Annotated in this window: 39 protein-coding genes, 1 tRNA gene, 1 rRNA gene, 1 pseudogene and 1 riboswitch; of the genes and pseudogenes, 1 reads left to right on the top strand and 41 read right to left on the bottom strand. The window is 76.6% G+C overall.

The features are described from left to right. The first annotated feature begins 113 nt into the window (after positions 1–113). Positions 114–980 (top strand): uroporphyrinogen-III C-methyltransferase, encoded by an 867-nt coding sequence (cobA, locus tag ACRYR9_RS10190; RefSeq protein ID WP_432497965.1) that lies wholly within the window; start codon positions 114–116, stop codon positions 978–980. 54 nt (positions 981–1,034) lie between these two features. On the opposite strand, the gene ACRYR9_RS10195 is transcribed toward cobA, so the two are convergent. The 41 genes and pseudogenes from ACRYR9_RS10195 to rrf form a co-directional block, all read right to left on the bottom strand. Further along, positions 1,035–1,958, bottom strand: coding sequence for a sulfurtransferase (locus ACRYR9_RS10195; protein ID WP_432497968.1), 924 nt, complete (start codon positions 1,956–1,958; stop codon positions 1,035–1,037). A 275-nt stretch (positions 1,959–2,233) separates the two neighbouring features. Next, positions 2,234–2,327: riboswitch (SAM riboswitch) on the bottom strand. Between the two features lie 62 nt (positions 2,328–2,389). Next, positions 2,390–3,016, bottom strand: coding sequence for an FxLYD domain-containing protein (locus ACRYR9_RS10200; RefSeq protein ID WP_432497970.1), 627 nt, complete (start codon positions 3,014–3,016; stop codon positions 2,390–2,392). Positions 3,017–3,134: 118 nt separating this feature from the next. Continuing rightward, a tRNA-Pro gene (locus ACRYR9_RS10205) sits at positions 3,135–3,208 on the bottom strand. A gap of 48 nt (positions 3,209–3,256) precedes the next feature. Next, positions 3,257–4,711, bottom strand: a complete 1,455-nt coding sequence (gene der / locus ACRYR9_RS10210; RefSeq protein ID WP_432497994.1) for a ribosome biogenesis GTPase Der — start codon at positions 4,709–4,711, stop codon at positions 3,257–3,259. A gap of 23 nt (positions 4,712–4,734) precedes the next feature. Next, a complete protein-coding gene (locus ACRYR9_RS10215) occupies positions 4,735–5,487 on the bottom strand; it encodes a lysophospholipid acyltransferase family protein (RefSeq protein WP_432497973.1) in 753 nt (250 codons plus the stop codon). Beyond that, positions 5,484–6,284: a (d)CMP kinase gene (cmk, locus tag ACRYR9_RS10220; protein ID WP_432497975.1), complete on the bottom strand. Its 801-nt coding sequence runs from the start codon at positions 6,282–6,284 to the stop codon at positions 5,484–5,486. The genes ACRYR9_RS10215 and cmk overlap by 4 nt, the downstream gene beginning before the upstream one ends. Before the next feature lie 76 nt (positions 6,285–6,360). Further along, positions 6,361–7,476 carry a prephenate dehydrogenase gene (locus ACRYR9_RS10225; protein WP_432497977.1) on the bottom strand — a complete coding sequence of 372 codons (1,116 nt, stop codon included), beginning with the start codon at positions 7,474–7,476 and terminating at the stop codon, positions 6,361–6,363. A gap of 6 nt (positions 7,477–7,482) precedes the next feature. Next, positions 7,483–7,845, bottom strand: a complete 363-nt coding sequence (gene aroH / locus ACRYR9_RS10230) for a chorismate mutase (protein ID WP_432497979.1) — start codon at positions 7,843–7,845, stop codon at positions 7,483–7,485. Positions 7,846–7,894: 49 nt separating this feature from the next. Beyond that, the gene (locus ACRYR9_RS10235) at positions 7,895–8,899 is read right to left on the bottom strand and encodes a pseudouridine synthase (RefSeq protein WP_432497982.1); all 1,005 of its coding nucleotides are present in this window, start codon (positions 8,897–8,899) and stop codon (positions 7,895–7,897) included. Between the two features lie 197 nt (positions 8,900–9,096). Further along, a pseudogene (scpB, locus tag ACRYR9_RS10240) lies at positions 9,097–9,621 on the bottom strand (SMC-Scp complex subunit ScpB); the annotation flags it as partial. Between the two features lie 80 nt (positions 9,622–9,701). Beyond that, positions 9,702–10,607, bottom strand: coding sequence for a segregation and condensation protein A (locus tag ACRYR9_RS10245; RefSeq protein WP_432497984.1), 906 nt, complete (start codon positions 10,605–10,607; stop codon positions 9,702–9,704). A 26-nt stretch (positions 10,608–10,633) separates the two neighbouring features. Continuing rightward, entirely contained in the window at positions 10,634–15,049 is a 4,416-nt protein-coding gene (locus tag ACRYR9_RS10250; RefSeq protein WP_432497986.1) for an FtsK/SpoIIIE domain-containing protein, read from the bottom strand. Positions 15,050–15,169: 120 nt separating this feature from the next. Further along, the gene (locus ACRYR9_RS10255) at positions 15,170–15,466 is read right to left on the bottom strand and encodes a WXG100 family type VII secretion target (protein ID WP_432497989.1); all 297 of its coding nucleotides are present in this window, start codon (positions 15,464–15,466) and stop codon (positions 15,170–15,172) included. Between the two features lie 129 nt (positions 15,467–15,595). Then, entirely contained in the window at positions 15,596–17,434 is a 1,839-nt protein-coding gene (locus ACRYR9_RS10260) for a LysM peptidoglycan-binding domain-containing protein (protein ID WP_432497992.1), read from the bottom strand. Between the two features lie 286 nt (positions 17,435–17,720). After that, on the bottom strand, positions 17,721–18,935 hold the full coding sequence (locus tag ACRYR9_RS10265) for a PT domain-containing protein (RefSeq protein ID WP_432497306.1): 1,215 nt from the start codon (positions 18,933–18,935) through the stop codon (positions 17,721–17,723). Further along, entirely contained in the window at positions 18,935–19,534 is a 600-nt protein-coding gene (locus ACRYR9_RS10270) for a hypothetical protein (protein WP_432497304.1), read from the bottom strand. Before ACRYR9_RS10270 ends, ACRYR9_RS10265 begins: the two co-directional genes overlap by 1 nt. Further along, entirely contained in the window at positions 19,531–20,013 is a 483-nt protein-coding gene (locus ACRYR9_RS10275) for a pilus assembly protein TadG-related protein (protein WP_432497302.1), read from the bottom strand. Before ACRYR9_RS10275 ends, ACRYR9_RS10270 begins: the two co-directional genes overlap by 4 nt. Continuing rightward, positions 20,010–20,429, bottom strand: a complete 420-nt coding sequence (locus ACRYR9_RS10280) for a TadE/TadG family type IV pilus assembly protein (RefSeq protein ID WP_432497299.1) — start codon at positions 20,427–20,429, stop codon at positions 20,010–20,012. Before ACRYR9_RS10280 ends, ACRYR9_RS10275 begins: the two co-directional genes overlap by 4 nt. Beyond that, positions 20,426–20,827, bottom strand: coding sequence for a TadE family protein (locus ACRYR9_RS10285; RefSeq protein WP_432497297.1), 402 nt, complete (start codon positions 20,825–20,827; stop codon positions 20,426–20,428). The genes ACRYR9_RS10280 and ACRYR9_RS10285 overlap by 4 nt, the downstream gene beginning before the upstream one ends. After that, positions 20,824–21,090 (bottom strand): hypothetical protein, encoded by a 267-nt coding sequence (locus ACRYR9_RS10290; RefSeq protein ID WP_432497294.1) that lies wholly within the window; start codon positions 21,088–21,090, stop codon positions 20,824–20,826. The genes ACRYR9_RS10285 and ACRYR9_RS10290 overlap by 4 nt, the downstream gene beginning before the upstream one ends. A gap of 78 nt (positions 21,091–21,168) precedes the next feature. Then, positions 21,169–22,122, bottom strand: coding sequence for a type II secretion system F family protein (locus ACRYR9_RS10295; RefSeq protein WP_432497291.1), 954 nt, complete (start codon positions 22,120–22,122; stop codon positions 21,169–21,171). After that, the gene (locus ACRYR9_RS10300; RefSeq protein WP_432509395.1) at positions 22,119–22,991 is read right to left on the bottom strand and encodes a type II secretion system F family protein; all 873 of its coding nucleotides are present in this window, start codon (positions 22,989–22,991) and stop codon (positions 22,119–22,121) included. The genes ACRYR9_RS10295 and ACRYR9_RS10300 overlap by 4 nt, the downstream gene beginning before the upstream one ends. A gap of 8 nt (positions 22,992–22,999) precedes the next feature. Beyond that, complete coding sequence (locus ACRYR9_RS10305; RefSeq protein WP_432497315.1) at positions 23,000–24,364, bottom strand: CpaF family protein; 1,365 nt, start codon at positions 24,362–24,364, stop codon at positions 23,000–23,002. Between the two features lie 5 nt (positions 24,365–24,369). Further along, positions 24,370–25,152 carry a hypothetical protein gene (locus tag ACRYR9_RS10310; RefSeq protein ID WP_432497286.1) on the bottom strand — a complete coding sequence of 261 codons (783 nt, stop codon included), beginning with the start codon at positions 25,150–25,152 and terminating at the stop codon, positions 24,370–24,372. 3 nt (positions 25,153–25,155) lie between these two features. Further along, a complete protein-coding gene (locus ACRYR9_RS10315; RefSeq protein ID WP_432497283.1) occupies positions 25,156–25,866 on the bottom strand; it encodes an SAF domain-containing protein in 711 nt (236 codons plus the stop codon). 129 nt (positions 25,867–25,995) lie between these two features. Next, positions 25,996–26,862: a ParA family protein gene (locus ACRYR9_RS10320; RefSeq protein ID WP_432497312.1), complete on the bottom strand. Its 867-nt coding sequence runs from the start codon at positions 26,860–26,862 to the stop codon at positions 25,996–25,998. A 192-nt stretch (positions 26,863–27,054) separates the two neighbouring features. Beyond that, a complete protein-coding gene (xerD, locus tag ACRYR9_RS10325) occupies positions 27,055–28,068 on the bottom strand; it encodes a site-specific tyrosine recombinase XerD (protein ID WP_432497281.1) in 1,014 nt (337 codons plus the stop codon). A 76-nt stretch (positions 28,069–28,144) separates the two neighbouring features. Further along, positions 28,145–28,813, bottom strand: a complete 669-nt coding sequence (locus tag ACRYR9_RS10330; protein WP_432497278.1) for an NUDIX domain-containing protein — start codon at positions 28,811–28,813, stop codon at positions 28,145–28,147. Then, positions 28,810–30,558 (bottom strand): CTP synthase, encoded by a 1,749-nt coding sequence (locus ACRYR9_RS10335; protein ID WP_432497275.1) that lies wholly within the window; start codon positions 30,556–30,558, stop codon positions 28,810–28,812. Before ACRYR9_RS10335 ends, ACRYR9_RS10330 begins: the two co-directional genes overlap by 4 nt. 11 nt (positions 30,559–30,569) lie before the next feature. After that, a complete protein-coding gene (locus tag ACRYR9_RS10340; protein ID WP_432497272.1) occupies positions 30,570–31,697 on the bottom strand; it encodes a glycosyltransferase in 1,128 nt (375 codons plus the stop codon). Next, entirely contained in the window at positions 31,669–33,369 is a 1,701-nt protein-coding gene (gene murJ / locus ACRYR9_RS10345; protein ID WP_432497270.1) for a murein biosynthesis integral membrane protein MurJ, read from the bottom strand. The genes ACRYR9_RS10340 and murJ overlap by 29 nt, the downstream gene beginning before the upstream one ends. Further along, positions 33,366–34,232: a hypothetical protein gene (locus tag ACRYR9_RS10350; protein ID WP_432497268.1), complete on the bottom strand. Its 867-nt coding sequence runs from the start codon at positions 34,230–34,232 to the stop codon at positions 33,366–33,368. Before ACRYR9_RS10350 ends, murJ begins: the two co-directional genes overlap by 4 nt. Further along, the gene (locus ACRYR9_RS10355; RefSeq protein WP_432497266.1) at positions 34,229–35,197 is read right to left on the bottom strand and encodes a copper transporter; all 969 of its coding nucleotides are present in this window, start codon (positions 35,195–35,197) and stop codon (positions 34,229–34,231) included. Before ACRYR9_RS10355 ends, ACRYR9_RS10350 begins: the two co-directional genes overlap by 4 nt. 52 nt (positions 35,198–35,249) lie before the next feature. Next, positions 35,250–36,395, bottom strand: coding sequence for a putative cytokinetic ring protein SteA (steA, locus tag ACRYR9_RS10360; protein WP_432497264.1), 1,146 nt, complete (start codon positions 36,393–36,395; stop codon positions 35,250–35,252). A gap of 155 nt (positions 36,396–36,550) precedes the next feature. After that, positions 36,551–38,356, bottom strand: coding sequence for a DNA repair protein RecN (recN, locus tag ACRYR9_RS10365; protein ID WP_432497309.1), 1,806 nt, complete (start codon positions 38,354–38,356; stop codon positions 36,551–36,553). A gap of 17 nt (positions 38,357–38,373) precedes the next feature. After that, a complete protein-coding gene (locus tag ACRYR9_RS10370; RefSeq protein ID WP_432497262.1) occupies positions 38,374–39,315 on the bottom strand; it encodes an NAD kinase in 942 nt (313 codons plus the stop codon). After that, a complete protein-coding gene (locus ACRYR9_RS10375; RefSeq protein ID WP_432497260.1) occupies positions 39,312–40,121 on the bottom strand; it encodes a TlyA family RNA methyltransferase in 810 nt (269 codons plus the stop codon). Before ACRYR9_RS10375 ends, ACRYR9_RS10370 begins: the two co-directional genes overlap by 4 nt. A gap of 1 nt (position 40,122) precedes the next feature. Continuing rightward, positions 40,123–40,359 carry a hypothetical protein gene (locus ACRYR9_RS10380; RefSeq protein WP_432497258.1) on the bottom strand — a complete coding sequence of 79 codons (237 nt, stop codon included), beginning with the start codon at positions 40,357–40,359 and terminating at the stop codon, positions 40,123–40,125. A gap of 10 nt (positions 40,360–40,369) precedes the next feature. Beyond that, on the bottom strand, positions 40,370–41,527 hold the full coding sequence (locus ACRYR9_RS10385; protein ID WP_432497255.1) for an HAD-IIA family hydrolase: 1,158 nt from the start codon (positions 41,525–41,527) through the stop codon (positions 40,370–40,372). Further along, positions 41,524–41,973: a tetratricopeptide repeat protein gene (locus ACRYR9_RS10390; protein ID WP_432497252.1), complete on the bottom strand. Its 450-nt coding sequence runs from the start codon at positions 41,971–41,973 to the stop codon at positions 41,524–41,526. Before ACRYR9_RS10390 ends, ACRYR9_RS10385 begins: the two co-directional genes overlap by 4 nt. A gap of 338 nt (positions 41,974–42,311) precedes the next feature. Further along, positions 42,312–42,421: ribosomal RNA gene (rrf, locus tag ACRYR9_RS10395) — 5S ribosomal RNA — on the bottom strand; the annotation flags it as partial.

Genomic DNA, 42,421 nt, shown 5'->3' on the forward strand with positions numbered 1-42,421 from the left:
CGCCCCCCCCCCCCCCCCCCCCCCCCCCCCCCCCCCCCCCCCCCCCCCCCCCCCCCCCCCCCCCCCCCCCCCCCCCCCCCCCCCCCCCCCCCCCCCCGGCGGGCGGGACGGCGGTGGAACCCGCCGTCGTGCGCCGCGACGACGTCGTGCTCTCGGTGGAGGCGGGCGAGGACACCGCCCGCGCCCGCGCGCTGGCGGTGCACCTGGGGCACCTCCTGGACTCCGGTCGAGCGCCCCTGCGGCGGCACCGGCCCCGCGCCGGCCGCGTCGTCCTGGTCGGCGGTGGGCCCGGCGAGCCGGAGCTCATGACGCTGCGCGGGCGCCGGCGCCTGGCGGAGGCCGACGTCGTGGTCGTTGACCGGCTGGCCCCCACGGGTGTCCTCGACGAGCTCGAGCCGGACGTCGAGGTCGTGGACGTCGGCAAGACCTCCGGGAACCACCCCGTGCCGCAGGAGGAGATCAACCGCGTCCTGGTCGACGCCGCTCTCGCCGGGCGCACCGTCGTGCGCCTCAAGGGCGGCGACCCGTACGTCCTGGGGCGTGGTGGCGAGGAGGTCCTCGCCTGCCGCGCGGCGGGGGTGGAGGTCGAGGTGGTGCCCGGCGTCACGAGCGCCTTCGCCGTTCCCGCCGCCGCCGGCATCCCCGTCACCCACCGCGGGGCCGCGCGCTGCGTCACGGTCGTCTCGGGCCACGAGGACCTCGACGGCGACGACCTGGGGGCCCTGGCGCAGCTGGCTGGGACGCTCGTGGTCCTCATGGGCGTGGCGGCCCTGGACCGGCTCGCCGCGGGGCTGCTGGCCGCCGGTCGCGACCCCGCCACACCGGTCGCCGTGGTGCAGGACGGCTGGAGCCCGCGGCAGCGCACCACCACCGCGCCCCTGGCCGACCTCGCCCGGGTGGCGCGCGCCGCGGGGGTGCGCGCCCCGGCCGTCGTCGTGGTCGGCGAGGTCGTCGACGCCCTCGCCCCCCACGGGGCCTGAGACGCGTCGAGGGGGCGGGACCCACCGGGCCCCGCCCCCTCGACGTCGGCCTGCTCAGCGCTTCGCGGCGCCGATCCCGCCAGGCTCGGAGCCGACCACGATGGGGGCGCGCACCGCGTTGCCCCACTCGGTCCAGCTGCCGTCGTAGTTGCGCACGTTCTCCAGGCCCAGCAGGTGCGTCAGCACGAACCACGTGTGGCTGGAACGCTCCCCGATGCGGCAGTACGTGACGGTGTCCGTCTGCGGCGTCAGCCCGGCGCCGGAGAAGTAGATCTCCTCCAGCGCAGCGCGGTCCTTGAACGTGCCGTCCTCGTTCGCCGCCTTCGCCCACGGCACGCTGGCCGCGCCCGCGATGTGCCCGCCGCGCAGGGTGCCCTCCTGCGGGTAGTCGGGCATGTGGGTGCGCTCACCGGTGTACTCCTGCGGCGAGCGGACGTCGATCAGGCCGCCGCGGTGCTCGCGCACGTCCGGGGCGAACGCGCGCACGCGGCTGTCGTCACGCTCCACGACGGGGTACTCGGTGCGCTCGCGCTGGGGGGTCTCGGTCGTCAGCTCACGTCCCTCGGCGGCCCACTTGGCACGGCCGCCGTCCAGCAGGCGCACGTCCTCGTGACCGAACAGCGTGAACACCCACAGGGCGTACGCGGCCCACCAGTTGCTCTTGTCGCCGTAGATGACGACGGTGTCCTCGCGACGGATCCCCTTGCGGGAGAGGAGGTCCGCGAACGCGGCGCCGTCGACGTAGTCGCGGGTCACCTCGTCGTTCAGCTCGGTGTGCCAGTCGACCTTGACCGCGCCGGGGATGTGACCGGTCTCGTACAGCAGGACGTCCTCGTCGCTCTCCACGACGACCAGGCCCTCGCTGCCCAGGTTCTCGGCCAGCCAGGCGGTGCTGACCAGCTTCTCGGGGTGGGCGTACTCGGAGAACTTCGGCTCGGTCGTGTCGACGGGGGCGGTGCCGGACGTGGTGCTGGACATGCGTGTTCTCTCCAGGGCGTGACGAGGGTTCGACGGCCGCCGTGCGGCGGCCGGGTGCGGTGGTGGTGTGGTGCCGTACCGGTTTCCCGCGCTCGACCGGTCGGGGCGGCGCGGGGGTTCCGGGCGGGCGGGGTGCGCCCCGGGTCCGCGGGGCGCACCCCGCGGTCCGGGCGGGTTCTGCGGGCTGTCAGCGACAGGCGGCGGAACCGCGGCGGCACAGGTCGATGTGCCGCCGGGAGTGCAGTTCTGTGGTGCGGTCCTGCGTCATCGCGTGCCCTCCATCGGCCCTGGCGGAAGCACCCACGCCCTGCGGGAGGGGGGTTGCTGCGGCGTCGTCGAGCCAGGTCTCTCGGCCGCTCTGGATGGTCGTGGCGCCACCGTGCCCGGTGCGGGGGCGGGCTGTCAACCTCGCCGCACCACCCGCCGCCCGTTCAGGCCCCGGTCACCTCCAGGACCCGGCAGGCCACCGCACCGGAGACGCCCTCGCCGAGCACCTGCACGGTCCTCGTCTCCCCCGGCGCGAGGTCCTCCACGACGGTCCGTCCCCGACCCAGCTGGGCGTCGGCGGCGTCCATCCACTCCACGACGACCGCGAAGGCACCGGAGCGCTCGGCCGTGCCGGTGACCTCCAGGGTCGCGGTGGCCGCCCCGGAGGCGCCGGCGTCGCCGCAACCGGTCACCGCGATGCCCTCGGGGGAGCCGGAGGGCCGCGTGCCGGCCGCTCCCCCCTCGGCGGGCGGAGCGCTGATCCCGGGCCCGGCGGGGCCGGGCTCCGGCTGGTCGTCGACGACGTCGCCGCGCGCCTCGGCCGTGACGACCACGACGACCGCGGCTGCGGCCACGGACAGGGCCAACCCGGCGGCGGCCGTTCGCCGCGCCCGGCGCACCGCCGCGATCCCCGCCACGGCGCCGAGCAGCGCCAGGCACAGGGCCACCACGTGCAGCCGCGGGACGAGGGCGGTGGCGACACCCGCCAGGCCCAGCACGACGGAGGCGGTCGCCACCCCGTCGCGCGGTCCGCGGCCGGAGGAGGGGGCTGTTCGTGCGGTCGTGGTCACGGTGGCGTCCCGGGGCTCGTCGTCGTGCTCCTGGCCCGCTCCAGGCTAGGCGAACCGCCCGGGAACGGCGAGAGGGCCGGCCCCTCGCGGGACCGACCCTCCGTCGTGCTGCTCACTGTCGGGCTGACAGGATTTGAACCTGCGACCCCTTGACCCCCAGTCAAGTGCGCTACCAAGCTGCGCCACAGCCCGATGGCCCGCTCCCCCGTTCCCGGGCGGCGAACCGGTGACAACCTTACATCACCGCTTGCGCTTCTCCCGCACGCGCACGCTCACCTCGATGGGCGAGCCCTCGAAACCGAACTCCTCGCGCAGCCGCCGTTCCAGGAAGCGGCGGTAACCGGCCTCGAGGAAGCCGCTGGCGAAGAGCACGAACCGCGGCGGCCGCGTCGACACCTGCGTGCCGAAGAGGATGCGCGGCTGCTTGCCGCCGCGCACCGGGTGCGGCTGGGCGGCCACGACCTGCCCCAGGAAGCTGTTCAGGCGCCCCGTGGGCACGCGGGTGTCCCAGGAGTCCAGGGCGGTGTCCAGGGCGGGCACGAGCCGTTCCAGGTGCCGGCCGGTCATCGCCGAGACGTTCACCCGCGGCGCCCACGGGATCTGGACGAGCTCCTTCTCGATCTCGCGCTCGAGGTAGTGGCGGCGCTCCTCGTCGGTGAGGTCCCACTTGTTGTAGGCCACCACGAGCGCGCGCCCGGACTCCACGACCAGCGAGACGATGCGGATGTCCTGCTCGGTCAGCGGCTCGCTGGCGTCCAGCAGCACGACCGCCACCTCCGCCTTCTCCAGCGCGGCCTGCGTGCGCAGGGAGGCGTAGAAGTCCGCGCCCTTGGTCAGGTGCACCCGGCGGCGGATGCCGGCGGTGTCGACGAAGCGCCAGGTGCGCCCGCCCAGCTCGATGAGCTCGTCGACCGGGTCGCGGGTGGTGCCCGCCGTGGGGTGCACGACCACCCGCTCGGAACCGGCGAGCTTGTTCAGCATGCTGGACTTGCCGACGTTGGGGCGGCCCAGCAGCGCCACGCGGCGCGGACCGCCGACGGGCTCGGCGCCGCCCACGGCGGAGACCTCCGGCAGCAGCCGCACGGCGGCGTCCAGGGCGTCGCCGGTGCCGCGCCCGTGCAGCGCCGAGACCGGGAACGGCTCCCCCAGGCCCAGGCGCCACAGCTCGGTCGCGTCCGCCTCCTGCCGCGGGCCGTCGACCTTGTTCGCCACGAGGACCACGGGCTTGCCCGAGCGGCGCAGCAGCCGCACGACCTGCTCGTCGGAGGAGGTCGCGCCGACGGTCGCGTCCACGACGAACACGACGGCGTCCGCGAGGTCGATCGCGATCTCCGCCTGCTCGGCGACGGCCAGGTTCAGGCCCTCGACCTTGCGCTCCCAGCCGCCGGTGTCGACGAGGGTGAAGTCGCGCCCGGCCCAGTTCGCCGGGTAGGAGACCCGGTCGCGGGTCACGCCGGGCACGTCCTCCACGACCGCCTCGCGACGGCCGATGATGCGGTTGACCAGCGTGGACTTGCCCACGTTGGGGCGCCCCACGACCGCCAGCACCGGCAGCGGGCCGGAGGGGGCGTCCTCGGGGCCGCCGGCGCCGTCGTCGCCGAGCAGCGCCACGTCCTCGGGCGAGAGCTCGTAGTCCTCCAGGCCGGCGCGCAGGGCGCCCTCGACGCCCGCGTCCATCTCGCTGGCCGCGTCCATCTCGTTCGGGGTGTCGGGTGTGCTCACCGGTGACCTCCGGTCACGTCGTCGGACGCCATCTCGCCCAGGCCCAGCTCGGCGGCGGCGTCCTGGTCCTCTGGCAGGGGGGTTCCCGTGCGGCGCATGCTGTCCAGCACGTGCGCCGAGAGCTTGTCGCGGACCTGCTCCACCGCCGCCGACAGCGCGGCGCGGCCCGGCACGCCGGGTTCCTTGACCACCGTGAACGGCTCGCCGAAGCAGTAGTGCAGCCGGCGCCGCGGCGGTGGTGCGGTGCGGTTGCGCTCGCCGGGGCGGTGGGCGCCCAGGCACGCCACCGGCACCACGGGCGCACCGGACTGCAGCGCGATCCAGGCGATGCCCGAGCGCACCGAGGCGGCGTCGCCGCGCCCGCGGGTGCCCTCGGGGAACACCCCGGCCGCGCCGCCCTCGGCGAGCACGCGCAGCACCGTCTGCAGCGCGTCGCGGTCGCCGTGGCTGCGGTCGATGGGGATCTGCCCGGCGCGCAGCAGCGCCCAGCCGACGACGCCGCCGAACATCTCCTTCTTCACCAGGAACGCCACGTCGCGCGGGGCGACCCCGTACAGCAGCGGGCCGTCGGTGAGGGAGGCGTGGTTGGAGGCCAGCAGCACCGGCCCGGTCGCCGGGACGTTCTCGGCGCCGTGGACGGTGGCGTTCCACACCACGTGCGCCAGGAACCGGCCGATGCCCTTCGTCCACGCCTGCGGCTTGCCCGCGCGCGGGACCGCGACCGCCCCGGCCGGGGCGGCGGCGCTCACGCGCCCTCCCCGGTGGCTTCGCGCACCAGCTGCAGCAGCGCGGCCACGGTGCCCTCGAAGTCCAGGTGGGTCGAGTCCAGGGTGAGGACGCCGTCGGCGGCCGCGGTGAAGGCGGTGGTGCGCGCGTCGACGCGGTCGCGCTCGGACACCGAGCGGCGCACGGCCTCCACGGAGGCGACGTCGGCGGCGCCGAGGTCCTGCTGCGCGCGCCGGGCCAGGCGCACCGCCTCGTCCGCGGTCAGCAGCACCCGCACGTGGGCCTGCGGGGCCACCACCGTGGTGATGTCGCGGCCCTCGGCGACGACGCCGGGCCGGGCACCGGGCGCCGGTGCGGCGCAGGCGGCCTCGATCAGGGCGCGCTGGCGCAGCACGAGGTCCGCGCGCACGGCGGGCACGGCGGCGACCGCGCTGACCGCGGCGGTCACCTCCGCCCCGCGCACCTGCTGCGTCACGTCGGTCTCGGTGCCGTCGGCGTCCACCACGGCGATCGAGGGGGCCTGCGGGTCGGTGCCCACCGACAGCGCCGCGGTGCGCACGTGGGCCGCGACGGCGGCCGGGTCGGCCAGGTCCACGCCGGCGCGCAGGGCGGAGAAGGTGACGGCCCGGTACATGGCCCCGGTGTCCAGGAACGCCACGCCCAGGGCGCGGGCCGCGGCCCGGCTGACGCTGGACTTGCCGGAACCGGAGGGGCCGTCGACGGCCACGACGATGCCCGGCGGCGGGGCGGAGGTGCCGGCGCCGGTCACGGCGGAGGGGGTGTCGGCGGGCGCGACGGGACCGCTGGGAGAGGTGGGCACCGCACGAGGTTAGTCGACCCGGCACCGGCGCACCGACCCCGTGCACCACGCCGGGGGCTGGGAGCACCGGCGCGGCTCAGGAGGCCGGGACGGTCCAGCCCCGCGCCCGCAGCGCCTCCGCCAGCGGCCTGGCCGCGGCCGGCAGCACGTCGACGGAGGCCAGGGCGACCGCCTGCCCCGGGGAGTGCTCCAGGCGCAGGTCCTCCAGGTTCACGCCGGCGGCACCGACGTCGCCCAGCAGCCGGGCCAGCTCGCCGGGGCGGTCCGGCACCACCACCACGACCGTCGCGTAGAGGGCCGGCGCCCCGCCGTGCTTGCCCGGGATGCGGTCGCGGCCGGCGCCGCCGGCGGCGACGAGGCCGGCCAGGCGCCCCCGCGCCCCCGGCGCCTGCGGATCGGCCTGCAGGGCGCGCAGCGCCGCGACCACGGCGTCGAGGTCCGCGCGCAGCGCTTCCAGGACGTCGGCCACCGGACCGGCGTTGGCGGTCAGGATCTGCGCCCACAGCGCCGGGTCGCTGCCCGCGATGCGGGTGACGTCGCGCAGGCCCTGACCGGCCAGCGCGACGGCCGGTTCGGGAGCCTCGCGCAACCGCGCGGCCACCAGGCTGGCGGCGACCTGCGGGGCGTGCGAGACCAGCGCCACCGCCTCGTCGTGCTCGTCGGCGGGCATCGCCACCGGCACCCCGCCGCAGTCCAGGGCGAGGTCGTGCACCAGCGCCACGGCCCGGCGCTGCACCGCCCCGGTCGCCGAGACCACCCAGGGGCGGCCGGCGAACAGGTCGGCGCGCGCCGAGACGGCCCCGCCGCGCTCGCGCCCGGCCATCGGGTGCCCCCCGACGTAGCGGGTCAGGTCCGCGCCGGCGGCGCGCAGGGCGGCCAGCGGCCCGCCCTTGACGCTGGCGACGTCGGTGACCACGGCGTCCGGGTGTAAAGCCAGCTCGGCGGCCACGACGTCGGCCACCACGTCCGGCGGGGCGGCCACCAGCACCAGGCGCGGGTCGTCGCCGGGGGCGGGCAGCCGACCGGCCCCGAGGTCGCGGGCCAAGGCCACCGCGGTGGGCGAGACGTCGCTGAGCACGACGTCGACCCCGCGCAGGGACAGCGCCAGCCCGGCGGAGGCGCCGAGCAGGCCGGTGCCGACGATGCGCACCGTCCCGCTCGTGCGGGCCGGTGCGGCGGCGTCCAGGGTCACCGGGGCCTACTGGGCGATGTCGCGGCGCAGGGCCTGCGCGCCGCGCAGGTAGACGTGGCGGACCTCGGCGCGCGCGCGGGGCGTGTCCACGTGCGCCATCAGGCGGATCACCCGCGGCATCGAACCGTCGATCTCGAGCTCGCGCGCGCACATCAGCGGCACGTCCCCCATGCCGAGCTCGCGCGCGGCCACGGCGGGGAACTCGCTGACCAGGTCGGAGGTGCAGGTGAACAGGATGCTGATGAAGTCGTCCGGGGACAGCTCGTTCAGGCGCACCACCTCGGTGACGAGCTCGCGCGTCGCGGCGAGCACGACCTCGCGCTCGTCGACGTCGACCTGCACCGCACCCCGGACCGCCCGCACCGACACGCCGCTCACCGTACCGAGACCGCGGCCGGCGACGGCCGCCCGGGTGCGCTCACAGCCCCACGGCCGCCATGAGCTGCTGGACCTCGCCGCGAGTCAGGCGCCGGTTCCTGCCGGGTTTGAGGTCGCCGAGCACCAGCGGGCCCATCTGGGTGCGCACGAGCTTGAGCACCGGGTAGCCCTCGGCGTCCAGCATGCGGCGCACCACGTGCTTGCGGCCCTCGTGCAGGACGACCTCGACGAGCGCGTAACCCGGCTTGGAGTCCACCAGCCGGAAGGAGTCCACCGTGGCAGGACCGTCGTCCAGCTCCACGCCGGCGCGCAGGTTCCTGCCGAGCTCGCGCTTGACGGGCCCGCGCACCTCCGCCAGGTACGTCTTCTGCACGCCGAAGGAGGGGTGCTGCAGGCGGTGCGCGAGGGCCCCGTCGTTGGTCAGCAGGATCAGGCCCTCGGTCTCCAGGTCCAGGCGGCCGACGTGGAACAGCCGTTCCTCGCGCGGGCCGACCATGTCGGCCAGGTTCAGCCGGTCCTGCTCGTCGAACATCGTGGAGACCACGCCCTTGGGCTTGTTCACCATGATGTAGACGAGCTGGTCGTCCACGGAGAAGCGCAGGCCGTCCACGTGGACGACCTGGCGGGCCGGGTCGATGCGCACGCCGAGCTCGGTGACGACCTGCTCGTCGACCGTGACGCGACCGGCGGTGATCATCTCCTCGCAGGTGCGGCGCGACCCGGCGCCGGCCTGGGCGAGGAACTTCTGCAGCCGCACGCCCTCGGGGTCGTGCACGTCGCCCCCGCGCACGGACGGCGCGGGGCCCCGGCGCGGCGGTGCCGGTGCCGGCTTGATGTCGTCGGTCATGCGGCGGGCGGCGCCGCGGCCGGCGGAGCGCTTGCCGGGCTGGTCACCGGCGCGCTTGCCGAACGGCTTGCCGCCGCCCTTGCCGCCGGTGCCGGGCTTGCCCCCGGCACCGGGCTTGCCGCCGCGGCCCTGCGCGGGCCGCCCGCCGGTGCCGCCCTGGCGGCGGCCACCTCCTCCTCGGGGCGCGGTGGGGCTCATCGTGGTTCCTCCTGCTGGTCGTCGGGCGCCGCGGGGGCCGCCGGTCCACCCGGGGCCGCCGACGCCGCGTCGTCCGCGGCGCTCGCGCGCTCGGTCCCATCATCCCCCACCGCGGGCGGCCCGCCGACCTCCCCGGCCAGGACCCCCGGGGCGTCCGGGGCGACCGCGTCGGCCACCGCCCCGGCGAGCGCGGCGCCGGGCTCGGGGGCGAGCACCTCGCGCGGCTCCAGGTCCTCGGGATCGACGTCCTCGGGCAGGAACGGAGCCAGCGGCGGCAGGTCGTCGATCCCGTCCAGGCCCATCCGCTGCAGGAACTCGTCGGTGGTGCGGTAGAGGGTCGCCCCGCTGGTGGCCTCCACGCCCGCCTCGGTGACCAGGCCACGGGTCAGCAGGGTGCGCATGACACCGTCGACGGACACCCCGCGCACGGCGGACACGCGTGCGCGGCTGACCGGCTGGCGGTAGGCGACGATCGCGAGGGTCTCCAGGGCGGCCTGGGTGAGCTTGGCGGTCTGCCCGTCGAGGAGGAACGCCTCGACCACGTCGGCGTGCTCGGGGCGGGAGTACACCCGCCAGCCGCCGCCGACCTCGCGCAGCTCGAAACCGCGCCCGGCCTCGGCGTACTCCCCGGCCAGCTCGCGCAGCAGCAGGTCCACCTCGTCGGGCTGCTCGCCCGTGGCGCGCGCCAGGGCCTGCACCCCGACCGGCTCGTCGGCGACCATCAGGACGGCCTCGATCGCGGAGCGCACCCGGCGCCCCGGGTCGTCGGCGGGGTCGTGCTCGGTTTCCCGCACCTGCTCGTTCACCGTTCTCCCCCCGGCGCGGCCTGCGCGCCCTCGAACTCGTCGACACCCGCGAGCACGCCGGAGGCGGCGTGCGCGCCGTCGGCGGCCCCGGCGTCCCAGCGCACCGTCAGCGCTCCCAGCGCCTCGGGCTGCTCCAGGCGCACCCGCCGCTCCCGGAACAGCTCGAGCACCGCCAGGAACCGGGCGACGACCACGAGGGTGCCCAGTTCGCCCTCGCCGGCGTCGGCGGTGATCTCGGCGAAGGTCAGGCTGCCGCTGCGGCGCAGCCGCTCCACCACGAGCGCGGCCTGCTCGCGCACGCTGACGGCGCTGGCGTGCAGGTGGTCCAGCCCGACCGCGGGGACCGGTTTCGGCGTCAGGGCGCGCGCGGCGATCGCCGCGAACTGCTCGGGGCTGACGGTCAGGACCAGGTCCGGCAGGAGCTTCTCGAAGCGCGGCTCGACGGCCACGGCGCGCGGCACCCGCCGCGAGGCCTGCGCGAACCGCTCCGCCAGCACGGCGGCGACCCGCTTGTAGGCGCGGTACTGCAGCAGCCGGGCGAACAGCAGGTCGCGCGCCTCCAGCAGGGCGAGGTCCTCGGGGTCCTCCACGTCGGCGGCCGGCAGCAGGCGAGCGGCCTTGAGGTCCAGCAGGGTGGCCGCCACGACGAGGAACTCGCTGGCCTCGTCGAGGTCCCAGTCGCCCTCACCGGACGAGGCGGCGCGCAGGTGCGCGATGAAGTCGTCGGTCACCCGCGCCAGCGCCACCTCGGTGACGTCGAACTGGTGCTTGGCGATCAGGCCCAGCAGGAGGTCGAAGGGCCCGGCGAAGTTCTCGAGCCGGACCTCGAAGGCACCGCGCGCACCGGCGGGGTCGGCGCCGGCGGACCCCTCGGGCAGGACCGGTCGCGAGGAGGGCACCACGGGAGCCACCGTACCGGCGCGCCGGCTCACGCGCGGGCGAGCTCCACCGCGTCGAGCGGCGTCGCGCCGGGGACCGTCGTGGCGGGCACCTGCACGGGCACCAGCTCGCCGTCGCCGGTGTGCAGCAGCACCCGGCCGGGGTTCGGCGCGGCGCCCAGCACGCTGCGCGGCACGCGCGCGCCCACGACGTCGCCGGCCATCACGTCCTGCGGGGCGATGAGCACCCCGCACCGGTTGCGGCGCAACGGCACCTGCCAGTTGGAGAACCCGGCACCGACCTCGCTGGTCTCACCGGCGACCACGACGGCGCTGCCGCTGGAGCGGGCGCGGGAGACGAACGCGGCCAGCCACGCGTCGGCGGAGCAGGTGCGCAGCACCTCGGCGTCGTCGACGAGCAGCACGGCGGGCCCGGCGGCCTCGCCGAGGACCGGCTCCAGCTCGGCGGCGGTCAGGTCGTCGCCGGTGAGCACCGCGCGCACGCCGGGGTGAGCGGCCAGCTCGCGCAGCGGCGAGGGCCGCGGGGCGGCGACGACCAGCTCGGCGCCCTGCTCCAGCAGCGAGCGCGCCACGGTCAGCAGCACGGTGCTGCGCCCCGAGCGCGACGGCCCGGCGACGATCGCGGTGCCCGCGCCGGCGCGCAGGTCGAACCCGCGGGCGTCGAGGTCGTCGCCGCCGACGCCGACGAGGGCGAACAGCCCGCCGGGGGCGAGGTCAGCGCGCTCGCGGGCCTGCTCCCACGTCAGGCGCACGGGCATGCTCTGCAGGCGGAAGGGCCGGCGGTGCCGCGGCGTGGCGGCGTCCCGCTCGCGCAGGCGCTCGCCGAGCGCGGCCAGGGCCGCGACCTGCGCGGGCCCGGAGGGGTCGGGGCCGAGGACGGCGACCTGCGCCTCGACGCCGCTGCCGGAGCGCAGCACGCGCCCTGCCGGCACCTCCTCGGGCACCTGGCGCACCGACAGGCCGGCCATCGCGGCGTCCGCGCGGTCGGTCAGGCGCAGCAGCAGCTTGTCCTCCACGAGGGTGCCGGTGCGGCCGGTGAGCAGCTGGCGGTCGCCGGCGACGACGAGGTGGACGCCGACACCCGCGCCCTCGCGCAGCAGCAGCTGCACGGTCTCCAGCGGCGCCTGCCCGTCGAGCTCGGCGATGCCGCCGAGGAAGCCCTCCCAGCGGTCCAGCAGCAGCACCACGTGCGGCCACGGGTCGGCACCGGCGGGCCCGGCGGCGGCGCGCTGCTCGGTGACGTCGGCGACGCCGAGCGCGCCGAGCTCGGCCTGCCGGCGCAGCACCTCCTCGCGCAACCGGCCCAGCAGGCGCAGGGCCCGCTCCGGCTCACTGCGCTGGACGACGGCACCGGTGTGCGGCAGGGCGTTCAGCGCGAGCAGCGCGCCACCACCGCAGTCCAGGCCGTGCAGGTGCAGGTCGGCCACCGGCACCCGGGCGGCGAGCGAGGCGGCGAGGGTGCGCAGGACCTGCGAGCGGCCGCTGCGGGGAGCGCCGACGACGTAGAGGTGCCCGTCGCGCTCGAGGTCCAGTTCCAGCGGTGCGCGGCGCTGCTGCGCGGGCAGGTCCTGCACGCCGAACGCGGCGGCCAGCGGGCCTGCCGGTTCGCCGGCTGCGCCGGCCACGTCGGCGAGGTCGAGCAGGTCGTCCAGGGCGGGCAGCCACGGGCTGGCCGGGCGCGGCAGGCCCAGTTCCTCGCTCGCGGCGCGGACCGCGTCGACGAGCGCGCGCAGGTCGGTGGCGGCGGCGTCCTCCTCGGCGGCCTGCGCGCGCGGGCGGCGCGGGGCGGGCAGGCCCAGGTCCTCGGGGCGCAGCGGGGCGCTCCACGGCGCGGGGACCTGCTGCCCCGCGGCGCCGGGGCGGCGGCCGCCGACGCGGCCGGCCTGGAACGGCACGAGCGAGCCGTGCCCGAGCTTGACGTAGGCGCGGCCGGGAGTGCTCTTGAGGATGCGCGCGGCGTCGGGGGCGTCGAGGACGTCGGAGCTCTCCCCGGCGTCGGTGACGCGCAGCGCGATCCGCAGGTTGGTGTTGGCGCGGATCTCGGCGCTGACGACACCGGTGGGCCGCTGGGTGGCCAGCAGCAGGTGGATGCCCAGGGAACGCCCGCGCTGGGCGATGTTCACCAGGCCGGTGACGAACTCGGGCAGTTCACGGGCCAGCGAGGCGAACTCGTCGATGACGATGAGCAGCCGCGGCAGGGCCGGCGCGCCGAGGTTCGCGGTGTGTTTCGCGGCGGCTTGCTCGCGCAGGTCGTCGTAGTCCTCCAGGTCCTTCGCGCCCGCCGCGGCGAGCAGGTGCTCGCGCCGGTGCAGTTCCGCTCCCAGGGAGGTCAGCGCGCGGCCGACGAGGTGGGTGTCGAGGTCGGTGACCATCCCGACGGTGTGGGGCAGGTCCACGCAGTCCTTGAACGCGGCCCCGCCCTTGTAGTCGACGAGCACGAACGTCATGGCGTCGGGGCGGTTGGCCACCGCCAGGGAGGCGACGATGGTCTGCAGCAGTTCCGACTTGCCGGAACCGGTGGTGCCCGCGATGAGCCCGTGCGGGCCGTCGGCGCGCAGGTCGAACCCGAACGGGCCGTCGAGGGACTCGCCGACGACGGCGACGGTGCTGCGCCCGCCGAGCGTCCAGCGCGCCGCGACGGCGCTCGACGAGGGCGGTTCGAGGCCGAGGACGTCGAGCAGGCGGGAACTGCCGGGCAGCGCGGCGCCGGAGTCGTCGTCGCCGGTGTCGCGCAGCGGTGCCAGTGCTCGGGCGATGCGCGGCGCCCACCCGGGCGCCGGTTCGTCGGCCAGGACGTCGCGGACGGTCTCGTGCCGCTGGCGCTCCAGCCGCAGGCGGGTCCCGGCGCGCCGCTGCTCCTCGGTGACGACGGCGGTGCACTCCTCGGGCAGGGAGCGGCGGTCGGCGTCGCAGCAGATCAGCCGGACCCCCAGGGCGGGGCCGTCGGCGAGCAGGCTGACGACGCCGGGGAGGGACCGCAGCCGGCGAGCGCCGTCCAGGACGACGACGAGGTCCGGTGCCTCCAGCCGGGCACCGGCGGGCAGGTCCGCCAGCGCCCGGCGGCGCTGGTCGACGGCGGCGGTGAGCTCGGCGACGCGGCGGGCCCAGGTTTCGGTGCCGGTTCCGGCGTACACCCCGCCGGCACCGCCGGGTTCGACGCGGGCGTGCGGCACCCAGCGCAGCCACTCCCACGCCGGCAGGCCCTCCGGGCCGGTGAGCACGTGGAACTGCACGTCGCGCGGGCTCTGCAGCACCGCGAGCTGGGCGAGCAGCCGTGCGGCGGTGCGGCGGGGTTCCGCCCCGGCGATGCCGAGCACGGGGTGCTCGGCGAGGGAGACGGTGACGGGGACGTGGCGCGCGGTCCAGGTGACGGTGCGGCGGTGCTCGAGCTGCTCGGGGTCCTCCAGCGTCACCTCGCTGGGCAGGTCGGCCACGCCCAGGCGCACGTGCAGGTGGTCGTCGTCGCGGCGGCGCCGTTCCCACAGGCGGGCTCGCGGGCCGACGGCGGTCAGCAGCAGTTCCGCCGGGTCGGCGGCCAGGTGCCTGCGATCGCGCCGCTCGTCGACGAGCGCGGTGCGCGCGTCGGCCTCGACGGCCGCCTTGTCCCGCTCGTACCTCTTGACGAGCTCGCGGTGGCTGGTGCGCCCGTGCTTGCGGTCCACGAGGGCGTTGGCGACGACGGCGATCGGCGACAGCAGGCCGAGGGCGAGGTAGCGGTAGTTGCTCGTGACGGCGATCATCGTGGCGCACATCAGCAGCGGCACGACGGCGGCGACGACGGGGAAGGGGCGGCGAGGCGCGTCCCCGGGCGGGGCGGGCAGGCGGAACGACGTGGTGCGCTCGAGCGGCAGGATCCGCGGAGGGCGGTTGTAGTCGTGCCCGACGAGGTCGTCGGCGGTTCCGGCGGACTTCTCCAGCACCGCGTCCGGGCCGGTCGGGGTGCCCACGTCGAGGAGGGCGCCACCGAGGTCGACGAGGTCCCTGGAACCCCACAGGACCGCTTCGCGCACCTCCTCGCCCTCCAGCCGGGCGGTGCCCTCGACGGCGCTCACGAGGACGGCCGCGGCGGTGGAGACGGACACCCGCACCGTCGCCGACCCGGCCACCGGCACGGAACCGTGCGGGCCGACGAGGTGCTCGCCCACGCCCAGGCGGTGCACGGCCCCGGCACCGGCGCCGGCGACGACGCGCAGCTCCACCAGCCCGGCCGGTTCCGCCGGCACGCACCCGCTCGCGTCGTGCAGGCTGACGACCGCGCCCTCGCGCAGCGGGCTCTCCCCCAGCGGCGTTCCGTGGTCCAGTTCCGCACCGTCGACGAAGACCCGAGCCCCCTCCCGGCCGAACGCGGGCGTGAGCTCGCCGAGGTGGACCTGCGGGTCGGCCTCGACGACGACGTCGCGCCGCTCGCCGCTGCGGGCGTCGACGACCGTGACGGCCAGGCGCACGGGACCTCCTCCACGGGTCGCGGGGTCTTCACGGATCGCTGGGTGTTCGCGGGTGGCCGTCCTCCCCCGCCCGCCGGCCACCCGGCGGGCGGGTGCGCGGCAGCTCGCGGGAGCGGTGGGTCAGCGGCCGAGCTGGGCGGCGAGCTGGACGTCGGCGTCCTCGAGGGTCTGCGCCGCGGTGCTCAGGTAGGTCGACATCCCGATGAGGCCGTCCAGGACGTGGGTGATGCCGGTGTTGAACTCGTCGTAGGAGTCCTTGAAGGCGACCGAGGACTTGTCGGTCACGTAGCCGGCGGAGACGAGGCTGTCGACGAGGGCCTTCAGGCGGGCGAGCTTGTCGGCGATCTCCTGCCTGCCGTTCTCCAGGTTGCCGGAGGCGGTGCGCATGTCGTCGTAGGTGACGTTCAGGTTCGCCACGGTGGTCTCCTTCTCCGAGGGGTTCTTCTCCGACCCGGGACCGGCGGTCCCGGGAGTTCCAGTGGAGCACTGAGAACGGTGTTCCGGTGCGGTGTCCACACGCCCGTCCGGGCGGTTCCACCGCCGTGCTCACAGGGCTGCGCGCAGCGCGGCCAGCCAGGAGGCGTACTCCTCCGGCGGCAGCCTGCGCGCGGTGCCGCGCAGGCCGAGCACCCCGAGGTCCAGGGTCCCCGCGTCGTCGATCGAGAACCGCCACGACGCCTCCGGAACGTCACCCACGCAGAGCACGGCGACGGGGGTGCGCCCACCGGTGGTGAGCCGGGTCAGTCGCCGCACCTGCTCCGGTGCGGGGCGCCCGGAGAGCGCGACGACCGTCGGCCGCGGGCGCCCGGCGTCGCGGGCGAGGCGCCCGGCCAGCAGGTCCTCCGGCCGGGACGGGGCCTCGTGCCGCACCTCCAGCCGATCCAGCAGCGGGTCCAGCGCGACGTGCGCGGTGAGGTTCCCGGGGGTCAGCGCGGACAGCTCGTCCCCGAAACCCACGAGGTGCACGTCCACGCCGTCGGACCACGAGTTCGTCGCCAGCTCCACGGCCATCGAGGTGACCACGTCCCGCGCCGCGTCCGACCGCCCGCCGACGGCGACGAGGCCCGGGGCGCTCTCCAGGTCCACGAGGACCTCGTGCTCACCGCTGCCGGCGACGTCCACGAGGGCCGGGTAGGGAGCGGCGGCCGGACCGGCGGAGGGGTTCTCGGGCAGGTCCGCGCGCGCGACCCGCCACGCGCCGGCGGCCAGCACCGTCCAGGGCGCCGGGGGAACGGCGGCGGGGCCGTCCGGACGGGCCCCGAGGTGCAGCACGAGCTCGTCGGCGGACAGGTGAGCGGCCACCACGTCCGGCAGCGGCAGCCCGGCGGCGGCCCGGTCCGCGGCCAGGGCCCGCAGCGCCGTGTCGAGGAACCGGGCGCGCGGCACGTCCGCGGCCAGCCGGACGTGCTCGACGACCTCCTCGCCGGAACGCCCGCGGGCGCGGCCGGACAGCGCGGCGAGCACACCCGCGAGCAGCAACCCGCCGCTGAGCGCGGCCTTGGAGACCACGTCGGAGGACTCCGGCGTCCCGTCCCCCACCGCAGCGGCGACCGGCGCAGCGGGAACGGCGGGAACGGGCTGCGGGGCGGGGGCGGGCGCGGGCGCCGGCGCGACGGGCACCGGGGCACCGGCGCCGACCGCGTCCGCCGGCAGCAGCAGCACCCACCCGGGCCGGATCAGGTCGGCGTCGAGGAGCCGGGACCCGTCGGGCTGCACCCGGTCCTTGTTCAGCTCGAAGATCTCCCGGTACCTCAGCGGGTCACCCAGGGTGCGTTCGGCGATGTCCCACAGGCAGTCGTGGTGCCGGCCGTTCGGGGGCTGCACCACGTGGCCGACGAGCCCGCCGGGGCCGGCGGGCGCGGTCGCGGTGCTGACCCACCCCGCCTCAGCAGCGGCACCCGCAGGCACGCGCGCCGTCGGGTCCGCCGTCGGGTCCCCCGACAGGTCCGACCCGGCGGGAGCACCACGAGCGGCACCGGCCTCCGCGCCGTGCGTGCCGGTCGCCCCCGCCGCGCCCCCGGCCCCGAGGTTCGTGGACGAGGCCACCGCGGCGAGGAACGGCGCCGCGGCGGTCGGCGGCACCCACACCGCCCCGGAGGCCAGCAGCAGGACGGCGGCGACGAGCCGCTGCGCGAGGACCTGGTTCGTTCCGCCGAGGCGCGCACGGGCGGCCGTGCCACCGCGGGCCCACGCGGCGAGCTCGGCGACCACGCACCCGGTGAAGTGCCCCCACAGCAGCCACAGGGCGGCGGCCAGCACGTCCACGACGGCACCCGCCGTCAGTTCCGCGTCGAGCCAGGCCGAGGTGGGTGGTGTCGCCGGCAGGGGGTTGCCGACCAGGTGCACCAGGCCGAGAGGGACGCCGCCGAGCACGGCGAGCAGCACCAGCGCGGGGGGGGGGGGGGGGGGGGGGGGGGGTGGACGCGCCGGCGGGGGCTCCCCCCCCCCCCCCCCCCGGCCGCCCCCCCCCCCCCCCCCCCCCCCCCCCCCCCCCCCCCCCCCCCCCCCCCCCCGCAGCAGTTCCAGGCGGCGCGCCTGCGGGGACAGCGCGCGCCGGGGCAGGCGCACCGGCGTGCGGCGCGACCCGGGCAGGGTTGAGGTGGACATGGTTCCTTCGTTTCTGGCGACGCCCGGGTCCTGCCCCGGGTCCTGCTGGGACGGTGGTGGGTGCTCAGCTCGTCAGCGGCACCACGAGCGTCTGCACCTCGGTGACGCGCAGACCGGTCTCGGTCTCCAGCTCCACGACGCGCAGCTCCTCCCACGTGGCGCCGGCGTCCCGGCTCACCTCGATGCGCCAGACCTCGGTGGCACGGACGGTGAAGTTGTCCGGGGTGCCCGCGTGGGTGCGCCCCGCGGAGGTGCTGCGGTAGGTGTACGAGCACAGCCCGGGGCCGCTGCGGACGCTCGCGCCGGCGGCCAGCCGGTTCCCCCGGCCCGCGCACCGCACGATCTCACCCGGTTCCTCCCCGGGTTCGACGACGAGTTCGACCACGACGGCCCTCATCCGCACGTCGCCCGAGGCGAGTTCCCGGGGTTCCTCCGGCTCGCCGCGGGAGAAGGCGATCGTCTGCCCGACGCGGGGCGTCGTCGACGGGGAGGTGAGCACGCCGAGGGTGTGGATCCGGCCACGGCGCTCGCGCGCGAGTTCCACGTACGCCTGCTGCCCCGCGGTGAGCTCGCTCCAGAAGGGGCAGCGGTCCGGCGCGTCGCGGAACACCACCACAGTGGACGGCGTGAACTCGATGTTCCAGGACGGCACACCGCTGTCCGGGTCCGGTGGTGGGGTGATGGTGATCTGCTGGAACTCCTCCGGCGTCGGGGTGGGGGTCGGCGACGCCGTCGGCGACGCGGTCGGCGACGCGGTCGGCGGCGCCGTCGGCGCCAGGGTCGGCGACGCGGTCGGCGGTGCCGTCGGTGAGAGGGTCGGCGATGCGGTCGGCGCGAGGGTCGGCGACGCTGTCGGGATCGCGGTCGGGCTCGCCGTCACCGGCACCGAGAGGAGCCGGGTGGACGGGGCGGTCGCGGCCGGGGCGGCGGGCTCGCCGGGACCACCGCCGGACAGGGTGACCCCGGTGAACGAGTCGGGGTCGGGCGCAGCGGTGTCCTGCAACCAGCAGGTCGGCACGGGTGCTCCCTGCAGGAGGTCGCGGAAGCTGCCCGCCCGGCGCGAGGAACCCGCGCAGCGCATCGAGTAGGTGCCCGCCGACGACGCACGGGTCAGGCAGGAGCCGGTGGTGCGCTGCACGTCACCGGAGGAGGAGGCCAGCGAGCGCGCCGCCCCGGCCTCCACCGCCGACGCCGCCGGCACCGGGGACAGCTGCAGCAGCACGACGGCCAGGGCCGCCGCCACCGCGCCGCGCGAGCGGCGCACCACGTCCACACCCATCAGAACCTCTCCTCGCGCACCTGCGCTGCCGAGCACTCCTCGCCCGCGCCGACGACGTCGTCGACGAGCCACCGCTCGCCGCTGCGCACCACGACCGCGCTCGCGCGCGCGAAGTGCGCCGGGTTCAGCGGCTGGCCACCGGCCCGGTCCACCTGCCAGCCGCGGTCCTGCAGGCACAGCTGCAGCTCCACGCGGTCCGCGCCGTCGCGGGTGCTGGTGAGCACCCCCACCGGGTACGGCCCGGGCATCTCGTCGCCGAGGTTCGCCGCCAGCAGCGGCACCGCCCACTCCAGCGCCGCCGGCGTCAGGGTCGCGGTGAACGCCGGCAGGGCGGCCGGGTCGCTCTGCCGGGCGTTGATCGCCAGTGCCTGCTGGCGCAGGTAGTCGCGCACCGCCACCACCGCGGGGTCACCGACGTACGGGTCCGCGGCCACGTCCCCGGCGGCTGGAGCGGGAGCCGGCGCCGGGGCCGTCGTGGCGGGCGCGACCGGGGTCGGGGGCGCCACCGCAGAACCCGCGCCCGAGCACGCGGTAGGGGTGGCCGCCACCGCGGCGGTCAGCAGCAGCGCGGCAGCGCCGCGCGCGCGCACGCCCCTCACCGCGCGTCCTCCTGGTCGGTGCCCTCGAAGGGGCGGGCCCGTCCGTCGCCGGCGGCACGCAGCTCACGGATGCCGACGATGCCCAGCAGGGTGGTCGGCACGACGACGTCGACGTGCGCCTGCACGACGATGCGGCGCCCCAGGGGATCGCCGTCGGACGTGGTGCCGCGGAAGCAGTCCCCGCTCGCGACGACAGGCCCGTCGGAGGCCGCCGCTGCGCGGCAGTAGGTGTTGACCCGCTCGGCCACCTGCTGCTCCGGCAGCAGCCGCAGCTCCGGCGCGTCGAGCTCGATGGCGGCCGCGCCGGCGCGTGCGGCCTCCTCGGCGTAGGCGATGGCCCGGGACCGTGCCGTCAACTGCCGCGAGGCGTCGGCGACCAGCCCGGCCAGCAGCAGCAGGACGAGGGCCAGCACCGGCACGGCCGGCGCGATGGATCCTTCGTCGCGACCTGCGACGAGGCGCAGCGAGGAAACGGTCACGACGACACCTCCCGGTTCGGGTCGAGGGGGCTGGAGAAGGACGAGCGGACGGTCACGCTGCCGGGGAACCCCGGCAGGCCGAGGTCGTCCAGCGAGTACGAGCAGCGCGCGGTGACGGTGACCGCGGTGCCGGGCACCAGCGGCGCGACCTCGTCCACGACCAGGGAGTCGGCGCAGTCGCCGGGGCCCACGGAGGTTGCGATCACCTCCTGGGCGCGGGTCCACGCCGCACCGGCGGAACGGGACTGGGTGGCCGAGCGGGCGGCGTCGCGCACGCCCGCGTCGAGCGTCGCCGACACCTGCGCGACACGCGCGTACGCCAGCAGCAACCCGATGAGCACCAGCAGGAGGGGCGCGACGAGGGTGAACTCCAGCGCCACGCTGCCGGCGTCCCCGGGCGCACCACGCCGCTTCACCGCGCCCCCTGGAACCGCTCGACGGTGCCGACGGCGCGCTGCGTCGTCGTCAGTTCCAGGCCGGGCACCAGGCTGATCACGCGCCCGGTGACCTGGACGCCGACCCGGCGCTGCTCCGGCTGCCACGTGGTGCTCACCTCCGGCTGCAGCAGCGACTCGCGGCCGAGGGTCCCCGCGAACAGGCGCACGTGCTCCTCCACCGCGGGCTGGCCCGCCTCGGCGGACTGCTGGTCGGGGAACACCCGCAACTGGGCGACGCCCTCGCGCGCGGCCTCCAGCGCGACGGAACGCCCGTACGCCCACAACCCCACCTGGACGGCGAAGAACACCAGCAGCAGGAACACCGGCGCGATGAACGCCATCTCCAGCGCGGCGGAACCCTCGTCGCGGCGCCTCACTCCGCGCCGCCCCCGGAGGCACCGCCCCCGGCGCACGCGGAACCGACGGCGACGTTCGCGCACTCCTGCAGGTCGGCCCCCTTGGTCTGGACGATGTTGAAGATCACCCCGCCGATGACGGAGGCGGCGACCACGACGACCGCGGCGATGATCGCCCACTCCAGCGCGGAGGCGCCGGCGTCGCGGCCGCCGGCCGCTGCCTGGCGAGCTCGCGCAGCGAGGGTGGAACGCACGCGGGTGAGGACGGTCGGGTTCGAGGACACGGGTTTCTCCTTCAGGGATTCGAGCTTGCAGGTCCTCGGTGCCGAGATGGCCCGGGGTGGGGAAGGGCGCCGGTCGCGTCAGGAACTGCCGAGCAGGTTCGAGACGGCGGGGAAGGCCAGGAACACCATGAACGCGGTGCACAGCAGCAGTTGCGCGACGAGCATGGACTGGGACTTCTCCCCCGCCTCACCCTCCACGTCGGCCATGTCGCGGCGGCGCACCGTCGCCGCGCGGGCCGCCAGCGAGGCACGGATCTTCGCGCCGTCGTCAGCCGCCAGCACCAGGGCTCCCGCCAGGTCGGTCAGTTCCGCGACGGCGAGTTCCTCACCGAGGTTCCCCAGCGCGTCCCACGGGTTCTCCCCCAGCAGCCGGGCGTTCGCCAGCGCCTGACGGATGCGCACCAGCGCCCAGTAGTCGCTGACCGAGGCGGAGCTCAGCAGCGCCTCGGGCAGGCCCCGCCCCCCGGCGAGGTTCATCGCCACCAGGTCGCAGAACACCCCGACGACACGGCGGAAGTCCCGACGGCGGCGCTCGGCGTCCGCGCGCAGCGCCAGGTCCGGGACCACGAACCCCAGACCGCCGAGCACGAGCGCCAGCGGAAGCGGCGCGCCGGCCGGCAGGGGCACGCCGGACGAGCGCAGGATCACCCAGCACACCGGTACCAGCAGCAGCAGGAGCAGGGCCGCGACCACCTTGGTGGCCAGGAACTCACCGGTGCCGCGGCCCAGCACGGCCAGGTCCGCCCGGGTGCGCCGCAGCCGCCAGCCGCGTTCGGCGCTGAGCACCTCCAGACGGTCGCCGAGGGCGCGCACCAACCGGCCGGTGGCGCTGGACAACCCCAGCAGTCCGCGGTCCGGCGCGGCGGACGCAGCGGCCTCGGCCGCGCTGAGCAGCCGCCGGCGCGCGCTGCGGCGCAGGCCGTCGTGCCGGGCGACCTGCACGGCCAGCGACGGGTGCGGGCGCAGCAGCACCGCGAGGACGAGCAGCACCCCGGTGCCGCAGGCGGCACCGGCGAGCAGGGCGGGCGTCACCGCGCCACCCCCGCCCCCACGAGGAACCTCTCGTGGCTCTCCACCCGGGCCAGCCGGCGCAACCACAACAGGCTGGCGAGCAGCACCGCCCCCACGACGAGCAGCGCGAGCTGACCGGTCACCGTGGAGTACGGCGCCACGTACGGGCGGTTGAAGACCGCCAGCAGACCCATCACGCCCAGCACGATGAGCAGCACGATCTGCACGCTGCGGCGGATGCTGCGGCGGCTGGCCTCGATGCGCCGCCGCACGTCCAGCTCCTCACGCGTGGACGCCGCCAGAGCGGTCAGCACGTCGCGCAGGCCCGGCCCGCGCAGGCGGGCGTTGAGCACCAGCGCCGCGCAGACCACGTCGGCGCTCGGGTCGTCGACGTCGTCGGCGAAGCGCACCAGCGCGTCCGCGAGCGGTTCCCGGATGCGCAGCCGGTCCACCAGCAGGTTCAGCGACGGCCGCAGCACGGGGGCGGACGTGCCCGCCGTGGCGGGGATCGCCTGCTCCAGGCCGACCGCGCCGGCGATGGTGTCGCGCAGGGACTCCGTCCAGGTGGCCAGCGCCTCCAGCCGCGCGATGCCCCGGCCCGCCTCCGCGCCCGCCCCGAACAACCGGTCCCAGCAGGCCACGAGCAGGCCGATGCCCGCAGCTGCGACCAGCCACCGGGTCAGGACCAGGGTCAGCACCGCGGCACCGGCGCTCAGCAGCACCCGCCTGCTCACGTGCGGCGCCCGGCGTCGCCACCAGGGGCGACCCCCGGTCCCGGGCGCCTGCCCGAGCGCACCGGCGACGACGGCCAGGACCCCGGCACCGGCCGCACCCGCGCTCAGGGCGGCGAGCACCTCAGGCGAGAGCGCCGCCAGGGCCGAGGGGAGCACGGAAACCGTCACGAGCCCCACCGGTCCACGACGGGAGCCGACCAGCCGGCCGCCTCCAGGGCCGCCGCGCACTGCACGGGCGCGTGTGCGCGCGCCACGCCGTCAGCGCCGGCGAGGAAGACCTCCGAGGACAGCACCCGGCCGTCCACCCCGGTGACCTCGCGAACGCTGGTCACCACCCGGCGCAGGCCGCCGCCGGCGTGGTAGGTGTTCTGCTTGTCGAGGAACACCACGAAGTCCACCGCTCCCGCGATGAGCATGTGACTGGCCTCGACCGGCAGGTGCTCCTCCGCCTGCAGGGCGTACGTGGCGATGCGGTTGAACACCTCCGCGGAGGAGTTCGCGTGGATCGTCGACAGCGAACCGTCGTTGCCCTGGCTCATCGCGTTGAGCATCGTGACGATCTCGTCGCCGAGCACCTCGCCGACGATGACCCTGCTGGGGTTCATGCGCAGCGAGCGGCGCACCAGTTCGGCCATGCCCACGCCGCCCACGCCTTCGGAGTTCGGCAGCCGCTCCTCGAACGCGACGGCGTTGGGGTGCGCCTCGACGTCCTGGTCCAGGCCCAGTTCGAGGGCGCGCTCGACGGTGATGAGCCGCTCGTGCGGGCCGATCTCCGCGGCCAGCGCACGCAGCAACGTCGTCTTCCCCGAGTTCGTCGAACCGGAGATCATGATGTTCTTGCGGGCTCGCACCGCAGCGCGCAGGAAACCCGCCAGGTCCTCGTCCATGGAGCCGGCCGCCACGAGGTCCGCCAGCGTCGCCCGGGCCAGGCGAGCGCGCCGGATGCTCAGGGCGGGGCGCTGGCACACCCCCATGACGGCGGACAACCGCGACCCGTCCGGCAACCGCAGGTCCAGCTGCGGGTTCGCGGCGTCGAAGGGGCGGCTGGTGAGGCCGACGTTCGCCGCGAGGACCTGGACCAGTTCCACCAGGTCCTCGTCGGACTCGGCGACCGGCTCGTGCAGTTCCTCGCGGCCGTCGGCGTACCCGACGAACACGCGGTCGAACCCGTTGACGTCCACGTTCTCCACGTCCGGGTCCTCCAGCAGCGGCTGCAGGCGGCCGACACCGAACAGCGCCGCGCTGATCGCCGCGGCCACGGCCTCCTCCGCGGCCGGGCCCAGCGGCGAGCGGCCGGCCTCCACCTCGGCGCGGGCGTGGTCCTCGAGCACCTGGACCACGAGCGAGCGCGCGAACTGGCGCTCGTCGGCGCCGGACATCGGAGCGCGCCCCGCGACGTCGTCGCGGCGGCGCTGCGCGGACAGCCGCTCGGCCACCTGGCCGCGCAGCCGGCGCACGAGGTCGTGGTCGACCCCCGGCGCACCGGAGCGTGGCGACGGCACCCGGGGCGCCCCCGTGCGGGGGGTCAGGACGCTCACGCGGCCCTCCGGTGCTCACCGGCGGCGGCCGCCGCCAGGGTCGCGACCACCGCCCGGCCGGCGCGGACCAGGGCGGTGCGCTCCGGACGGGCGGTGCGCGCGCCGTCGAAGACACGGGCACCGGCGACGTCCAGGGGCAGCCGCCCGAAGTCCTCCACCCGCTCCCCGGCCGCACGCACGACCCCCGCGGCCTGGTCACCGTCACCGCGCCGGGCGTCGCCGACGACGAGGACGCCGGTGCGCGGCAGCAGCCCGTCGGCGCGGCGCAGCGACGCCTGCAGGGCCGCCAGCCGCTCACGGGCGTGCAGCACGGACGTCACGTCGTCGCGCAGGACGAGGACCACCACGTCCGCGTCGCGCAGCAGCGGCAGGTGCACCGGCTCGGTGGTCACGCGGCCGGCGTCGACGACGACGTCCGTGCCGACCGCTCCCAGCCCCGCGGCCGCCGCGCTCAGCGCCGGCCAGCTGCCGACGGCGGCGGCCGCCTGCTGGGGGCGCGTCAGCCCGCACACCACGGCCGTGCCGCCGGCCGCCGGCTGGGCCTCGTCGAGGAGCTGCTGCGGGCTCAGGCCCCGGCGCGCCGACGTCAGCAGCGGCAGCAGGCCGCGCTCGGCGTCCAGGACGGCACCGGCCGCACCCGGCAGTCGGGCGGCCACGTCCCCGCCGGCGGGGTCGGCGTCCAGCACCACGACGTCCCGCGGCCACAGGGCCGCCGTCAGCAGCGCTGCGGTGGTCGCCCCCGGCGAGCCCTTCGCCGACAGGAAGCACACGATCGCCACGGCTCAGCCCTCGACCAGGTCGACGTCGGGGCGCGTGCTGTCCGCCACGCGGGCCACGGCGACCTGCCCGGCGGCGGCCGCGGCGATCACGGCCGCGGAGCGCTCCGCCGGCACGAGCAGCGACACCGCGCCCGAGCCGGCCGCGTCACCCGCACCCCCGGCGACCACGCGGGCCGACGGCAGCAGGACGGTGCCCGCGGGGTCCCCCGTGACCGTGGCGCCGCCGTCCTCGGCGACGAGGAAGACGCGCACGACGTCGCCGGAGCGCAGCGCCTCGCTGGGACGCTGCTGCGGGCCCAGGACCACGCCGACGACGGCCGCGTCGGAGGGGACCACGCCACCGGCGAGGAACATCGTGCGGTTCACCAGCGTGTCCGCGGGCACGCGGGCGGTGGCGTAGGTGCCCACGAAGTTGGGGAGCGCCTCGGCCGGCACGACGGCGGCACCGTCGGCGGCGACACGGGCCACCCGCAGGTCGTCGGCCTCCACGCGGTCGCCGGGGGAGATGTCGTGGCGGGCCACGAGGACGTCCACGCGGTCGCCGCTGCGGTGGACCACCAGGGCGCTGCCCAGCGCACCGCCCACGACCAGGACCAGGCCGAGGGCGAGCAGCGCGGGCCGGCGCTCACGGGTGGGGGCGGGCACGCGCCGGGCGCCGGTGCCCGGGACCTGCTCGGGCGCGCCGGTGCCGCGCGGGGCTGCGGTGAGGGGCATGCGCCGACGCTCGCACGGGGGACCCCGGGCGCCGGTCACCACGAGCGACCGGTTCCGCCGGGCGAGGGAGGGTTCTCACCCGTCCCGACCACAGCCCGGCCACAGCCGGTGACCAGATCGGGTGACGGCTCAGGCGGCGTCGCCGCGCGCCACCAGTTCCCGCGCCAGCTGCCGGTACGCCTCGGCGCCGGGGTGGCTGCTGGCGTAGACGGTGATCGGCTCGGCCGCCACGGTCGCGTCCGGGAACTTGACCGTGCGCCCGATCACCGTGTGGAAGACGTCGTCGCCGAAGGCGTCGACGACCCGGGCGACCACCTCGCGGCTGTGCAGGGTGCGCCCGTCGAACATCGTCGCCAGGATCCCGTCCACCTCCAGGACCGGGTTCAGCCGCTCCTGGACCTTCTCGATCGTCTCCACCAGCAGCGCCACCCCGCGCAGCGCGAAGAACTCGCACTCCAGGGGGATGAGCACCCCGTGCGAGGCCGTCAGCGCGTTGACGGTCAGCAGCCCCAGCGAGGGCTGGCAGTCGATGAGCACCACGTCGTAGTCGCCCAGCACCGGGCGCAGGGCCCGCGCCAGCACGCTCTCGCGCGCCACCTCGCCGACCAGCTGCACCTCGGCCGCCGACAGGTCGATGTTCGCCGGCAGCAGGTCCAGGCCCTCCACCGCGGTCTCGCGGATCACCTCGCGCACGTCCGTGCCCGGCTCCATCAGCAGCTGGTAGACGGTGCGGTCCAGCTCGTGCGAGTTCACGCCCAGCCCCGCCGACAGCGCACCCTGCGGGTCGAAGTCCACCAGCAGCACGCGGCGGCCGTACTCCGCCAGCGCGGCCCCCAGGTTGATCGTCGTGGTGGTCTTGCCGACCCCGCCCTTCTGGTTGCACATGGAGATGACCCGCGCCGGGCCGTGCTGCTGCAGCGGCTCGGGCACCGGGAACGCGGGCAGCGGGCGACCCGTCGGCCCGGTCTGCGGCCCCAGCTCGATCTCACCCTGCACGTCGCGGCCGTCGGCCGGCGGCACCGGGGCGGGGCCGGCGTCGGGTCGCGGCGTCCCCACCGCACCGGGCACCGGCGGCGTCGAGGGGGCGGACGGCGGGAACTCGCTGGTCACTGGCGTGGCACTTCCTCGTCTCGGGCGGTGCTCCGCGCCCCGCAGAGCGGTCGCGCAGGTGCGCTGGCGCGGACGACCTTAGTCCGCGCTGCGCGGTGACCGGTGCGCGCGGGGGTGCGTCTCCGCGTGCACCTCGCGCAGCGAGTCCGCGGTCACGAGCGTGTACACCTGCGTGGTGGCCACCGAGGCGTGGCCGAGGAGCTCCTGCACGACGCGCACGTCCGCCCCGCCGCGCAGCAGGTGGGTGGCGAAGGAGTGCCGCAGGGTGTGCGGGGAGACGGCGCGCGCGATGCCCGCCCGACCGGCCGCCGCCTGCAGCACCGCCCACGCGCTCTGCCGCGACAGCCGCGCGCCCCGGCTGTTCAGGAACAGCGCCGCCGCCCCCCGCCCGTGCGAGGCCAGCTCCGGGCGCGCGCGCACCAGGTACTGCTCCAGCGCGCGGCGGGCGTACGAGCCCAGCGGGACGACGCGCTCCTTGGACCCCTTCCCGCGCAGGCGCACCACGCCGCTCTCCCCCAGCACCTGGGGCGAGACGTCGTCGACGTCCAGGCCCACCGCCTCGCTGATGCGGGCGCCGCTGCCGTACAGCAGCTCCAGCAGGGCCCGGTCGCGCAACGCCGCGGGACCGCCACCGGCCCCCGCCACCTCCAGCAGCCGGGCGACCTCCTCCACGGTCAGGGCCGTGGGCAGCCGCCGCGGCGGAGCAGGGGGGCGCACCAGCGACGCCGGGTCGGCGACGCTGTGGCCCTCCGCGTGCAGGAACCGGTGCCAGCCGCGCACGGCCGAGGCGGTGCGCGCCGCCGAGCTCGCCGTCAGCGCCGCCCCCCCGTCGGCACCGGTGCGCAGCGCCACGACGAAGGCGCTGACCGTCGCCTCGTCGACGGCCGCGGGGTCCTGCACCCCCTGCGCCGCCAGGAAGCGCAGGTAGCGGCGCAGGTCGCGGCGGTAGGCCCCCAGGGTGTTCTCCGACAGCCCCCGCTCCACCTGCAGGTGACCGAGGTAGTCGCGCAGGGCCGCCACGAGGCGCCCCGCCGGCTCGGGCGCGCGCCCGGGCACGTCGTCCCGCACGTCGGCGGGCGGCGCGGAGCTCACGGGCGGCACCCCCGTGACACTAGGGCAGGCACCCGCCCCGGGCGGGCAGCGACGCGACGGGCGCGGCGCGAGCCGTTCAGCGGCGCAGCAGGCCCTCCGGCCACGGCTCGTCCGCCGGGCGCAGCGTGGTGAACCCCGCCGCCCTGGCGGCGTGCACGGCCAGCACCCCGATGACGGTGCCCGGGTTGTGCAGGTGCCCCTGCAGCACCGCGCGCACCGCCTCCTCCAGCGGCAGGCGCACCGGCACCATGTCGCGCTCCTCGTCCTCGCGGTCGTGGCGCTCCGAGCGCGGCACCGCGGACAGCCCGCGGGCCAGGTAGATGCGGTTGGCCTCGCTGGAACCCCCCGGGGAGTTGAACCAGTCCACGACGACGGCCCAGTCGGCGGCGACCAGGTCGGCCTCCTCCGCCAGCTCGCGCCGGGCGGCCACCAGCGGCGCCTCCCCCTCGACGTCGAGCAGACCCGCGGGCAGCTCCCACAGCTCCCGGCGCACCGGGTGGCGGTACTGCTTGAGCAGGACCACGTTGTCGTCGCCGTCCAGGGCCAGCACGGTCACCGCACCGGGGTGGCGCTGCACGTCGCGGGTGACGGTCCCGCCCGGCAGCTCCACCTCCTCGCGCACCACGTCCCACACGTGCCCGGTGAAGACCACGTCGGTGGAGAGCAGCGGACGCCGCACCTCCGCGTCGGCCACGTCGCCGGCGGTGACCACCGGCACGTCGAGCTCCTCGGGGAAGCCGCTCACGCCGTCACCTCCGACAGCTCCGCCTGCTCGTCCTCGCGGCCGGGGCGCGGCTCGGCGTGCTCGACGGCAGGCTCGGGGTCCACGTCGAGGAGCTGCTCCTCGCGCTGGCGGCGCAGCGCGGCCGCGACCAAGCCGGAGAACAGCGGGTGCGAGCGGGTCGGGCGCGACTTGAACTCCGGGTGCGCCTGGGTGGCCACGTAGTAGGGGTGGACGTCCTCGGGCAGCTCCACGAACTCCACCAGCTCACGGTCCGGGGACAGGCCCGAGAAGACCAGCCCGGCGTCGGCCAGCTGCTCGCGGTAGGAGTTGTTGACCTCGTAGCGGTGCCGGTGCCGCTCGGAGATGCGCTCGCTGCCGTAGGTGGCCGCGACCACCGAACCCGCCTGCAGCACGGCCTCGTACGAGCCCAGCCGCATCGTGCCGCCCATGTCGCCGGCCCCGGCGACGATGTGGCGCTGCTCGGCCATCGTGGCGATCACGGGGTGCTCCGCGTCCGCGTCGAACTCCGTGGAGCTCGCCCCGGCCAGGCCGGCGACGTTGCGCGCGTACTCGATCACCATGCACTGCAGGCCCAGGCACAACCCCAGCGTCGGCACGCCGTTCTCGCGCGTCCAGCGCAGGGCCCCCAGCTTGCCCTCGATGCCGCGCACGCCGAAACCGCCCGGGACGCAGACCGCGTCCACGCCGTGCAGCTCCCTGCGAGCGCCCTCCGGGGTGTCGCAGTCGTCGGCCGCGACCCAGCGGATGTCCACCTTGGCGTCCTCGGCGAACCCCCCGGCGCGCAGCGCCTCGGTGACCGAGAGGTAGGCGTCGGGCAGGTCGATGTACTTGCCCACCAGGGCGATCTCCACCCGCCGGCGCGGCGAGTGCACCCGGCGCAGCAGCTCGTCCCACGTGGTCCAGTCCACGTCGCGGAACGACAGGTTCAGCTTGCGCACCAGGTAGGCGTCCAGGCCCTCGCGGTGCAGGACCTTGGGGATGTCGTAGATCGAGGGCGCGTCGACGCAGGCCACCACGGCCTCGTCGTCCACGTCGCACATCGAGGCGATCTTGCGCTTGACGCCCTCGGGGATCTCCCGGTCCGAGCGGCACACGACCGCGTCGGGCTGGATGCCGATGCTGCGCAGCGCCGCCACCGAGTGCTGGGTGGGCTTGGTCTTCAGCTCACCGCTGGGGCCGATGTACGGCACGAGGGAGACGTGCACGAAGAAGACGTTGTCGCGGCCCAGGCGCTGGCGGACCTGGCGGGCGGCCTCCAGGAAGGGCAGGGACTCGATGTCGCCGACGGTCCCGCCGACCTCGGTGATGATGACGTCGATGTCGGGGCGGGCCTGCGCCCGCATCCGCTCGACGATCTCGTTGGTGATGTGCGGGATGACCTGGACCGTGTCGCCCAGGTACTCACCGCGCCGCTCCTTGGCGATCACCGAGGAGTACACCTGGCCGGTCGTCACGTTCGCCGACGCGTCGAAGCGCACGTCGAGGAAGCGCTCGTAGTGACCGATGTCCAGGTCCGTCTCGGCGCCGTCGTCGGTGACGAAGACCTCGCCGTGCTGGAACGGGTTCATGGTGCCCGGGTCCACGTTGAGGTACGGGTCGAGCTTCTGCATCGCCACGCGCAGACCGCGCGCGCGGAGCAGACGACCGAGGCTGGAGGCCGTCAGACCCTTCCCGAGGGAGGAGGCCACCCCCCCGGTGACGAAGACGTGCTGGGTGGGGGACTCGGGGTTGCTGCGGTTCGCCACGGACTTCGAGGTTACCCGACGTCCGGGGTGCCGCGGGCCGCGCGCCGCGCCGCACCGTGCTCGGCGAGGACCTGCGCCAGGGCGTCGGCCGCTCCGGGCAGCTGCCGGGCGCGCTCGCGGGAGCGCTCGCGGCGCTCCTCGCGCAGCCGCGGATCGGCCAGCAGCGCGTCGACGGCCGCGGCCAGGGCCGAGGCGTCGCCCACCGGCACCAGGTCCGCGGCCGCCCCGGTGACCTCCGCGGTACCGCCCGCGTCGGTGGCCACCACCGGAACGCCCGCCCGCAGCGCCTCCTGCAGGAAGACCGGCTGCCCCTCCCACTCGCTGGCGCTGACGACCACGTCGGCCGAGGCCAGCAGGTCCGGGACGTCGTCGCGGGCACCCAGCAGCACCACCGGCAGCCCGCGCTCCGCGACGTGCTCGGCCAGCACCGCGCGCAGCGGCCCGTCACCGGCCACAAGGACGCGGGCCCGGTGCCGCAGCAGCCCGACGGCGTCCAGCAGCACCCCCAGACCCTTCTGCGGGGCCAGCCGGGCCACCACCAGCACCACCGGATCCCCCGGCGGCAGCACGGGCGCGCCCGGGGGCAGGACCGGCGCCGGCACCAGCGCGCGGCGCACCCGCCGGGCCCCGGCCGACCGGGCCTGCTCCAGCAGGTCCTGCGACACCGCCAGCACGACGTCGGCGCAGCGGCACACCGCGTCCTGCACGGCCCGCCCCAGCCGGGCGCGCCCGCCCGCCCCCAGGACGGCGTTGTGCAGGGTCACCACCAGTCCCGGCCGGGGGCGCAGCGCGCGCACCGCCAGGGTCGCCACCAGGGCGGCCCGCACGCCGTGGGCGTGCACCACCGCCCCGCGCGCGGAGGGAGCCAGCAGCGCTCGCCGCAGCCGCGCCGCCGCGCGCAGGTCGCGCAGCGGGTGCAGCGAGGCGCCGATCGCCACCGGGACGGTCGCCGCCTCGAAGCGGAAGCGGCCCAGCGTCTCGCGGGGCGCCGCCACGTGCACCGCCGCTCCCCGCGCGCTCAACCCCGAGCACAGCTCCGCCACGTGCCTGCCCACCCCGCCGGCGCTGGTGGCCAGGACGAACACCACCGCCCCGCGCCCCGGCTCCGCGTCAGCGCCCTCGCGCACCGTCTCGACCACGTCCCTCCCCCTCCGCCGTCGGGCCCGCACCGGGCTCCGCGTCCACGGCCCGTGCGCGGTGCAGCAGCCGGCCGGCGAACCCGGTCAGCACCCGCACGTCGCCCGGCACCAGCGCACGGGCGAGCACCGCCCACACCACCACCGCCAGCGAGGCGGCCAGCACCCCGGAGGTGAGCACGGCCACCAGCCCGTCCTGCTCCAGCACCAGGGGCACCGCACCTCCCGCCGCAGCCCCGGCCGCGGCCGCCAGCAGCGCCGCCACCAGCGCCCGCACCACCCCGCTCAGCGCGGCCCGCCCGGCGAGGCGGTGCGTCGCGCGCAGCAGGAGCACCCCGGCGACGCTCAGCCCCACCGCGTGCGCCGCGGCCAGGGTGGTGACGACCCGCTCCGGCGGCAGCAGCGCGACGCCCACCAGCATGCCGGCGAGGACGACGCCCCAGCCGACCACGGTCCCGGTCACCACCGCGCGCCCGGCCCCCAGCGCGTACAGGGCGCGCGTCAGCAGGGCCACCAGGCCGTACCCGAGCAGCGCGGGCGCGAAGACCGCCAGCGCCAGGGACAGGTCGTCGGTGCGCCCGGAGCCCACCCGGCCGACGACGAAGACGGTCGCGACGGGAACGGCGGTGGCCGCGAGCACGGCCGCTCCCAGTGAGCTCACCAGGAGGACCGTGCGCACCGAACGCGCCAGCAGTGCACCGAACACCTCCTGAGCCCCTTCCTCCGCGGCCCGGGCCAGGCGGGGGAAGACGGCCGTGGCCACCGGCACCGCGAGCACCGCGTACGGCAGCAGGAACAGCGCCCAGGCGTAGCTCCAGCGGTTCACCGCGCCCGGGGCGGCGTCGTTGCTGAGCAGGATCACGACCACCGAGACCACCTGCTGGGCCAGCAGCACCGCCAGCCCCGACAGCGCCAGCGAGCGCAGGCGCGGCCAGTCCCCCGGTGCCGGCCGCAGGACCGGGCGCCAGCGCACCGCCGAGCGCAGCGCGGGTGCGTGGGCGGCCGCCAGCGCCACGACCCCCAGGGTCGTGCCGCCGGCCAGCACCGCCACCGCCGTCGCCGGGACGTCCTGCAGACCGCTGCGCACCACCGGGGCGGGCACCAGCACCCCCACCAGCAGGTAGGTGGCACCGACCACCAGGCTAGACACCAGCGGTGCAGCGGCCGGGGCGGTGAAGCGGTGCTGGGCCTGCAGGGCGCCCGCCAGGACGACCGCCACCGCGTACAGGGGGACCTGCGGCAGGAACACCCACAGCATCAGCGTCCCCAGGGCCGCCGGGTCGCCACCGCACTGGGCGGCCGAGGTGTCCCGCAGCAGCACGTCCACCAGGGGACGCGCCAGCAGGGCCGTGACCGCCGCCGCCAGGCTGACGACCAGCACGCTCCACGTCAGCGCCGCCGAGGCGGTCCGCGAGGCGGCAGCCCGCTCCGCCGGGTCGGCCGAGGCCAGGCGCGCCGACAGCACCGGCACGAGGACGCCGGCCAGCGCACCGCCAGCGACCACCTCGAACAGGACGTTGGGCACCTGGTTCGCGGTCGCGTAGACGGTGCCCAGGCAGCTGTCGCCGACGGTCTGCGAGAACGCCAGGAGCCGGCCGAAGCCGGCCAGGCGCGCGGCGACGGTCAGCACGGCGACCGAGGCGGCGGCGGCCGCGACCGACCGCGCACCCCTCACGGGCGCCCGAGCCGGTCCAGCTCCCGCAGCAGCGGGGACGCCTCGATGACCCGGCTGAAGCTCACCCGCTCCGAGGCGAGGGTCAGCCCCGTCACCACGAGCAGGGCGCCGGCCCGCCCGGCCCGCTCCCAGCGCGCCAGGCAGGCCACGCCGAGCAGCGCCCCCAGCGCGTTGGCTCCCGTGTCGCCGAGCATGCTGCGTCCCGCCAGGTCGTCGGGCAGGACCGCGGCCGCGGCACCGGCGGCCGCCGCGGCCAGCGGGCGCGCACGCACGGCGCCCCTGCTGCCCGGGGCGCCGGCGGCCAGCGAGGCCGCCAGGACGACGGTCAGCTTGGCCGCGCGCCCCGGGCGCAGGTCGAACAGGTTCAGCAGGTTGGCGCTGCCGGCGACGAGGGCCGCGGCGACGGCGGCGTCGGCCAGCTCGCCCGGCCGGCGCGGGCTGCGCGGGGCCGTCAGCACCGCGCACGCCACCCCCGTGGCTCCCAGCCCGAGCACCTTCAGCGCGCCGGTGGTCAGCCGTCCGCGGCGCAGCGCGGCCAGGTGGCCGGCCAGCCCGCGAGCGCCCGCCTCGCGGTCCCCGCGGCGCTCGGCGAGGTCGTCCACGGCGCCGAAGGCCCCGGCGCCCAGGGTCGCCACCGCGGCCGCCCGGCCCCACGGCGCAGCGGCCAGCACGCTGCCGGCCCCGGCGGCGAGCGCGGCCACCGGGCCCTCCAGCAGGGTGACGACGTCACCGCGGTGGTTGCGGCGCTCCCACCGGGCTGCCCCGCCCGGCGGGTGGCGGGGCAGGCGACGGGCGAGGACGCGCCCCGCGCGGGCGGCGACCACCCCGGCGGCGGCGGTGCGTGCCGCTGCGGGGGCGCTCACGGGGCGGCCGCCGGCAGGGGCGGGCTGACCGACGTGGCCGTGGAGGCGGTGCCGTAGTGGCCCGCCCGGCCGGCCAGCTGCTCCCGGAGCGCGAGCACGGCGTTCACACGGCCGATGGCGGTGTCCAGGTCGTCGACCGTGCTGACCTGCTCGGCCAGCTCGTCGTCGGAGCGCACCACGGCCACGGCCGCCTCAGCGGCTGCCGCCTCGGTGGGGCCGGCGACGACCGCACCCGCCGCCAGGTCGTCGAACCGGCCGGCCAGGGCCTCCCAGGCCGCGGCGGCGGCCTCGGAGCGCTCGTCGCTGGCGTCCGGGTCCGCCGCGCCGGCGACGAGCAGGACCAGCGTGGCGCGCTGCTCGGCCTGCACGTCCACCTCCACGAGGCCGGCATCGGCGAGGGTGGTGAGCAGTGCGGTGCGGGTGGGATCGGCGACGACGGTCTGGGCGAGGTCGGCGGTCACGAGGGAGCGGGCGAGCGCGGTGGCCAGCACCACCTGCGGGTCGGTGCCCACCGCTGCCGCCTCGTCGCCGGTGGCGAGCTGGGGCACGAGCTCGGCCGCGAGGTCGGCGCGCTCCTGCTCCTGCGTCTCGACGGTCCACTCCTCCTGCACGGTCACGCGGGCGGAGACGGTGGCACCCGCCTGCTGCAGAACCTCCACGGCGGCGTCGGCCGCGCTGGAGTCGGCGCCGGGCAGCTCCACCACGGCGACGGCACGGCCGCCCAGCAGCCGCTCGACGACGGCGGGGGCCACGGCCTCGGCCCAGGCGTCCTGCGCCTCCCCCACGGCCAGGGCCTCGTCCCGCTCCGTGCGCAGCTGCTCCTTCTCCTCGGTGAGCTGGCGCACCTGGTCGGTGATCCCCGTGGAGATGCCCTCGTTGAGGGGGCCGGCGCCGAGGACGATGCCGACGGCCAGCGCCAGGAACACCGACACCAGCGAGACGACGTGGTACCGGAAGTCGATCACTGCGTGTCCTGTCGTCGAGGGTGGGGCCGGGAGCCGGGACGGTCGGGGTTCCTCACGGCCCGACGCCCGGGACGAGGGCGGTGGTGAACGCCCAGAGGTCGCCGAGTCGGGCACCGGTCACCGCCAGGATCGCCTGCCCCGTGGGGGTCACCGCCAGGGCGGCGACCAGCGCGAGCACCCCGGCCAGGACGAGCAGGAGCACCTGCCGGTCGGACACCCGCGAGCGGTAGAGCCGCGAGACCCCCTTGGCGTCGACGAGCTTGCCGCCCACGCGCAAGCGGGTGAGGAAGGTGCTGGCCATGCCCGAGCGCCCCTTGTCGAGGAACTCCACGAGGGTGACGTGGGTGCCCACGGCCGCGATGAGCGTGGAGCCCTTGTCGTCGGCCAGCAGCATCGCGACGTCCTCGCTGGTGCCGGTCGCCGGGAACACGACGGCGTCGATGCCCAGGGCGCGCACCCGCTCCAGCCCGGGGGCCCGTCCGTCCCGGTAGGCGTGCACGACGACCTCCGCGCCGCTGCGCAGGGCGGCGTCGGACACGGAGTCCATGTCGCCGACGATCATGTCCGGCTTCCAGCCGGCCTCCAGGATCGCGTCGGCCCCGCCGTCGACCCCGATGAGCACGGGCTTGTACTCGCGCACGTACGAGCGCAGGGTGACGAGGTCCTCCTTGTAGTGGTACCCGCGCACCACGATGAGGGCGTGCCGGCCCTCCAGCCGCGTGCGGACGTCCGGCACACCGACCCCGTCCAGCAGCAGGTCCCGCTCGCGGCGCAGGTACTCCATGGTGTTGGCCGCGAAGGCCTCCAGCTGCAGGGACAGCCCCGCGCGGGCGGCCTCCATGTCCGCCGCGACGCCCTCGGGCGTCAGGCGGCGGCCGCGGGCCACGACCTGCCCGTCGCGGCGCAGCTCCTCACCGGCGATCTGCAGGCGCGCACCCTCGGCCACGGCCGTCATCACCTCCGGGCCCACGGCGTCGAGCACCGGCACCCCCGCCTCGACCAGGATCTCCGGGCCCAGGTTCGGGTAGCGACCGGAGGTGCTGGCCGAGGCGTTCACCACGGCGGCCGGTCCGCAGGCAACGAGCGCCTCGGCCGAGACCCGGTCGAGGTCCAGGTGGTCGATGACCGCGACCTCGCCGGGGCGCAACCGCTTGGTCAGGGCCTTGGTGCGCCGGTCGACGCGGGCGGTGCCCTGCACCGTTCCCGACGGCACCTGCGCGGAGCCGCCGGAGGCCTCAGCCCGGGCGGGCTCGCGTCCCCACCGGCGCCTGATCAAGTCGGTCACTCCTCACCCGACGGGTCCCCCCGTCCCTCGTCCACGTGCACTGCGCGGGCCGTTCGTGCAGCCGACCCTCAGCCGCCGGAGCGGTCCGCGGTCCTGCTCGATCGTCGCACGCGCGGCTGGCGCGCCCGCCGCGACGCCGTCGGCGGTGCCACCGCGACGTGCTCGGCCTCGGCCCGCGAGGAGCGGAGCAGCTCCTCGGCGTGGGCGCGGGCGGTGCCCGAACCGCGGCCCGACAGCATGCGCGCCAGCTCGCCGACCCGCCCCTCGTCGTCCAGCCGCACGACCCCGGACTCGGTCACGCTGCCGTCGTCCGTCTTGACCACGGTGAGGTGGCTGTCGGCGAAGGCGGCGACCTGGGCCAGGTGGGTCACGACGATCACCTGGGTGCTGCGCGCCAGGGCGGCGAGCCGGCGGCCGATCTCGACGGCGGCACGTCCGCCCACGCCGGCGTCGACCTCGTCGAACACCATCGTCGGCACCGGGTCCGCCCCGGCGAGGACCACCTCCAGGGCGAGCATGACGCGCGAGAGCTCCCCACCGGACGCCCCGCGGGCCAGCGGCCGGAAGCCGGTCCCCGAGTGCGCGGCCAGCTGCAGCTCGACGGCGTCGCACCCGTGCGGACCCAGCTCCCGGCCGCTGCGCACCTCCACGCGCAGGCGGGCGCTGGGCATGGCGAGCGCCGACAGCTCGGCGGCCACCCGTTCCTCCAGGTCGCGGGCCGCGGCGGTGCGCGCAGCGCTGATCCGCTCGGCGACCTGGTGCAGCTCGCGCTGCACGGCGTCGCGCTCGGCGGCCAGCTGCTCGAGCCGGCCGTCGTCGTCCAGCTCCATCAGCCGCGCGACGGCGTGCCGGGACCAGGCCAGGACCGCGTCCACCCCCTCGGTGCCGTCCTGAGCAGGGGTGGGGGCGTAGCGCCGCACCAGCGCGGTCAGCTGCGCACGGCGGTCCTCGACCGCGGCCAGGCGCGCGGGGTCCGCCTCCAGGCCCTGCGCGTAGTCGGCGACCTCGGTGGACAGGTCCGCCAGGAGGTAGGACAGCTCGCCGACGCGGGCGGCGAGCGCAGCCAGGACGGGGTCGTGCTCCCCCGCCTGGGCCAGGGCGCGCCGGGCGTTCTGCAGGAGGCTGTCCGCGCCCTCGTCGGACAGGGGCCCCTCCCCGCCGGCGCCCTCACCGGTCAGCGCCTGGTGCGCGGCGGCGGCGGCAGTGCGCAGCACCTCGACGTGCGCCAGCCGACCGGCTTCCTCGCGCAGGGCCACGTCCTCGCCCGGCTGGGGAGCGACGCGCTCGACGTCCTCCAGGCCGATCCGCAGCAGCTCCGCCTCCCGGGCCCTCTCGGAGGCGTGGGCCGCCAGGTGGTCGTGCTCGGCGCACAGCCCGCGCCACCGGGCCCAGCCCTGCGCGTAGGTCGCCCGGTCGGCGTCCAGAGCCGATCCGGCGAAGGCGTCCAGCACCTGCAGCTGCTGCGCCGCCGAGCGCAGCCGCTGCTGGTCCGTCTGCCCGTGCACGGCCAGGAGGTGCTCGGCCAGCTCCGCCAGGACCCCGACGGGGGCGCTCCGGCCACCGACGTGCGCCCGGCTGCGGCCGGCGGCGGACAGGGTGCGGGCCAGGACCAGCTCACCGTCCTCCAGCTCGCCGCCGGCGTCCTGCGCGCGCAGCGCGACGGGTCCGGCCGGGTCCACGGACAGCCGTCCCTCCACCGAGGCCGCCTCGGCACCGCTTCGCACCGCCGACGCGTCGGCGCGCTGTCCCATCAGCAGACCGAGGCCCGTGACGACCATCGTCTTGCCGGCTCCGGTCTCCCCGGTGATGACCGTCAGGCCGGGTCCCAGCGGCAACCGGGCGTCCCGGATGACACCGAGCTCCCGGATGCGCATCTCCTCGAGCACCCCGCTCAGCTCCCGTCCGCGGCGGCTCTGGGCCCGCGCCACCCGTGCACGGGCAGACCGAACTTGGCGACCAGCCGGTCGGTGAAGACCCCCGTGCTCAGCCGCGCCAGGCGCACGCGCCGGGGGGAACGCCGCACCTCCACGCGCGCACCCGCGGGAGCGGCGAAGGTGCGGCGCCCGTCGCACCACACCACACCGCCGTCGTCGAGGCTGGGGAGCACCTCCACGCCGACGCAGGACGTCGGTGCGATCACCAGGGGGCGCGCGAACAGCGCGTGCGCGCTGATCGGCACCACGAGCAGCGCTTCCACCTCCGGCCACACGACCGGGCCCCCCGCGGAGAACGCGTAGGCGGTGGAGCCGGTGGGGGTGGCCGCGATGACGCCGTCGCCGGCGAAGGTGCTCAGGGGCCGGCCGTCGACGTCGACGACCACCTCGATCATCCGCTCCCGGTTGCCCTTCTCCACGGAGACCTCGTTCACCGCCCAGGAACGCGCCACGACCTCGCCGTCGAGCACGACCTCCACGTCCAGCGTCATGCGCTCCTCGACGCGGTAGTCGCCGGCGACCACCCGGGACACCGTGCCGACGACCTCCTCGCGCTCGGCCTCCGCCAGGAACCCCACGTGCCCGAGGTTGACGCCCAGGAGCGTCGCCCCGGTCCCGCGGACCAGTTCAGCGGCGCGCAGGATCGTGCCGTCGCCGCCCAGGACGATGACCATCTCGGCGCCCTCCACGGCACCGTCGAGCTGGCGCTCGGCGACCAGGCGCCGATCGGCGACGCTGAGCGCCTCGGCCTCCTCGGGGGTCATGAAGGTGCGCACGCCCGCCTCGTGGAGCCGGTGCACGACGTCCGTCAGCGCGGTCACCGCCTCGGCCCGCCCGGTGTGGGCGAGCACGAGCACGCTGCGCGGACCCGGTGTCGGGCCCGTGACGGGGGCGCTCACGACAGCCCCGCCTGGGGTCCCTCGGCGACGGCACGCTGCAGCGCGTCCTCCTCGAGCGCGGGCGCACCCGCCTGCAGGTGCAGGAAGTACTCGACGTTCCCGCTGGGACCGGGCAGCGGGCTGGCGGCCACCCCGCGCACGCCCAGCCCGCAACCGCCTGCGGCCCGGGCGACCGAGCGGACCGCGCCGGCGCGCAGCTCGGCGCTGCGGACGACGCCGCCCGCGCCCAGGGCCTCGCGCCCGACCTCGAACTGGGGTTTGACCATGAGCACGTGCTCAGCCTCCGGGGTGACGCACCGCACCAGCGCGGGCAGGACGAGGGCCAGGGAGATGAAGGACAGGTCCGCCACGACGAGCGACGGTGCGGGGGCCACCGCGCCGGGTTCCAGCGCCCGCACGTTGGTGCGCTCCAGGACGGTCACGCGCGGGTCCTGCCGCAGCGACCACGCCAGCTGGCCGTAGCCGACGTCGACCGCGACGACGTGGGCGGCGCCGCGCCGCAGGAGGACGTCGGTGAAGCCGCCCGTGCTCGCGCCCGCGTCCAGGCACCGGCGCCCGGCTACGGTCACGTCCAGGGCGTCCAGGGCGCCGACGAGCTTGTGGGCGCCGCGGCTCACGTAACCCACCTCCTCCTCGCGGCTCTCGACGAGGATCGGGGACGCCGGGTCCACCTGGGTGGCGGGCTTGCCGGCCGTCGTGCCCGCCACCTTCACGCGGCCCGCGGCCACCAGCTCGCTCGCGTGCTCGCGCGAACGCGCCAGGCCGCGGCGCACGAGCTCGGCGTCCAGACGCAGGCGGCGGGCCACGTCAGCCCTCCGTGCCGGCCAGGCGCCCGCGCAGCGCCAGGTCGATGGCGGCGTAGACGTCGACGTGCTCGTGCACGCCCAGGGCGCCGAGCCCGTCCAGGCGCGCGAGCGCGGCGTCCAGGACCTGCTGCGCGGCGTCCAGGACCTGCTGCGCGGCGGGGTCCTCGGGGTCGGCGGCGCCCGCCACCCGGCGTGCAGGTGGCGCGGGCCGGGGCGTCGAGGTGGGGTGCTCGCTCACGCGGGTGAGGCTACAAGCCGTCCCGGACCTCGCCCGACCTCTCGTCCCCAGGCTGCGGGGTGTCGACGGCCAAGGTGTGCACGACCTGCTCGACCAGCCCGGCGACGTCGAGGGCCCACCGCGCCCCCGGCTCGGCGTCCCGGGCCGTCCACACGGCCTCCGCAGCGGCCCTGAGCACGTCGAGGCCGTCGGGGCCCGCTGCGGCGGAGCGCACGGAGACCTCCGAGGGGCCGACGACGACGACCGCGTCGCGGCACCGGACGGTGACGCCCCCGGCCGAGCGCTCGACCTCGGGCTCCGGGTGCTCCTGCTGCAACGAGCGCAGGTCGCGCCCGAGGTGGTGGGGGCGCTCGTGCGGTGCGGCGGCGAGCAGCTCAGCGACACCGGTGACCCCCGTGAGCACGAGCAGACCCGTCAGGCCCGCCGTGCGAGCCCCCTGCAGGTCGGTGTCCAACCGGTCGCCGACCACGATGGCCCGGGAAGCTCCGAGGCGGGCGACGGCCTCGTCGAACAGCGCACGCTCCGGCTTGCCGCACACCACGTCGGGTTCGCGGCCCGCGGCCTGCGCCACCAACTGCACCATCAGGCCGTTCCCCGGTGCGGGCCCGTGCGGCGTGGGCACGGTGGCGTCCAGGTTGGTGGCGACCCACCACAGGCCCGCGCGGACGGCGTGGGTGGCCTCGGCCAGGCGGGCCCAGGACGTGTCCGGCGAGAAGCCCTGGACGACGGCCACGGGGTGGTCCGCGAGGGAGTCCACGACGGTGAGCCTCACCGCTGTGAGCGCCTCACGCAGTCCGGCACCGCCGATGAGCAGGACCCGCGAACCCTCGGGGAGCCGCTGGGCGAGGTGCCGGGCGGCTGCCTGCGCCGACGTCACGACGTCGTCGTCATCAGCCGGAACCCCCAGCTCGCGCAGGTGAGCGCCGACGGTGGACGGCGGCCGGGACGCGTTGTTGGTGACGTAGGCCAGCCGGTGGCCCTCAGCAGCCGCCTGCGTGAGGGCGCCAGCGGCGTGCGGGACGGCGTGGGCACCGACGTAGACGACACCGTCCAGGTCGAGCAGGACGGCGTCGTGCTCCAGCAGCAGGGAGCGCCTGCTCCCGCTCAACGTGCTGGGCGGCGCCCCGTCCCCGCTCGTCGTCCCCGTGGTGCTCGCAGTGGTGCTCACGTACTCTCCGGGCTCTGCCGCGCCGCCAGCGTGGCGCGGACCTGTCGCAGGCGGTCGGCGTACTCGGGCCGGTCCGGGCGCATCGCGTACGCCATGGCGAGGTGCTCAGCTGCCGTGCCGAAGCGCCCGAGTCGGCTGAGGCTCAGGCCCAGCCCGAAGTGAGCGTAGTCGTCCGCGGGGCGCGCGAGCGCCAGCAGCCGGAACGATTCGGCGGCTGCCGCCACATCGCCCGCGTCGTACTGTGCACGAGCCAGCGCTTCGAGCACACCCGTGGATGCCGGCTCCTGGGCGTGGGCGCGGGCGAGCAGGGTCGCCGCCGCTGCGGCCTCGCCGTCGGCGAGGAGGACCAGCCCGCGCTGCAGCCACTCGTAGGGACCGCCACGGGGGCGACCCTGCTCGGCCGGACCGGTCCCTGGCGGGGCTGCGCTGTCGGGTTCGTCTGGCACGGGGGACCTCCTCGATCGGACACGGCGCCGACACCTCAGCATCGGGGGGCTCGACCGTAGGATGCGCCGGGAGCAGCGAGAGTGCACAGGAGTGCGCGCCGAGCCCACGGACGGAGAAGCACGCCTACCGCCCACCAACCGCACCGCACGGTGAGAAGGGGCCGAGGTGTACGTCACCAGTGGGGCCGATGGTCGGGCCACCTCCACGAGGCGACGACGGGGCACGCCGTTCACCGGGACGGTGTGTCTTGGTTCCGTCCCACAACGTGAAGAAGGCCTGTGGGATGCACGATCGCACCCCACAGGCCTTCCACAACACACCACTCACAAAGATGAGTGGCCGGCGGTGTCCTACTCTCCCACCCAGTCTCCCGAGCAGTACCATCAGCGCTGGCGGGCTTAGCTTCCGGGTTCGGAATGTAACCGGGCGTTTCCCCACCGCTATGAC

This window comes from Kineococcus auxinigenes (assembly GCF_050871525.1).
Taxonomy (GTDB): domain Bacteria; phylum Actinomycetota; class Actinomycetes; order Actinomycetales; family Kineococcaceae; genus Kineococcus.

Bases quoted from the DNA above. Each gene is read 5' to 3' on its own strand.
- ACRYR9_RS10195 (WP_432497968.1), bottom strand. From the start codon at position 1,958: ATGTCCAGCACCACGTCCGGCACCGCCCCCGTCGACACGACCGAGCCG.
- der (WP_432497994.1), bottom strand. From the start codon at position 4,711: ATGGACGCGGCCAGCGAGATGGACGCGGGCGTCGAGGGCGCCCTGCGC.
- ACRYR9_RS10235 (WP_432497982.1), bottom strand. From the start codon at position 8,899: ATGAGCCCCACCGCGCCCCGAGGAGGAGGTGGCCGCCGCCAGGGCGGC.
- ACRYR9_RS10265 (WP_432497306.1), bottom strand. From the start codon at position 18,935: ATGGGTGTGGACGTGGTGCGCCGCTCGCGCGGCGCGGTGGCGGCGGCC.
- ACRYR9_RS10315 (WP_432497283.1), bottom strand. From the start codon at position 25,866: ATGCCCCTCACCGCAGCCCCGCGCGGCACCGGCGCGCCCGAGCAGGTC.
- recN (WP_432497309.1), bottom strand. From the start codon at position 38,356: ATGCGCATCCGGGAGCTCGGTGTCATCCGGGACGCCCGGTTGCCGCTG.